The 57,671-nt window shown below is 50.9% G+C and carries 61 protein-coding genes (3 of these 61 cut by a window edge); 60 read left to right on the top strand and 1 reads right to left on the bottom strand.

Annotated features, from left to right (window positions below; genetic code table 11):
* Positions 1-2, top strand: a 2-nt sliver of a protein-coding gene (gene cobU, locus BN6471_RS09665; protein ID WP_066648310.1) for a bifunctional adenosylcobinamide kinase/adenosylcobinamide-phosphate guanylyltransferase. The gene continues 565 nt to the left of window position 1, outside the view; a 2-nt sliver of its 567-nt coding sequence is all that appears in the window; the start codon falls outside the window, past its left edge; only part of the stop codon is in view: it crosses the left edge, with 2 bases visible at positions 1-2.
* Positions 1-736, top strand: partial view of an adenosylcobinamide-GDP ribazoletransferase gene (cobS, locus tag BN6471_RS09660; protein ID WP_066648307.1) — the 3' portion only. It extends 2 nt beyond the left edge of the window; only the last 736 of its 738 coding nucleotides appear in the window; the start codon is cut by the window's left edge — 1 of its three bases falls inside, at position 1; it ends in the stop codon at positions 734-736. The genes cobU and cobS overlap by 4 nt, the downstream gene beginning before the upstream one ends.
* A complete protein-coding gene (locus BN6471_RS09655) occupies positions 733-1,299 on the top strand; it encodes a histidine phosphatase family protein (protein WP_066648304.1) in 567 nt (188 codons plus the stop codon). Before cobS ends, BN6471_RS09655 begins: the two co-directional genes overlap by 4 nt.
* Before the next feature lie 119 nt (positions 1,300-1,418).
* On the top strand, positions 1,419-2,720 hold the full coding sequence (locus tag BN6471_RS09650; RefSeq protein ID WP_066650038.1) for a phenylacetate--CoA ligase family protein: 1,302 nt from the start codon (positions 1,419-1,421) through the stop codon (positions 2,718-2,720).
* 22 nt (positions 2,721-2,742) lie between these two features.
* Complete coding sequence (gene iorA, locus BN6471_RS09645; RefSeq protein ID WP_066648301.1) at positions 2,743-4,470, top strand: indolepyruvate ferredoxin oxidoreductase subunit alpha; 1,728 nt, start codon at positions 2,743-2,745, stop codon at positions 4,468-4,470.
* Positions 4,467-5,045: an indolepyruvate oxidoreductase subunit beta gene (locus BN6471_RS09640; RefSeq protein WP_066648299.1), complete on the top strand. Its 579-nt coding sequence runs from the start codon at positions 4,467-4,469 to the stop codon at positions 5,043-5,045. The genes iorA and BN6471_RS09640 overlap by 4 nt, the downstream gene beginning before the upstream one ends.
* Positions 5,046-5,091: 46 nt before the next feature.
* Positions 5,092-5,523 (top strand): hypothetical protein, encoded by a 432-nt coding sequence (locus BN6471_RS09635; RefSeq protein WP_066648296.1) that lies wholly within the window; start codon positions 5,092-5,094, stop codon positions 5,521-5,523.
* 9 nt (positions 5,524-5,532) lie between these two features.
* Positions 5,533-6,660: an alanine racemase gene (gene alr / locus BN6471_RS09630; protein ID WP_066648293.1), complete on the top strand. Its 1,128-nt coding sequence runs from the start codon at positions 5,533-5,535 to the stop codon at positions 6,658-6,660.
* 21 nt (positions 6,661-6,681) lie between these two features.
* Entirely contained in the window at positions 6,682-7,233 is a 552-nt protein-coding gene (locus tag BN6471_RS09625) for a 5-formyltetrahydrofolate cyclo-ligase (RefSeq protein WP_066648290.1), read from the top strand.
* Positions 7,230-7,781 (top strand): 16S rRNA (guanine(966)-N(2))-methyltransferase RsmD, encoded by a 552-nt coding sequence (gene rsmD / locus BN6471_RS09620; protein WP_066648277.1) that lies wholly within the window; start codon positions 7,230-7,232, stop codon positions 7,779-7,781. Before BN6471_RS09625 ends, rsmD begins: the two co-directional genes overlap by 4 nt.
* Complete coding sequence (gene coaD / locus BN6471_RS09615; protein WP_066648274.1) at positions 7,782-8,255, top strand: pantetheine-phosphate adenylyltransferase; 474 nt, start codon at positions 7,782-7,784, stop codon at positions 8,253-8,255. It begins immediately after the preceding gene.
* Between the two features lie 3 nt (positions 8,256-8,258).
* Complete coding sequence (locus BN6471_RS09610) at positions 8,259-8,726, top strand: hypothetical protein (RefSeq protein WP_066648271.1); 468 nt, start codon at positions 8,259-8,261, stop codon at positions 8,724-8,726.
* A gap of 103 nt (positions 8,727-8,829) precedes the next feature.
* The gene (locus tag BN6471_RS09605; protein ID WP_066648268.1) at positions 8,830-9,603 is read left to right on the top strand and encodes a patatin-like phospholipase family protein; all 774 of its coding nucleotides are present in this window, start codon (positions 8,830-8,832) and stop codon (positions 9,601-9,603) included.
* Here the strand turns inward: BN6471_RS09605 and BN6471_RS09600 are convergent.
* Positions 9,596-10,780: a nucleotidyltransferase gene (locus BN6471_RS09600; RefSeq protein WP_066648266.1), complete on the bottom strand. Its 1,185-nt coding sequence runs from the start codon at positions 10,778-10,780 to the stop codon at positions 9,596-9,598. The two genes, BN6471_RS09605 and BN6471_RS09600, sit on opposite strands and share 8 nt — an antisense overlap.
* Positions 10,781-10,885: 105 nt before the next feature.
* Here BN6471_RS09600 and pta point away from each other — a divergent pair, with 105 nt between their 5' ends.
* The 47 genes from pta to purB form a co-directional block, all read left to right on the top strand.
* Positions 10,886-11,881, top strand: a complete 996-nt coding sequence (pta, locus tag BN6471_RS09595) for a phosphate acetyltransferase (protein ID WP_066648258.1) — start codon at positions 10,886-10,888, stop codon at positions 11,879-11,881.
* A 19-nt stretch (positions 11,882-11,900) separates the two neighbouring features.
* On the top strand, positions 11,901-13,103 hold the full coding sequence (locus BN6471_RS09590) for an acetate/propionate family kinase (RefSeq protein ID WP_066648247.1): 1,203 nt from the start codon (positions 11,901-11,903) through the stop codon (positions 13,101-13,103).
* 84 nt (positions 13,104-13,187) lie between these two features.
* Positions 13,188-13,673: a YceD family protein gene (locus BN6471_RS09585; protein WP_066648244.1), complete on the top strand. Its 486-nt coding sequence runs from the start codon at positions 13,188-13,190 to the stop codon at positions 13,671-13,673.
* 19 nt (positions 13,674-13,692) lie between these two features.
* Positions 13,693-13,884 carry a 50S ribosomal protein L32 gene (gene rpmF / locus BN6471_RS12570; protein ID WP_074025771.1) on the top strand — a complete coding sequence of 64 codons (192 nt, stop codon included), beginning with the start codon at positions 13,693-13,695 and terminating at the stop codon, positions 13,882-13,884.
* A gap of 122 nt (positions 13,885-14,006) precedes the next feature.
* Positions 14,007-15,008, top strand: coding sequence for a phosphate acyltransferase PlsX (gene plsX, locus BN6471_RS09580; protein ID WP_066648241.1), 1,002 nt, complete (start codon positions 14,007-14,009; stop codon positions 15,006-15,008).
* A complete protein-coding gene (rnc, locus tag BN6471_RS09575; RefSeq protein ID WP_066648238.1) occupies positions 15,008-15,694 on the top strand; it encodes a ribonuclease III in 687 nt (228 codons plus the stop codon). Before plsX ends, rnc begins: the two co-directional genes overlap by 1 nt.
* Positions 15,695-15,699: 5 nt before the next feature.
* The gene (locus BN6471_RS09570) at positions 15,700-16,938 is read left to right on the top strand and encodes a serine hydroxymethyltransferase (RefSeq protein ID WP_066648235.1); all 1,239 of its coding nucleotides are present in this window, start codon (positions 15,700-15,702) and stop codon (positions 16,936-16,938) included.
* A gap of 66 nt (positions 16,939-17,004) precedes the next feature.
* Entirely contained in the window at positions 17,005-18,312 is a 1,308-nt protein-coding gene (locus tag BN6471_RS09565) for a DUF512 domain-containing protein (RefSeq protein ID WP_066648233.1), read from the top strand.
* A gap of 14 nt (positions 18,313-18,326) precedes the next feature.
* Positions 18,327-19,661 (top strand): ribosome biogenesis GTPase Der, encoded by a 1,335-nt coding sequence (gene der, locus BN6471_RS09560; protein ID WP_066648231.1) that lies wholly within the window; start codon positions 18,327-18,329, stop codon positions 19,659-19,661.
* 3 nt (positions 19,662-19,664) lie between these two features.
* Positions 19,665-20,267, top strand: coding sequence for a glycerol-3-phosphate 1-O-acyltransferase PlsY (gene plsY, locus BN6471_RS09555; protein ID WP_066648229.1), 603 nt, complete (start codon positions 19,665-19,667; stop codon positions 20,265-20,267).
* Positions 20,268-20,398: 131 nt separating this feature from the next.
* Positions 20,399-20,857: a ribosome maturation factor RimP gene (locus BN6471_RS09550; RefSeq protein ID WP_066648227.1), complete on the top strand. Its 459-nt coding sequence runs from the start codon at positions 20,399-20,401 to the stop codon at positions 20,855-20,857.
* A 12-nt stretch (positions 20,858-20,869) separates the two neighbouring features.
* On the top strand, positions 20,870-22,069 hold the full coding sequence (nusA, locus tag BN6471_RS09545) for a transcription termination factor NusA (RefSeq protein ID WP_066648225.1): 1,200 nt from the start codon (positions 20,870-20,872) through the stop codon (positions 22,067-22,069).
* 6 nt (positions 22,070-22,075) lie between these two features.
* Positions 22,076-22,351, top strand: a complete 276-nt coding sequence (gene rnpM / locus BN6471_RS09540; protein WP_066648222.1) for an RNase P modulator RnpM — start codon at positions 22,076-22,078, stop codon at positions 22,349-22,351.
* A complete protein-coding gene (locus BN6471_RS09535) occupies positions 22,338-22,673 on the top strand; it encodes a L7Ae/L30e/S12e/Gadd45 family ribosomal protein (RefSeq protein ID WP_066650035.1) in 336 nt (111 codons plus the stop codon). The genes rnpM and BN6471_RS09535 overlap by 14 nt, the downstream gene beginning before the upstream one ends.
* Positions 22,660-25,155: a translation initiation factor IF-2 gene (gene infB / locus BN6471_RS09530; RefSeq protein WP_066648220.1), complete on the top strand. Its 2,496-nt coding sequence runs from the start codon at positions 22,660-22,662 to the stop codon at positions 25,153-25,155. The genes BN6471_RS09535 and infB overlap by 14 nt, the downstream gene beginning before the upstream one ends.
* A gap of 10 nt (positions 25,156-25,165) precedes the next feature.
* On the top strand, positions 25,166-25,525 hold the full coding sequence (gene rbfA, locus BN6471_RS09525) for a 30S ribosome-binding factor RbfA (RefSeq protein ID WP_066648218.1): 360 nt from the start codon (positions 25,166-25,168) through the stop codon (positions 25,523-25,525).
* Complete coding sequence (locus tag BN6471_RS09520; RefSeq protein ID WP_066648216.1) at positions 25,522-26,472, top strand: DHH family phosphoesterase; 951 nt, start codon at positions 25,522-25,524, stop codon at positions 26,470-26,472. The genes rbfA and BN6471_RS09520 overlap by 4 nt, the downstream gene beginning before the upstream one ends.
* The gene (gene truB / locus BN6471_RS09515; protein ID WP_066648208.1) at positions 26,469-27,362 is read left to right on the top strand and encodes a tRNA pseudouridine(55) synthase TruB; all 894 of its coding nucleotides are present in this window, start codon (positions 26,469-26,471) and stop codon (positions 27,360-27,362) included. Before BN6471_RS09520 ends, truB begins: the two co-directional genes overlap by 4 nt.
* A 2-nt stretch (positions 27,363-27,364) precedes the next feature.
* The gene (locus tag BN6471_RS09510; protein ID WP_066648205.1) at positions 27,365-28,285 is read left to right on the top strand and encodes a bifunctional riboflavin kinase/FAD synthetase; all 921 of its coding nucleotides are present in this window, start codon (positions 27,365-27,367) and stop codon (positions 28,283-28,285) included.
* A gap of 96 nt (positions 28,286-28,381) precedes the next feature.
* Entirely contained in the window at positions 28,382-28,645 is a 264-nt protein-coding gene (rpsO, locus tag BN6471_RS09505) for a 30S ribosomal protein S15 (RefSeq protein ID WP_066648202.1), read from the top strand.
* A gap of 124 nt (positions 28,646-28,769) precedes the next feature.
* Positions 28,770-30,869: a polyribonucleotide nucleotidyltransferase gene (locus tag BN6471_RS09500; RefSeq protein WP_066648199.1), complete on the top strand. Its 2,100-nt coding sequence runs from the start codon at positions 28,770-28,772 to the stop codon at positions 30,867-30,869.
* 76 nt (positions 30,870-30,945) lie between these two features.
* Positions 30,946-32,238, top strand: a complete 1,293-nt coding sequence (locus BN6471_RS09495) for a M16 family metallopeptidase (RefSeq protein ID WP_066648192.1) — start codon at positions 30,946-30,948, stop codon at positions 32,236-32,238.
* A 61-nt stretch (positions 32,239-32,299) separates the two neighbouring features.
* Positions 32,300-34,714: an FtsK/SpoIIIE family DNA translocase gene (locus tag BN6471_RS09490; protein ID WP_066648190.1), complete on the top strand. Its 2,415-nt coding sequence runs from the start codon at positions 32,300-32,302 to the stop codon at positions 34,712-34,714.
* A 2-nt stretch (positions 34,715-34,716) separates the two neighbouring features.
* On the top strand, positions 34,717-36,042 hold the full coding sequence (gene rimO / locus BN6471_RS09485) for a 30S ribosomal protein S12 methylthiotransferase RimO (protein ID WP_066648188.1): 1,326 nt from the start codon (positions 34,717-34,719) through the stop codon (positions 36,040-36,042).
* Positions 36,039-36,581, top strand: a complete 543-nt coding sequence (gene pgsA, locus BN6471_RS09480; RefSeq protein WP_066648186.1) for a CDP-diacylglycerol--glycerol-3-phosphate 3-phosphatidyltransferase — start codon at positions 36,039-36,041, stop codon at positions 36,579-36,581. Before rimO ends, pgsA begins: the two co-directional genes overlap by 4 nt.
* 26 nt (positions 36,582-36,607) lie before the next feature.
* The gene (gene recA, locus BN6471_RS09475) at positions 36,608-37,651 is read left to right on the top strand and encodes a recombinase RecA (RefSeq protein ID WP_066648184.1); all 1,044 of its coding nucleotides are present in this window, start codon (positions 36,608-36,610) and stop codon (positions 37,649-37,651) included.
* 617 nt (positions 37,652-38,268) lie between these two features.
* Positions 38,269-38,820: a hypothetical protein gene (locus BN6471_RS09470; RefSeq protein ID WP_066648178.1), complete on the top strand. Its 552-nt coding sequence runs from the start codon at positions 38,269-38,271 to the stop codon at positions 38,818-38,820.
* Entirely contained in the window at positions 38,804-39,595 is a 792-nt protein-coding gene (locus BN6471_RS09465; RefSeq protein ID WP_066648175.1) for a TlyA family RNA methyltransferase, read from the top strand. The genes BN6471_RS09470 and BN6471_RS09465 overlap by 17 nt, the downstream gene beginning before the upstream one ends.
* A 93-nt stretch (positions 39,596-39,688) precedes the next feature.
* Positions 39,689-40,528 (top strand): NAD(+)/NADH kinase, encoded by an 840-nt coding sequence (locus BN6471_RS09460; protein WP_066648173.1) that lies wholly within the window; start codon positions 39,689-39,691, stop codon positions 40,526-40,528.
* 10 nt (positions 40,529-40,538) lie between these two features.
* A complete protein-coding gene (locus BN6471_RS09455) occupies positions 40,539-40,991 on the top strand; it encodes an arginine repressor (RefSeq protein ID WP_066648171.1) in 453 nt (150 codons plus the stop codon).
* 17 nt (positions 40,992-41,008) lie between these two features.
* Positions 41,009-42,727, top strand: a complete 1,719-nt coding sequence (gene recN, locus BN6471_RS09450; protein WP_066648169.1) for a DNA repair protein RecN — start codon at positions 41,009-41,011, stop codon at positions 42,725-42,727.
* 12 nt (positions 42,728-42,739) lie between these two features.
* Entirely contained in the window at positions 42,740-43,483 is a 744-nt protein-coding gene (locus tag BN6471_RS09445) for a sporulation initiation factor Spo0A C-terminal domain-containing protein (RefSeq protein ID WP_066648166.1), read from the top strand.
* 11 nt (positions 43,484-43,494) lie between these two features.
* Complete coding sequence (locus tag BN6471_RS09440) at positions 43,495-44,313, top strand: purine-nucleoside phosphorylase (RefSeq protein WP_066648163.1); 819 nt, start codon at positions 43,495-43,497, stop codon at positions 44,311-44,313.
* Positions 44,314-44,398: 85 nt separating this feature from the next.
* Positions 44,399-45,049: a site-2 protease family protein gene (locus BN6471_RS09435; RefSeq protein ID WP_066648158.1), complete on the top strand. Its 651-nt coding sequence runs from the start codon at positions 44,399-44,401 to the stop codon at positions 45,047-45,049.
* Positions 45,050-45,061: 12 nt separating this feature from the next.
* Entirely contained in the window at positions 45,062-45,811 is a 750-nt protein-coding gene (locus BN6471_RS09430) for a segregation and condensation protein A (protein ID WP_066648155.1), read from the top strand.
* On the top strand, positions 45,808-46,368 hold the full coding sequence (gene scpB, locus BN6471_RS09425) for an SMC-Scp complex subunit ScpB (protein ID WP_162270199.1): 561 nt from the start codon (positions 45,808-45,810) through the stop codon (positions 46,366-46,368). Before BN6471_RS09430 ends, scpB begins: the two co-directional genes overlap by 4 nt.
* Positions 46,369-46,392: 24 nt before the next feature.
* A complete protein-coding gene (locus BN6471_RS09420) occupies positions 46,393-47,112 on the top strand; it encodes a pseudouridine synthase (RefSeq protein WP_066648148.1) in 720 nt (239 codons plus the stop codon).
* A 160-nt stretch (positions 47,113-47,272) separates the two neighbouring features.
* Positions 47,273-48,778 carry an acyl-CoA carboxylase subunit beta gene (locus tag BN6471_RS09415; RefSeq protein ID WP_066648146.1) on the top strand — a complete coding sequence of 502 codons (1,506 nt, stop codon included), beginning with the start codon at positions 47,273-47,275 and terminating at the stop codon, positions 48,776-48,778.
* 15 nt (positions 48,779-48,793) lie between these two features.
* Positions 48,794-49,165 (top strand): OadG family protein, encoded by a 372-nt coding sequence (locus BN6471_RS09410; RefSeq protein ID WP_082903423.1) that lies wholly within the window; start codon positions 48,794-48,796, stop codon positions 49,163-49,165.
* 28 nt (positions 49,166-49,193) lie between these two features.
* Positions 49,194-49,607, top strand: a complete 414-nt coding sequence (locus BN6471_RS09405) for a biotin/lipoyl-containing protein (protein ID WP_066648143.1) — start codon at positions 49,194-49,196, stop codon at positions 49,605-49,607.
* A 59-nt stretch (positions 49,608-49,666) separates the two neighbouring features.
* Positions 49,667-50,815 carry a sodium ion-translocating decarboxylase subunit beta gene (locus tag BN6471_RS09400; protein ID WP_066648142.1) on the top strand — a complete coding sequence of 383 codons (1,149 nt, stop codon included), beginning with the start codon at positions 49,667-49,669 and terminating at the stop codon, positions 50,813-50,815.
* Between the two features lie 21 nt (positions 50,816-50,836).
* Complete coding sequence (locus BN6471_RS09395) at positions 50,837-52,234, top strand: oxaloacetate decarboxylase subunit alpha (protein ID WP_066648140.1); 1,398 nt, start codon at positions 50,837-50,839, stop codon at positions 52,232-52,234.
* A 94-nt stretch (positions 52,235-52,328) separates the two neighbouring features.
* Positions 52,329-53,147: a 5'/3'-nucleotidase SurE gene (gene surE / locus BN6471_RS09390; protein ID WP_147554011.1), complete on the top strand. Its 819-nt coding sequence runs from the start codon at positions 52,329-52,331 to the stop codon at positions 53,145-53,147.
* 50 nt (positions 53,148-53,197) lie between these two features.
* Positions 53,198-54,091 (top strand): MurR/RpiR family transcriptional regulator, encoded by an 894-nt coding sequence (locus tag BN6471_RS09385; RefSeq protein WP_066648134.1) that lies wholly within the window; start codon positions 53,198-53,200, stop codon positions 54,089-54,091.
* On the top strand, positions 54,081-55,313 hold the full coding sequence (locus tag BN6471_RS09380) for a BaiN/RdsA family NAD(P)/FAD-dependent oxidoreductase (protein ID WP_066648132.1): 1,233 nt from the start codon (positions 54,081-54,083) through the stop codon (positions 55,311-55,313). The genes BN6471_RS09385 and BN6471_RS09380 overlap by 11 nt, the downstream gene beginning before the upstream one ends.
* Positions 55,314-55,431: 118 nt before the next feature.
* On the top strand, positions 55,432-56,973 hold the full coding sequence (gene rny, locus BN6471_RS09375) for a ribonuclease Y (protein ID WP_066648129.1): 1,542 nt from the start codon (positions 55,432-55,434) through the stop codon (positions 56,971-56,973).
* A 107-nt stretch (positions 56,974-57,080) separates the two neighbouring features.
* A protein-coding gene (purB, locus tag BN6471_RS09370; protein WP_066650028.1) for an adenylosuccinate lyase crosses the window boundary here: on the top strand, positions 57,081-57,671 show its 5' end (the start). It continues 840 nt past the right edge of the window; 591 of the gene's 1,431 nt are visible here — the first part of the coding sequence; it begins with the start codon at positions 57,081-57,083; the stop codon falls past the right edge of the window.

Here is a 57,671-nt window from a genome sequence, read left to right as displayed (position 1 = left end):
GAAAAAACTTGGACTGGCGATCCAGACGATGACGAGATTGCCGCTGAAAAAACAATTTGACGTTACCTGCCAGGATTACGCGGACAGCGTTGCATGGTTTCCGTTGACGGCGCTCATGACGGGCGCGGTGATGCTGGCTGTCTACCAGCTTTTTTTATTGACGGGCATCCCCTACCTGCCGGCGTTTTTATGTGTGGTCGCAGGGATCATGTTTACAGGCGGATTGCATATCGATGGGTTTGCGGATGTGTGCGACGCTTTTTTTACAGGGAAAACAAAAGAACGCACCTTGGAGATCATGAAGGACAGCCGCGTCGGGACGTACGGCGTCCTGGGCATCATCTTTGTCGTAGCAAGCAAAACATTTTTGATCCCGTCTGTCGATCCCGCGCGGGTATTGTGGATATTGCTGGCGGCGCCGCTATGCGGTAAGATCCCGCTCGTGTTTTGTGCCAAACTGAGCCGTTATCCGCGGCAAGACGGTATGGCGAAATGTATTGTAGAACACCTGAAAACGGATACGGCGCTGGTTGCGATCACCCTTTGTGCCGCTGCCGCCGTTCTGGCCGGCGGGTTTGCCGCAGGGTCGGTCTCTGTAGCCTGCATGATCGCGATTGGGGCGGCGATGCATTTTATTGCCGGCCAAAAGATCGGCGGCGCGACGGGCGATGTGTTGGGCGCGTGCAACGAACTGGGAGAGATCGTTTTTCTGCTGGTGATGGCGGTGATGCTGTGAAAACAAAAATAACTTTCCTGCGCCACGCGCAGACGGACGCGAACAAGGATGGTAATTTTTGCGGCAGCCTCGACCTGCCCCTGAATGAAACGGGGAAGCGGCAAGCGGCGCAGGCGGCAGCGCTGCTCGGGAATACGAAGTTTGATGTTGTGCTTTACGGAAGGGCCAGGCGTGTTTGTAAGACGGCGGAAGCGGTGGTCGCAAAGCTGCGCCAAAAACCGGCCGCTATTTTACAGGCGGAAGAAATCCGCGAAATGGATTTTGGGATATTTGAGGGGCTGCACTATCGCGAGGTCGCCAAACGATACCCGGAAGAATGGCAAAAGTACATGGACGACTGGCGAACTTATGTTTTCCCGCAGGGAGACGGGGTCGCGGCATATTACAACTCATGCAGCCGATGGGTGGATGGATTGATCGATAAATACGGCGGAAAAAGCATCCTGGTCGTTGGACACAAGGGGTTTATTCTGAACTGCCTGTCTGCACTTTTGACGCATGACGGAGGAGACGTGTTGTCGCGCGATATCGGGAATGCGGAAACGGTGTCGCTGGAAGTATGACTCCGTTGTTAAAAACCGTAGAATGGTGTTTCTTTTTCAAGCGCATTGTATTATAATATTTATGATTTGTTTAGCGGCTGAGGCCGTTTTCGTTTTAGGAGGGAATTTGAGTGGAACACATTATCTGGAACAAGGAAATGGAATGTGCAGACCGTGGTAAAATAAGGGAACTGCAGCTTGAACGATTGAAACACACGGTAGCGTATTGTTATGATAATGTTCCGCATTACAAGAAGAAGCTGGACGAAATCGGTTTAAAGCCAGAGCATATCAAGACCTTGAAAGACATCAGGAAACTGCCGTTTACCACCAAAGACGATTTGCGTGAGAATTATCCGTACGGAATGTTTGCCGTGCCGATGAAGCAGGTCGTGCGCGTACACGGTTCTTCGGGCACGACGGGAAATCCGACGATCGTCGGATATACGCGCCACGACCTTGATATGTGGACGGGCCTTGTTTCGCGTATTGCCTGCGCCGCAGGGCTGCTCCCGGACGATATTGCGCAGATATCCTTTGGCTACGGGCTTTTTACCGGAGGCTTCGGATTGCATTATGGGCTGGAAAATGTAGGCGCGAGCGTCATTCCCGTATCGAGCGGGAACACGGAGCGCCAGATTAAGTTCATGCAGGATTTCGGAAGCACGGTTCTCATCAGCACGCCGTCGTATGCGCTCTATTTAGGAGAAACGGCGCAGAAGATGGGCATCGATTTTAAAAAGCTGAAGCTGCGCCTGGGGCTTTTTGGAGGCGAAGGGCATACCAAAGAGATGCAAAAGCAGATCGAGAAATACCTGAACATCACAGACACGGAAAACTATGGGCTTTCCGAAGTCATCGGGCCGGGCTTCTCCGGCGAATGTTACAAGCAAAATGGAATGCATATCGCGGACGACGAGTTTATCTCTGAAATCATCGACCCGGACACGGGAGAGGTGCTGCCGATGGGGGAGAAAGGCGAGCTTGTTGTGACGAGCCTGACCAAGGAAGCGCTGCCCATCCTGCGTTACCGTACGAAGGATATCACGCGGCTGTCCGACGAGCCCTGCCCATGCGGACGTACGACGACGCGTATGGAAAAGGTTTCGGGACGTACGGATGATATGCTGATCATCCGCGGGGTGAACGTATTCCCATCGCAGATTGAGGGCGTGCTGCTGGGCATGGAGGACGTGGCGCCGCATTACGAGATCGTCCTGACCACGGAAAAGCATCTGGACCGCATCGAAGTAAAGGTCGAGGTTGCAGACGAGGGGCTGCTCACAAGCTATAAAGCTTTGGAAGCGCTCAAGGAGCGCATTGCACATAATATCTTTACCGTGCTCAATATGCATGTGAAGGTAACGCTGGCAGAGCCGCAGTCCTTAAAACGGTTTGAAGGCAAGGCGCAGAGGGTCACAGACCTGCGCACGAACGAATAGATGGAAGAGGGAAGCAGAGCAGATGAAGAAAATTATGCTTGGAAATGAGGCGTATGCACAAGGGGCGTACGAAGGCGGTGTAAATGTCGTTTCCTCCTATCCCGGTACGCCGAGTACGGAGGTAACGGAGAATATCGTCAAATATGACGAGGTATATGCAGAGTGGGCGCCCAACGAAAAGGTGGCGCTCGAAGTTGCGGCGGGGGCTTGCTATGGCGGCGCGCGGGCGCTTTGCTGTATGAAGCATGTGGGACTGAACGTGGCGGCCGATCCGCTTTTTACGGCGTCCTATACGGGCGTGAACGGCGGATTGGTGATCCTGGTGGCGGACGACCCGGGGATGCATTCCAGCCAGAATGAGCAGGATTCGCGTTTTTATGCGCGCAGTTCCCATGTGCCGATGCTGGAGCCATCAGACAGCATGGAAGCAAAGGAATTTATGAAATATGCATTTTCGCTGAGTGAAAAGTTTGATACGCCTGTACTTTTGCGTTCTAACACGCGGATTTCACATTCGCGCGGCATCGTGGAAATCGGCGGGCGGGAAGAAGCGCCCTTAAAGGATTACCAAAAAGATATCAGGAAGTACGTGATGATGCCGGGGATGGCAAAAGCGCGCCACATCGTGGTAGAACAGCGGATGAAGGATTTGGAAGCGTTTGCGGATACGTGCGAGCTGAACCGTGCGGAATATTTAAGCGATGAGGTCGGCGTGGTCACGAGCGGTACTTGTTATAACTATGTAAAGGAAGCGCTGCCCAATGCGAGTGTCCTTAAGCTGGGGATGGTGTACCCGCTGCCTAAGAAACTGATTGCTGAATTTGCTTCCAAGGTCAAAAAGCTGTATGTGATCGAGGAATTGGAACCGTTTTTTGAAAACCAGATCCGTGTGATGGGTATTCCTGTAAGCGGAAAAGAGCTGTTTACGGTACAGGGAGAGTACTCCGTCAATATGATCAAGGAAAAGTTATGCGGCGAAGTATGCCGGCCTGCCAGGGCGGAAGCGCTGCCCATGCGCCCGCCGGTGCTTTGCCCGGGATGTCCGCACAGGGCGGTCTATTATATGTTCAACAAGTTAAAGCTTACGGCGATGGGGGATATCGGCTGCTATACACTGGGGGCGGGCGCACCGCTAAATGCGATCGATACGACGCTTTGCATGGGCGCTTCGATCGGTATGGCGCACGGCATGGAGAAAGCGCGCGGAAAGGACTTTGCGCGTAAGCTGGTGAGCGTGATCGGCGACAGTACGTTTATGCATTCGGGTATTACAGGGCTGGTCAACATGCTTTATAACGGTGCGACTTCTACCGTGTTGATTCTCGATAACTCCACGACGGGTATGACCGGGCACCAGGATCACCCGGCTACAGGGAAAAATGCCAAGGGGGAACCGGCTCCTGCCGTCAGCATTGAAAAACTGGTGGAAACGATCGGCGTCAAGCACGTCAGGATTTTGGATCCGTTCGATCTTCCGGAGCTGGAAAAGGCGTTGAAGGAAGAAACGCAGCGTGACGAACTGTCTGTGATCATCACACGGCGCCCATGCGTCCTGATCGACCGGGCCTCGGTCAAAGGCGCGTTGTGCGTCTGCGACGACTGCCGGAATTGCGGCGCGTGTATGAAGCTCGGCTGCCCGGCGATCGTCAAGGGGGAAAGCAAGGTGCAGATCGATCCTTCGCTCTGTATCGGATGCGGACTATGCGCGGACATTTGTCCGTTCCATGCGATCGGAGGTGCGGCAGAATGAAGAGTATCGTAATTGCCGGGGTCGGCGGACAGGGAACCCTGCTTACAAGCATGGTGTTCGGACAGATTGCTTTGAAGCTTGGCTATGATGTAAAGCTTTCCGAGGTGCACGGTATGGCGCAGCGCGGTGGAAGCGTCGTGACCTATGTGCGGATCGGAGACCGGGGCGAGAAAATATATTCCCCTGTGATCGACGAGTGCGGGGCGGACATACTGCTTGCGTTTGAGCAGTTGGAGGGTTTGCGGTGGATGCCGTTTGTAAAACCGGATGGCGGAAAAGTATATTGCAATACGCAGAAAATTTTGCCCATGCCTGTGATTACGGGCGCTATGGAATATCCGCAGGATATCCCGGAAAAGATCAGGGAATATTTTGCGGACGCCGTATTTGTAGACGCACTTTCCCTGGCGAACGAGGCGGGAAATGTGAAGGCGGTCAATACGGTGCTTTTGGGAGTCCTTGCAAAGAATATGGATATCGATAAGGAAATCTGGCTGGAAGCCATACGCGCAGTGGTAAAACCGAAATTTATTTCCATGAATGAAAAAGCGTTCGAGCTGGGGTATTCCCTGTAAGGCAGGGCAGTGAAAGGGCTACGAAACAAACAGGAGGGCGACCAATATGCTGATCAAACAAATTTCCGTATTTGTAGAAAATAAAAAAGGCCGGCTTTACAGCCTGACCAAGGCGCTTGCGGACAGCGGGATCGATTTGAAAGCGCTGAGTATTTCGGATACTTCGGAATTTGGCATCCTGCGTTGTATTGTAAACGACCCGCAGGCCGCGTTAAAGATCGTGAAGGACGCGGGTTTTACCGCGAGCGTGACCGAAGTCCTGGGGGTTGAAGTGGAAGACGAGCCGGGCGGACTTGCAAAGGTGATGGATATCCTCAACCAGAATGATATCAGCGTGGAATACCTGTATTCCTTTGTGGGGACACGCAGCGACAATGCGCTTATTATTTTCCGCGCAGAAGAAACGGAAAAGGCTTTTGAGCTGTTGAAAAATTCCGGGCTTAAAATTTTGACGGAAGAAATGCTCTATAACATTTGAGGTTATGTTTTGTATAGGAAAACGTACGCGCGGATACGCCTTGAAAACCTGGAGAAGAACATCAAAAATGCGATAAAGCATTTGCCGGAAGGCTGCAAGGTCGCTGCCGTTGTAAAAGCGGACGCTTATGGCCACGGTGCGGTTATGTGTGCCCGGGCCGCACAGCGTGCCGGGGCGGAGATGCTGGCGGTGGCTTTGGCGGAAGAAGCGATCCCGCTTCGCGAGAACGGGACGAGCCTCCCGGTCATGATCATCGGGCGTTCCAATGCAGTGCAGCTGAAGTTGGCGGTACAGCTCGGGCTGGAACCGTGTATCTTTACACCGGCGGAGCTAAGGCTATTGCAAAAGGAAGCGCGGAAAGCCGATAAAATGGTCAGGGTGCATTTGAAAATCGATACGGGCATGAGCCGGATTGGTCTGCGCAGCATGGAGGAGCTGGATTGCTTTTTAGATACGCTGCGCAGTTGCGACCGCATCCTGTTAAATGGCGTATTCACCCACTTTGCGAACAGCGATGCGCAAAGCAAGGAACATGCCTCCGGTCAGCACGACCTGTTTATGCGCTATGTAAAGCGCATCCATGACTGTGGGTTTGCTCCTATGGTGCATGCCGACAATAGTGCGGGAACGATCGACTTGCCGCAGTTTGGGCATGATATGGTACGTTACGGGATATCCATGTACGGATACTATGCTTCGCCTTATGTCTGTAAGGAGAAGGTGGAACTGCTGCCGGTGATGGAGGTTTTCGCAGAGATATCGCATATCAAGACCGTTCCGAAGGGGACGTGCATCGGCTATGGCAGTACGTTTACCACGGCGCGTGAAACGAGGGTCGCGACTGTTCAAATCGGTTATGGCGACGGCTATAACCGTCTGCTTTCAAACAAGGGCAGGATGATCGTGAAAACGGAAAAAGGCGCTTATTACGCGCCGATCCTCGGCCGCGTTTGCATGGATCAGACGATGATCGACGTGACGGATGTGGAGGGACGGTTGTCGGTAGGGGATGAAGCGGTCGTCCTCGGCACAGCGGGCGATAAAAAAATCGACGCGGACGAGATCGCTGGTTTGTGCGGCACGATCAGCTACGAAGTGCTGCTGGGCTTTAATGGGCGCATACCGCGCGTTTATTGAAACACATTAGTGGAGAAGAAGATGACAAAGCAGGAAATACGCGAAAAAGTATTAAATATGCGCAGAAGCCTGACTTCAAAGTATATCGAGGACGAATCCATGAAAGTGATGGAACGCCTGCTTAACCTGCCGGCATTGAAGGATGGCAGGAACGTTTTGGTTTACAGCGATTTTGACGGGGAGATCAAGACGGCAGCCCTCACGGGATGGCTATTATATCATGGTGCGCAGGTGTTTTTGCCGGTCATACACAAAAAAAAGATGTATGCGGCAAATATCAAAAGCGCAGTGCTGGAGCTTAGCTGTTTTGGCGTAGCACAGCCAAAATATGATGAGGCGGAATTGATCGAACCGGGCAAACTTGACCTGATCATTGTCCCGGGCATAGCCTTTGACCGGGCGTTGAACCGTATCGGATTCGGCGGGGGCTACTACGACGCTTTCCTGAAAGAGGCGTCTTTGGCGAAAAAAATTGCGCTCGCTTACGATTTCCAGATCCTTGGACAATTGGTACCGGAGGCGCACGATATCAAAATGGATATGATCGTGACGCCGGACGAAGTGATTGCATGACACGGATCATTGCGGGCGAAAAAAGGGGAACGCAGCTTTTTACGCTTCCCGGGGATCATACGCGCCCTACAACGGACAGAGTGCGCGAAGCCTTGTTTGGATGTATCCAGTTTGAGATCGCGGGAGCGGAGGTTTTGGATCTTTTTGCCGGAAGCGGTGCGCTTGGGCTGGAAGCTTTGTCGCGCGGGGCAGGTCATGCTGTTTTTTGCGATAGGTATGACGAAAGTGTAAAAATTATCCAAAAAAACATCAGGAAGCTGGGATATGATAAACGTTCACAAGTCGTAAAAAATGATTATATTCATGCAATTAAAGTATTTAAAAATACAAAGAAGTTTGATATAGTATTTATAGACCCGCCATATAAAGCCAATTATTACGCAACGGCATTCGGGCTTCTGGCGGAAGAACAGGTTTTAAAGCCGGGGGCGATCCTTGTGGCGGAAAGTGATGCTGCGGTCGGGATCGTTGACGAGAGGTACTGCATCTATAAAAATAAAAAGTACGGAAAAACGCATTTGACGTTTTTCAGGTGGGATAAAAAGTAAATGGAAGCATGTGTATATCCGGGCAGTTTTGATCCGATCACAAAGGGGCACCTCGATATCATCGAGCGTGCGGGCGTGATTTTTTCCACAGTGTATGTGGGGGTGCTGAACAACATTTCCAAAAGGTGCATGTTCAGTGTGGAAAAGCGCGTAGAAATGGTGAAGGCGGCAACAAGGCACATCAAAAATATACAGGTGGTTTCGTTTGATGGTTTGCTGGTCGATTTGCTAAAGACACTGGATGCTAGGGTCATCATCCGCGGGCTTAGGACAGGTACTGACCTGGAGCTGGAACAGCAATATGCATTTATCAACGGGAAGCTGCTTGAGGGAACCGAGACCTTAGCACTGCTTTCAAGGCCTGAAACGCATTATATCAGTTCGACCGCTGTGCGCGAATTGCTTGCTTTTCACGCGGACGTTTCGGATTATGTGCCAGAGGCAATACTCAGCATGATTGACAAAGGAGAATAGTGCATGAAGATTTTCGATTTGATTGACGAAATTTTGGACGAGATTGAAAACGGTAGAAAATCTCTGTTTGGCAATAAAAAAACGATCGAAGTAGATTTTGTATTGGAGATATTGCAGGAGATCAAGGATTCGATCCCGGAAGACCTTTTGTATGCGCAGGAGGTGCTGGGGCATAAACAGGAGATCATCAACCAGGCGCAGGAAAAGGCAAAGAATATCCTGGACGGCGTGGACAACCGCTTGGCGGAGTTGATCGAAGAGCACCGCGTGACGCAGCTTGCGTACGAGAAATCGAACCGTATGATCGATATGGCGCAAAAGCAGGCATATGAGATCCGCGTGAACGCGAACGACTATGCGGTCAATGTTTTGGAGGATCTGTCTTCGTACATGCGGGAATATATGGACATCATCAAGGAGAACCAATCGAACTTTATCAACAAGAAAAACAAAGATCAGGCGGAATTCTGACATTGGTGTTTCAGGACTGTGGTAGATATGGTATAAAATCTTTATGTTGGCGACGATATAAAGATTTTTTATTATCGGCAAGGCTGCCGGAAGGAGTGGGAATATGAGGAAAAAAATCGGGTTGGCATTGGGCGGAGGTTCTGCCAGGGGCTTTGCGCATATCGGCGTCCTGAGGGTTTTACTACAGGAGAAGATCCCGCTTGACTATATTGCAGGGTGCAGCATGGGGTCGCTCATCGGCGGTATTTTTGCGGCGGAAGGAGACCTTGACGCCTTGGAGAGCCTCGCGATCGTTTTTGATTCAAAGAAATATTTCGATATCACGCTCTCGTCGTCAGGATATGTAAAAGGGAACAAGGTGCAGGAGCTGCTGAAGCTGATGACCAAAAACATCAACATAGAAAAAGCGGCCGTTCCTTTCAGTTGTATTGCGACGTGCGTAGAGGATGCCAAGCTGCGCCGGTTTACCAGTGGCCCGATCCATGAAGCGGTGCGGGCTAGCATTTCTATTCCCGGGATTTTCACGCCGTACGAGCTGGATGGAAAAACATATATCGATGGCGGGGTGATCGACAGGACGGCGATCCGTGCAGCGCGGGAAATGGGCGCGGATATCGTAATCGGCGTGGATGTCTCGTACCGTGGGGAAGCGCTCGAAACGCCCAGGACTGTTGTCGATTTACTGCAGGATACCTTCACCATTTCCGAATGGTACTTAACGCAGACGTATTTGAAAGAAGCGGATGTGCTTGTCCTACCGGAGATCAACGACATCAAAGGGAGCGATTATAAAGATACGCAAAAGATCATTGAACGTGGGATGGAAGCGGCGACTGCCGCGATGCCTGGGATCAAAAAAGCGCTGGGTATCAAATAACCAGGAATTTTTGTGTGAAATCGCGCCGCGCAGGCGCGATTTTTTTGTGCAGTAAAGCATAGATGTCGCTTGCTTTGATATCCAGGTCAAAAAGTGGAGTTCCCGGGAATTCGGAAGCCTTGGTGACAACCGGGATAGAGGAGTGCGCTTTTATCTCGCCCAAAAGGCCGAGTCGTTCTTTTTTGACGGCCAGGACGCGGGCGTAGGGAGACTGGGCTTTCAGTTCCTGTGCTTTTTCTTTGGTGAGATGCAGCAGGCAATAGAGCAGGATACGCTGGATGCGCGTTTGCGTATAGCGTTTGCTCTTTACCATTTCGATGAATTCAGCATAGCTCCCGGCCTGACAGGCTGCTTTTTGCAATTTGTATTCCAGTCCCTCGGACACTTCGTATATTTGCCGCATCTGCCCAATCTCCATACTTCGCAGGCAAAAAAGAAGATAGGGAAAGACAGCTTCGGGAGGGAGAGGGTCGCCGCTATACAGGGGCCGGACTACAGCGGGGATATCGGAATCGTTCAGGTTTTCCATCCCGTTTGACAACAGCTCACGGCGGACGGCGGTGGCGCTGGAATACTGTTCGGACAGGGTACTGTCCGCATACCGGTTTCCCAAACGTACGATATTAACAGGCTTGATGGCACTGTTTTGTCCAGCGAGCGCCTTCATATATTCGATGGCAAGGATGTTGTTGGGTGAGCTGTATACAGCAGGCTCGATGGCGGGGAAGCAGGCCTTGAGGGCTGCGGCACGCGCTGCCGGATAGGACACGCCCTCTGAAAGCCGCTCCTTTATTTCCATCGAAAAAGCGGGGGACTCCTCCGCTAAAATACCGGCAATATCCCGGAGGCTATCCAGGTCGTGCGTTTCCGTTCCAAATGAGAGCAGGGAAACGCAGTGCAGTGCGTTTAGGATTGAAACTGCACCTTGTGCAAACCCTTCGGCGCTTTGCGCAGCATAAAAAAAAGGCAGTTCCAGTACAAGGTCGGCGCCTCCTGTTACGGCGGCCTGCGCCCTCGTCCATTTATCGTAGATCGCGGCTTCGCCGCGTTGGACGAAATGACCGCTCATCAGGCAAATCACAGCGTCCGCACCGTATGATTTTGACGTTTGTAAAATATGATAGGCATGTCCAGCATGAAAAGGGTTGTATTCGGCTATTATTCCTGCTATTTTCATAAAATACCTTTGCAAAGCATAACGTTTTTATATATAATATATGAGTGTCATTATAACAGAGAAACCAAATTTTTGAAATAAATATTAACAAGAGGTGTATCGAAAATGTCGTTAATGGACAAAATCAAGGAAAAGGCAAAATCAGTCAGCAAGAATATTGTTTTACCGGAAGGAAACGAGCCGAGAACGATCGAGGCTGCTGCAAAGATAGCCGAACAGGGGATCGCCCATGTGATCTTGTTGGGAGACGAAGCTGAAATCGAAGCCGCCAACACAAAGCATGTGGATTTGTCAAAAGCCACTATCATCAATCCGGCTACTTCGGCAAAGCTTGACGAATATGCGGAGATGTTTTACGAAATGCGTAAAAGCAAGGGTATCACTTTAGGTCAGGCAAGAGAAACCTGTAAGGATACCCTTTATTATGCCGTCATGATGATCAAAAACAACGACGCCGACGGTATGGTGTCCGGCGCGGTGCATTCGACGGGCGATACGCTCCGCCCGGCGCTGCAGGTTATCAAGACGAAGCCGGGCGTTTCGATCGTGTCCAGCAGCTTTATCATGGAGCATCCTGATTCAAAATGGGGTGACGACGGCGTTATGGTCTTTGCAGACTGCGCGATCAATATCGATCCGAATGCGGAAGAGTTGGCGGCGATCGCGATCGCTTCGGCGGATACGGCGAAAACGCTTGCAGGGATCGAGCCCCGCGTAGCGATGCTCTCGTTTTCCACAAAGAACAGTGCGAAGCATCCCCATGTGGATAAGGTAGTGGAAGCGACCAAGATCGCAAAAGAGCTTGCGCCGGATCTCAATATAGATGGAGAGCTGCAGGCGGATGCAGCGTTGATCGAGGCGGTAGGACAGCTGAAAAGCCCGGGCAGCAAGGTTGCGGGACACGCGAATGTATTGATATTCCCGGACATCCAAGCGGGGAATATTGGATACAAGCTGGTACAGAGGCTGGGCGGCGCAGAAGCGATCGGCCCGGTGAGCCAGGGACTTGCACGGCCGGTCAACGATTTGTCGCGCGGGTGCAGTGTGGAAGATATCGTATCGGTTGTGGCGATCACAGCGGTACAGGCACAGTCTTTTTAAGGTAAAGGGGTATAGTAAAATGACAAATGTATTGGTAATCAATGCCGGGAGTTCCTCGCTGAAATATCAGCTGATTGATATGGACACGGAGGATGTGATCGCGAAAGGCCTGGTCGAGAGGATCGGCATCGATCACTCTGTAATCAAGCACAAGCCTTCCGGAAAAGATAAGGTTGAGATCGAAACGCCGATGAAGGATCATAACGACGCGATGGAGCAAGTCATCAAAGCCCTTACAGATCCGGTTCATGGCGTAGTTTCCGATCTTTCCAGCATCAAGGCTGTTGGACACCGTGTGGTGCACGGCGGTGAAAAATTCAGCGGTTCCGTGCTGATCAATGACGAAGTGATCGAGGCGCTCAAGGAAAACATCGAGCTTGCGCCGCTTCATAATCCTGCTAACCTGATGGGCATCGCTGCCTGCCAGAAACTGATGCCGGGCGTACCGATGGTCGGCGTGTTTGATACGGCGTTCCATGCAAAAATGCCTAAGAAAGCATTCCTGTACGGCATCCCTTATTCCGCGTATACGGATTACAAGGTAAGGCGTTACGGTTTCCATGGTACCTCGCACAAGTATGTTTCGCAGAGGGCTGCGGAAATCCTGGGCAAAGATATCAAGGATCTGAAGATCATTACCTGTCACCTTGGGAACGGTTCTTCCGTCGCGGCAGTGGACGGCGGCGTATCGGTCGATACCTCCATGGGCTTTACCCCTCTGGAAGGCCTTGTGATGGGCACGCGCAGCGGCGACCTTGATGCTGCGATCGTTCCTTACCTGATGGGAAAACTGAATATGGATGTCGACCAAGCGATCAATTACCTGAATAAGGAATCCGGCGTATGGGGCATTTCCGGTGTTTCCAGTGATTTCCGCGACCTTTGGGCAGAAGAAGAAAAAGGAAACGAACGCGCAAAACTGGCGCTCGACGTATTCAACTACCGCTTGAAGAAATTCATCGGCGCTTATGCGGCGGCGATGGGAGGCGTTGACGTGCTGACCTTTGCCGGCGGCGTAGGAGAGAACGACTGGGATGTCCGCGCACATGCAGTGGAGGGCCTCGAATTTATGGGCATCAAGCTCGACAAAGCAAAGAACGACGGTATGCGCGGCGAGGAGATGGAAATTTCCGCGGCGGATTCCAAGGTCAAGATCCTCGTTATCCCAACAGACGAGGAAATGACGATTGCAAAAGATACCTATGAAATCTGCTGTAAATAAAGGCGTTGCATCAAAAAAGATATTGACAATTAAAAGGCATAAAAATATAATGATATGGTAGCTGTTTTTTGCTGAGGAAAAAATATGATTGATATCAAGCTTTCAAACGCGCTGAAAAACGAGGGAACGACGTATTCTTATGAGTATAACGGTATCCCGGATCTGGGCGAAGATATCGATTTCGATCAGCCGATCCGGCTTAAGGCAGAGTACAGCGTGAACGAAAGGCGCGTCAGCGTGAACGGGACGCTTGCTGCTGTCCTCAACGTACAGTGCGACCGCTGTTTAAAAGACATGACGTACGATTTTGCGGGGGAGTTCGATGAAGTATTCCTGCCGGAGGGTACGCAGGGCGAGGATGAATATACCTACAAGGGAGAGGCGCTTTGCCTCGACAAGATGGTGTATGATGTCATTATATTAGGCTTGCCGCACCAGTTCCTGTGTGATGAAGCATGCAAGGGGTTATGCCCGGTGTGCGGACAGGACTTGAATGAGACGCAATGTAACTGTGCGGTAAATGACACGGATGAAACAAATCCGTTTGCAAAATTAAAGGGATTGTTTTGAACCCAGGGAGGTGTAGAAAGTGGCAGTACCAAAGAATAGGACTTCTAAGCAACGGAAACGTACAAGAAGAGCGCATTGGAAGCTGACTGCTCCTGCTGTATCGCAGTGCCCGCAGTGCCATCAGCCGAAGCTTGCGCATAGAGTTTGCCCGAATTGCGGATACTACAACGGAAGACTCGTCGTAGCGCCGAAAGAGGGAGCTGCTAAATAAGATTGCGTTATAAAAGGGGTCTGTTAGAATACAGACCCTTTTTTCGTTGAATTAGGTTGGAAATCATCACATTTTCATGTATACTGTATTTGTATTTGTTTGAAGATTTGAGAGGGATAGACATGAAGATCATAATGGACGCTATGGGCGGTGATAACGCTCCCGAAGCAATTGTAAGGGGCGCGGCGGCAGGAATCGAGGCGTTTCCGGACGTCAATATCGTATTGACAGGCGATCGGGAACGGATCGAAGGGATATTGGGCGGGCTTACTTATGATAAAAGCCGTCTGGAAATCGTACATACGACGCAGCTGATCGAAATGAACGATTCGCCGGTTAAGGCACTCAAAGAAAAGCCGGATTCCTCAATGGCGGTTGCGCTCAAGCTCTTGGCGGAGGGAAAGGGAGATATTGCCGTTTCTGCCGGCAACACCGGCGCATTGGTCGCAGGCGCTACGCTGATCGTCAAGCGCATCCCGGGGATCAAACGGCCTGCGCTGGCACCGGTACTGCCTACGCAGACGGGTGAGGTGCTGTTAATTGACGTGGGCGCGAATACGGAATGTACGCCCAAATATTTACAGCAGTTTGGCGTCATGGGCAGTATCTATATGGAAAAAGTGTTTGGTATGCAGGCGCCAAAAGTGGGCCTGATCAACATCGGCGGCGAGGAAGAAAAGGGCAGCGAGCTTACCAAACAGGCGTATCAGCTGTTAAAGGAAGCCCCGCTTCATTTTGTGGGAAATGCCGAAGGCAGGGATTTATTGTCAGGACAGTTTGACGTATTGGTATGCGACGGTTTCACAGGAAATATCGTGCTGAAGTTCGTCGAAGGATGTGCAAAGACGATCCTCGGTATGCTCAAGGGATACATTAAGGAATCAACAAGCGCTAAGCTGGGGGCAGCCTTTATGAAAGGCGCTTTCGGAAAGTTGAAAAAGAAGATGGACTATACGGAATATGGCGGTTCATTGCTTTTGGGACTTCGGGGCGGCGTTGTGAAATCGCATGGCAGCTCGGATGAAAAGGCAATTTTTAATACGATCAGGAATTCACGCAAATTTGTTTCTGGAAATGTCGTGGAAGTGATCAAGGAAGAGATCGCGAAGTTGACGGATCAATAATGGATGAGCTTTTAAGGGAACTGCAAAAGAGAATCGGATATGACTTCCATGACGGGGACTTGCTTGTACGCGCGCTGACACACCCGTCATGCGGCAATGTACCCAACTATGAGCGGTTGGAGTTTTTAGGGGACGCGGTAATAGAGCTGATCATCAGCGATTACCTGTTCAACCATTACGGAGATTTTTCGGAAGGGATGCTCACGCAAAAACGCGCGGATATCGTTTGTTCCAAATCCCTGGCCGGTATTGCGCGGACGATCGATCTGGGTCATTATATCTTCCTTGGAAACGGGGAGGAACAGTCGGGCGGCAGGAATAAAACGTCAATCCTGGAAAATGTACTGGAAGCGCTCATGGGAGCCATTTATACGGACGGTGGGTTTTATGCGGCACAGAGCGTGATCAATGTATTGTTTTTCAATACGATCAAGGCGGCGATGACCCGTATTTCCGATCATGACTATAAATCGCAATTGCAGGAAATGGTGCAAAAAACTGTCAAGCAGGAGATCAATTACCTTGTCAGCAGGCAGGAAGGCCCGCCGCATAATACGACCTTTTATGTGCGGCTGATCGTAGGAAGCGAGGTCATCTGTGAGGGCGTAGGCGGCTCCAAAAAGGAAGCGGAACAAAATGCAGCTAAATTTGCGATCGCAAATTTTGATAAAATTTATAAGGGGTAAAAAATATGTTGGATTTTTCTGAAGTAAAGAAAGCGGACAGTGAAGTATATGATTCGATGATGCGCGAGCTTGACCGCCAGGAGCATAACATCGAGCTGATTGCGTCCGAGAACTTTGTTTCTCCGGCAGTGATGCAGGCGATGGGCTCGCACCTGACGAACAAATACGCAGAGGGATATCCGGGCAAGCGTTACTACGGCGGCTGCGAATTTGTCGACGAGGTGGAGGATCTGGCGCGCGACCGTGCCAAGAAGCTGTTTGGCGCAGAATTTGCAAATGTACAGCCGCATTCGGGCGCGCAGGCGAACACGGCAGTATATTTTGCGATGCTTGATCCGGGAGATACGATTCTCGGTATGAACTTATCGCATGGCGGACACCTAACGCATGGCAGCCCGGTCAACATTTCAGGTAAATATTTCAACATCGTACCTTATGGTGTAAGTGAAGAAAATGAAACGATCGATTATGACCAGGTATACAAGCTGGCCATGGAACACAAGCCGAAAATGATCGTCGCAGGAGCGAGCGCTTATCCGCGTACGATCGATTTTGCAAAATTCCGCGAGATCGCGGATGCTGCCGGCGCTTACCTGATGGTAGACATGGCGCACATCGCCGGACTCGTTGCGGCGGGCTTGCATCCCAATCCGGTGCCGTATGCCCATTTTACGACTACGACGACACATAAAACGCTGCGCGGGCCGCGCGGCGGCATGATCCTCTGTTCGGAAGAATATGGCCCGGCGATCAATAAAGCGGTATTCCCGGGGATACAGGGTGGCCCGCTGATGCATGTGATCGCGGCAAAAGCCGTCTCCTTCCACGAGGCGCTGCAGCCTGAATTTAAGCAATATCAGGAACAGATCGTGAAGAATGCTGCTGTGCTTGCAAAGACGCTGATGGATCATGGGATCCGGCTCGTTTCCGGCGGCACGGACAACCACCTGATGCTCCTTGACGTAGGAAAGCAGGGAAAGACCGGAAAAGAAGTGGAAGCCCTGCTCGATTCCGCTCACATCACAGTCAATAAGAATACGATCCCGTTTGAAACATTGAGCCCGTTTGTAACAAGCGGCATCCGCATCGGTACGCCTGCGGCTACGACACGCAAGATGAAAGAGCCGCAGATGGAGATCATCGGCAGCCTGATCGCGAAGATGATCAAGGAAGGTGAAAGTGCGAGGGACGATGTAACGAAACAAGTCTTTGCGCTGTGCGAGGAATTCCCGCTTTATAAATAAGCGGCGACACAGAACAAGTATTGAAGAAGCGGGCGGCTTGCCCGCTTTCTTTTAGGAGTGGTATACATGGGCCGCCGTATCAGTACAATTGAAGAGGGAAGCATCGCGGCCTTATGCGGCATTGGCGTAGGCGACGTCCTGCTCAAGATCAATGGGCAGCAAATGCGTGACTATATCGATTACGCATACGCGGTATCGGAGGAGAGGCTTTTGCTGCTGATCCGTAAAGCGGACGGCAGCGAGGAAGAAATTGAGATCGAGAAAGATCCGTATGAAGAACTGGGGATCGGCTTTGCTGACGACGGTTTCGGCAGAAAGATCGTATGCCGCAACAAATGTGTGTTTTGCTTTGTAGACCAAATGCCCAAAGGGATGCGCAAGACCCTGTATTTTAAGGATGACGACTGGCGCATGTCCTTCCTGATGGGAAGCTATATCACGCTGACAAACCTGAGCGACGGGGATATCGGGCGCATTGTGGCCCAACATATCTCTCCGCTGTATGTATCGGTGCATGCCTATGACCATGCAGTGCACAATATGCTGCTGGGAAATGATGATGCGCAGAAAACCTTTGATATCCTTGGGCGCTTCGTGGAGAATGGCATTGAGGTGCATACGCAGGTGGTGATGTGCGAAGGGATCAACGATGGGGAAATCCTGCGGGAAACGATAGAGGAACTTTACGCGCTCTACCCGGGCGTACGCTCGTTGGCGGTCGTGCCCGCAGGCCTTACCAGGTTTCGTGAGAATCGCTACCCATTAAAGCCTGTGAGCAGGAAAAATGCACGTAAAACCGTAGAAATGATACATGCGTATCAACAGGAATTCCTCCGGGAGAATAAGGAAACGCGGTTTGTTTTCCCGGCAGACGAGATGTATATCAAAGCGGGCCTTCCGCTGCCGGAGCTTGAGGAATACGAAGGGTTTGAACAGATTGAAAATGGCGTGGGAATGGTGCGGTCGTTTGTGGACGAGGCAAAGGATGCGCTTGAGGACCTGGGTGGAGAACGGCCGCGTTACCGAGAAATCGGCATGATCACCGGAGTGGATTTTTATCCCTTTCTGAAGGAGATCGCACGGGAAGCGGAAGAAAGGCTGAAGATCAAGATCAACGTGTATGCGGTCAGGAATGATTTTTTCGGCGAAATGGTAACAGTGACGGGATTGCTGACCGGAGGCGATATGATCAGGCAGCTCAAGGGCAAGCTGCGCGGAGAAGTGTTGTTTTTGAGCAGTTGTTGTTTTAAAGAAAATGAAGAAACGATGCTGGACGAGGTATCTCTTGACGATCTTGCAGATGCGTTGGGCGTCCCGTGCAGGAAGATAGAAAACGACGGATATGAATGGATCCGCGCTATGCTCATTGAATAAAGGAGTTTTAAGCTATGGCAAAGCCGCTGGTGGCAATCGTAGGCAGGCCGAATGTCGGCAAGTCTACATTTTTTAACAGGATCACAAAGACAAAACTGGCGATCATCGAGGATACGCCGGGCGTTACGCGTGACAGGATATATGCGGATGCGGAGTGGCTGAACAAGGAATTCACGCTGATCGACACGGGCGGTATCGATATGGATACGGACGATGTGATCTTAAAACAAATGCGTGTGCAGGCGGAGATCGCCATCGATTCGGCGGAGCTGATCCTCTTTTTTGTGGACGGCAAAACCGGGATCACTTCGGAAGATTACGAAGTGGCAAAGATGCTGCGCAAGTCCGGAAAACCAGTGATCGTGGTAGTCAATAAGATCGACAATCCATCGGATGAGCAAAATATATTTGATTTTTATGAGCTGGGGATCGGCGATGTAGTGGGGATATCCTCTTCACAGGGACTTGGCCTGGGCGAATTGTTGGATGAGATCATCGGCTACATTGGGGATTATGAGCCCGGCGAGGGAGAGGATGATACGCTAAAAATCGCGCTCGTCGGCAAACCGAACGTTGGGAAATCCTCGCTGACCAACAAAATACTGGGGTATGAGCGCGCGATCGTCAGTGACATACCGGGAACGACGCGTGATGCGATCGATTCCGTATTTGAGCGTGACGGCGCCAAATATACGATCATCGACACGGCGGGCATGCGCAAGCGCGGCAGGATCGACGATAAATCGATCGAACGTTACAGCGTGATACGCTCGCTGAACGCGGTGCGCAGGGCAGACGTAGTGGTGGTGATGATCGACGCGACAGAAGGAATCACGGAACAGGACGTCAAGGTCGCGGGTTTCGTCGATGACGAAGGTAAGCCCAGTGTGATCGCCGTCAACAAGTGGGACGCGGTGGAAAAGGATACTTATACGATCGAGGAATACAATAAAAAGATTTCCGCCGACCTGGCGTTCATGCCGTATGCGAAAAAAATATATATTTCAGCGGCAACAGGGCTGCGCGTCGATAAGCTGTTTGCCCTATTGCATGAAGCGTATGAGCACAATGCGCAGCGTATCCCAACGGGGATTCTCAACGACTGCCTGCAGGATGCGATCACGGCGGTGGAGCCGCCTGCAACGAACGGCCGCAGGTTAAAGGTATTCTACATGACGCAGGTAAGTATCAAGCCGCCGACGTTCGTATTGTTTGTGAACGAAGTGCCGCTGATGCATTTTTCCTACCAGCGTTATCTGGAGAATTATTTGCGCAAAACGTTTGACTTTAGCGGGACGCCGATTAAAATAATAATTAGGCAACGTAACGAGGGCAGGGAGGAATCGTAAGGTATGGAAGTTTGGGTGCTTATTCTTTGCGCCGTAATTGCATATGTATTGGGGTCGGTCTCTTTTTCTTATATTTTTACGAAAAAAGTCAGGCATGAGGACATCCGTGAAAAGGGAAGCGGCAACGCGGGAACGACAAATGTACTGCGTAACTATGGATGGGGCCTTGGCATTGCCGTTTTTGCGGGGGATGTTTTAAAGGCGGTTGCGGCCGCGCTGATCGGCGGCGCGATTGCCGGATATGAGGGGCTTTGCGTAGCGGGCGTATTTGCAATCGTGGGACACAACTATTCCTGTTTCCTCAAATTCAAGGGCGGTAAGGGCATCGCTTCCACGATCGGCGTGCTGCTGCTTATTCAGCCGATCCCTACGCTGGTGATTTTTACGATCTCCATCATCATTGTCGCCTGTACGAAAATCATGAGCATCGGCTCTATCATCGGCCTGATCCTGAGCGCGATCGCCGCTATCGTGTTTGCACAGGGAAATTGGTTCCAGATCTTATCGGTACTGATCATTGCGGTGCTGGGCGTTTTCAGCCACAGGGAAAATATCAAACGCCTGATCCATGGAACAGAGCACAAATTGAGTCTTTCCAAAAAATGACAAGTGTTAAAAAACGCTTGCATAAAGCGGAAAATTGTGCTATCCTATATAATGTTAATAGGATGCTAGCATCGAAGAGTGGGATTGACGCCCACTCTTTCGCATTATAAATACGAATTTTTGGAGAAAAAATGGCGAAAAATGTAAAGTCGGCGGTGGAGGAAATCGCCCGTCCTATCGTTGAGGATATGGGACTTATCTATATCGATACAGAGTATGCTAAACAAGGGCAGGAGTGGATGCTGACGGTTTATATCGATAAGGACGGCGGCGTGCTTTTAGACGACTGTGAGCAGGCGAGCCGCGCGATCGAGGCGGTGCTCGACGAGCGGGATCCGATCGCGGAAAGTTATTGCCTGTGCGTTTCATCGCCGGGGCTGGATCGCGAGCTGAAAACGGAGGGCGATTTTGTCCGCAGCATGGGCAAGGAAATCGATATCAAGCTTTATAAGCCGTTTGAGGGCAGCAAACTTTTTGTGGGCGTGCTGACGGGATATACCGACAATACGGTAACGATCGAAACGGAAGAACATGAGATTGTCTTTGAAAAAAGTGAAGTTGCAAAAATGAATTTGCATTTAGACATATAAAGGAGATTGGCTATGAATACGGAATTTATGGAAGCCTTAAGTGACCTGGAGCACGATAAGGGAATAAAAAAGGATATTTTACTGGAAGCGATAGAGACCGCGCTGATTTCGGCATATAAGAGACATTTCGGCACAGACCAGAACGCACGTGTGGAAATCGACGGAGATACGGGCGAGATCAAAGTTTTTGCGATCAAGAATGTGGTTGCGGAGATAGAAGATCCGGAGACGGAGATAACTTTGGAGGAAGCGCGGGAGATCCATGATAAATACGAAGTGGGCGATGTTGTGGAAACAGAGGTTACGCCCCGCGATTTCGGACGTATTGCGGCGCAGACTGCAAAGCAGGTGGTCGTGCAGCGTATCCGTGAAGCGGAGCGCGGCATCATCTATGACCAGTATGCCGAAAAGGAAAACGAGGTACTGACGGCGATCGTGCACCGCATCGAGCGTGGAAACGTATATGTTGAGCTGGGACGCGCGGAAGGGATCATTCCCGTCAGCGAAACGGTTTATACGGAACAATACAATATCAACGACCGTATCAAGGTCTATGTGCTGGAAGTGAAAAAGACGAACAAGGGGCCGCAGATCATTGTGTCCCGTACGCACCCATCCCTGATCAAACGCTTATTCGAGCTGGAAGTGCCTGAAATCCGCCAGAACGTCGTACAGATCAAGAGCATCGCGCGCGAGGCGGGCGGACGGACAAAAATAGCCGTTTGGAGCGATGAAAAGGATATCGATCCGGTAGGCGCCTGCGTTGGGCACAAGGGTACGCGGATCGAAAGAGTCGTTGAGGAGCTGAATGGGGAAAAGATCGACGTTGTGCCATGGAGCTCGGATGCGATCGAGTTTATTGCCAATGCATTGCGTCCGGCAAAAGTCGTGATGGTTCAGATCAATGAAGATGAAAAAGCCGCGAAGGTCATCGTGCCGGATTACCAGCTGTCGCTGGCGATCGGTAAGGAAGGGCAGAATGCGCGCCTGGCCGCAAAACTGACAGGTTGGAAGATCGATATCAAGAGCCAGTCTCAGACGGAGCAGGAAGTATTTGGGGAAGATTTCGCCAATGCGGACACGACGATTTCGGATGAGTTTGACCTTGTAGACGAACTCAACGAGGAAGAAGCGGTCGAAGAAGTGGAAGAAGACGTCTTACTGGACACGCTGGAAGAAGCTGCCGAAGGGGAAGACGAGCAGAACGAGTAATAGGGAATGGATAAACAGAAGCATCTTCCGCTGCGTACTTGCATCGCCTGCCGGAAGAGCAAGCCAAAGCAAGAGCTGATACGCATAGTAAAATCGCGCGATGGGAATTACCGGGCAGACCTGACAGGAAAGCAGCAGGGCGGACGAGGGGCCTATGTGTGCCCGGATGCCGCATGCATCGAAAAAGCCAGAAAGATATTCGGCAAGGCGATGCGCTGCCGGATGGACGACGCATTGTATGAGGAACTGATGAGGGCGGCGGATGGGTATGCAAAGAAATAAATTCCTCGATTTTCTGGGGCTGGCAGCCCGCGCAGGCAAGGTCGTCTATGGCGCTGAATCTGTTGATAAAGGAATCAAAAGCGGCAGGGTAAAGCTGGTCGTTTTGGACGGGAATGCGTCGGAACCCACTAAAAAGGCGTTCCGTGACGCGTGCAGTTATTATAAAACGAGGATCATCGTTCTAAATGAGGACGATGTACTGGGCAGGAGCCTGAATAAACCAAACAATAAAATTATTGGGATAGTGTGTCCGGATTTTGCAAAGCATGCATGGGAAAAATACCACACTACTTCCGGGGGTGAAATCATTGAGCAAGATTAAAATTTTGGAATCGAACAAAAACCTGTTGAGCAACGCGCAGTCTGTTTTCAATACGATTTTGGAAATGCAGACGGACGCAGAGGCGCAAATCAAAGAAATCAAGGCGATCGAAACAAAGATTCTTGATATAGAAAAAATCAAAAATGAAAAAGCGCGTGCCGAGCGCGAAGAGCAGCGTTTGAAAGAGCAGCGCGAGCAGGAGCTTGCTGCGCAAAAAGAGCAGGAAGCAAAAGAGAGCGCGAAAGAACCGGAAGCTGTTGCAAAGACAGTGGAAGAGCCTGCGAAAAGCATCAAACAGGAAACTGTGAAAGAAAGCATAAAACCTGAAGAAGTTGTTTCTGTTCGGGAGAATAAGCCGCAGAATACCCCCGCGGCACAAAAAAGCGAACAGAGAAAACCACAGGAAGCAAAGCGGGCATTTGAGAATAAGCGTCCGGAAGACAGGAAGCCGGCCCCCAGGCAGGATGCCGGGGATTCGCGCAGGCCGCAGCGCCCACAGACAGCAGGGACAACAACGGAAGCGCGTCCGGAGAAGAAATTCTCCTCCAAAAAGCCGGGCGGCGGTTTCGATCACGGTAAGAGCAAGAAACAGCAGGAAGACGACCGTAATAAGCGTCCGAAAATCAAAGAACGCGTTTTTGCGATCGATGAGGATGATTTTCCGAAGGGTTCCAGAAAGCGCCATAAAAAGCAGCAACAGCAGCCTAAGACGGTGATCGAACCAATCAAAATCGAGAAGGCGACGATTACAGAGGAAACGATTTCCGTTAAGCTGTTCTCTGAAAAAATTGGCAAACCGGTATCGGAAATCCTCAAAAAGCTATTGCTGCTCGGCATGATGTCTACTATCAACTCTCAAATCGATTTTGATACGGCACAGCTGATCGCGAGCGAATATGACATCGAGCTGGAGCAGAAAATTGCGCAAACAGCCGAAGATATCCTCGTGGATGAAGCGGAAGATACGGAGGAACAGCTTGTCAAGCGTCCGCCGATCGTTACGATCATGGGACATGTTGACCATGGTAAAACCTCCCTGCTCGACAAGATCAGGCTTTCCAAGGTAACGGAAAACGAAGCGGGCGGGATCACGCAGCACATCGGCGCGTACCAGGTCGAATTGAATGGGGAAAAGATCACCTTCATCGATACGCCGGGACATGAAGCTTTTACGGCGATGCGTGCACGGGGCGCACAGGTCACGGACGTAGCGATCATCGTTGTCGCGGCGGACGACGGCGTTATGCCGCAGACCGTGGAAGCGATCAACCATGCAAAATCCGCGGGAGTTCCGATCATCGTTGCGATCAACAAGATCGACCGTGAAAATGCGAACCCGCAGAAGATCATGCAGGAATTGACGGAATACGAATTGCTGCCCGAGGAATGGGGCGGGGATACGATCGTCGTACCAGTGTCCGCAAAGACGGGCGAAGGGATCGACAAGCTTCTCGAAATGATCCTGCTGGTTGCGGACGTACAGGAATTGAAAGCAAACCCGGATCGCCTTGCGAGGGGAACGATCGTGGAGGCGCAGCTCGATAAGGGCCGCGGCCCGGTCGCGACTGTTTTGGTACAGACGGGAACCCTTAAGGTTGGGGATACGATCGTTGCAGGAACGGCATACGGCCGTGTGCGCGCAATGGTGAACGACAGGGGGCAGATGGTCGACGAGGCGCTGCCGTCACAGCCTGTTGAGGTGATTGGGTTTTCGGAGGTTCCCGCCGCAGGCGACATCCTGCACGCGGCACCGGCAGACAAGCTTACCAAGCAGGTCGCGGAAGAACGGAAAGACCGGCAGAAAGCGGAAATGCTCAAGAAGATGTCCAAGGTATCTTTGGACGATCTTTTCAGCCAGATCGCGGAGGGCCAGATCAAGGATCTCAATATCGTCATCAAGGCGGATGTACAAGGTTCTGTGGAAGCGGTACGCCAGTCTTTGGAGAAGCTATCGAATGATGAAGTGCGTGTGCGCGCGATCCATTGCGGCGTAGGTGCGATCACGGAAACAGACGTGATGCTGGCCTCGGCGGCGAACGCGATCATCATCGGCTTCAACGTGCGCCCGGACAATATGGCGATGGCTGCGGCCGAGCATGAAAAGGTCGACGTCCGTTTGTACCGCATTATTTATAAGGCGATTGAGGATATCACAGCAGCCATGAAGGGCATGCTGGAACCGGAATACGAAGAAGCCGTGATCGGCCATGCGGAGGTGCGCCAAACGTTCAAGGTTTCGAGCGTCGGAACGATTGCTGGCTGCTATGTAACGGACGGCGTTGTAAAGCGCAATTGCCAGGTTCGTTTGCTGCGGGATAATGTGGTTATATATGAAGGAACGCTGAGTTCATTGAAGCGATTCAAGGACGATGCGAAAGAAGTCGCGCAAGGGTACGAATGTGGCCTCTCCCTCGATAACTACAACGATCTTAAGGAAGGCGACGTTATTGAATGCTTTGAGATGCGCGAAATAGAACGGTAGGTGTCTTGAAATGTCAACAAACAGAATGAACAGGATCGACGAGGAAGTCAAGCGCGCGCTTGCGGATATCATCCGTACCGACGTCAAGGACGACAGGCTCTCTGCGATGACGAGCGTAACGAGGGTGGAAATTACCTCCGACCTCAAATTTGCCAAAGTATATATCAGCGTCTACGATGCGTCGGACAAGAAACGCCATGCGTCTGTCGACGCGCTCAATCATGGCGCGTCCTTTATCCGTACAAAGCTTGCAAAAGCGGTGGATTTGAGGCGTGTACCGGAGCTTTCCTTTGTATTGGATGATTCCATTGAATACAGCATCAAGATTTCCAAAATTCTGGATGACGTCAACAGTAAGGACAGTGAATGAAAGAAGTAATCGGCTTTATCAAAGAACACGAAAACTTTGCGATCCTGACGCATCTCCACCCCGATGGGGATGCGCTCGGGAGCGCTTATGCCCTCGCGCGGGGGCTCGATAATCTTGGCAAAAAAGCCGAGGTTATTTTATTGTCAGAACCTCCGAAAAAGCTTGCGTTTGAAGAGTTTAAACCGCTTTACCGCTTGATCGGCGATGTAAAGGAAGAGGCATATGATGCGGCGATCAGCGTAGATTGCGCGACGCTTCCCCGCCTTTCCGATGCACAGGAGATTTTTTTGAGCAAGCCAAACTGCAATATCGACCACCATATCTCCAATACGGATTACGGTAAGGTCAATTATGTGGAGGAAGCGGCGGCGACAGGCGAAATTATTTTTGAGCTGCTTGGCAAGCTGGGGATCGATATCGACCGGACGACGGCGATGGCGATCTATATGGCGATCGCGACAGACAGCGGCAATTTCACATATTCCAATACCACGGAAAAGACCTTGGCAACCTTTTCGCAGTTGATGCAGTGCGGTTTCCCGCTTGTTGAGATGGCCGACCAGATTTTCAACAGGCGCTCCCTGGGAGCGACGAAGCTGATCGCCCGTTTTATTGATAAGATGCGTTTTGCGAAGGACGGGCGGCTGGCTGTTTCGGTGATCACGCTGTCCGACCTTGAGGAAACGGGCGCGCTTGTCGAGGATTGCGAGATACTGATCAATTATGCGCGTGAAGTGGATGGCGTCGAGATCGCGGTGTTTGTTCGTGAAATGAGCAAGGATACCTATAAAGTTAGTTTCCGTTCCAACGATTATGCGGATGTGGGCGCTATGGCGGCGCAGTGCGGCGGCGGCGGGCATACCAAAGCGGCAGGCTGCATGATGAAAGGCAATATCTACGATATTCTGGAACGGATCGACAAATCGGCGGAGAATCACCTGCAATGAACGGCGTCCTGAATGTGTTGAAGCCGCCGGCGATGACCTCAAGCGATGTGGTGACGCGCCTGCGGCGTATGTTGGGCGTGCGCAAGACAGGGCATACGGGTACGCTTGACCCGGGGGCGGCGGGAGTGCTTCCCGTGTGCGTCGGACGGGCGACAAAAGTCGCGGACTATATCATGGCGGCTGAAAAGGAATATATCGCGGAGATCTGCTTTGGAGCGGAAACGGATACGCAGGACAGCTATGGCGTAATCATAAACCGCGCGGATACTTTTGTTTCGCGGGACGACCTGCAAAGGGTCATTCCGCGATTTCTGGGGACGGTCATGCAGCGGCCGCCCATGTATTCGGCCATCAAGCACGAGGGCAGGAAGCTCTATCAGCTGGCCCGCAAGGGAATCGAAGTGGAAAAACCTCCTCGTGAGGTGTGTATCCATGCGATCGACATCCTGCATGCGGAAAAGAACCGTTTTTTGCTGAAAGTGCAATGTTCCAAAGGGACATATATCAGAAGCCTGTGTGCAGATATGGGACGCGCACTCGGCGCCTATGCCTATACGTCGTTTTTAATGCGTACAAAAACAGGCGGCTACAGGATCGAGGATGCGTGGACACTGGATGAACTGGAGGCGTTGTGCAAAACGCAGGAAATCGGCAGGGCCATGATCCCCCTTGAAACGGCGCTGGATTTTATGCCCCGCATATGCTGCGGAGGATATTTATATGATATCCTGACAACGGGGACGCCCGTTGATTTGAATAAGGCACCAAACCTGCAGGTGGAAAGCGGCGTTACTTATGCCGTCTATTGCAGGAACGAACTGATTGGGATTGGAAAACGCGCAGCGGATATGCTGAAAATCGTTTCGATGCTCAAACTGCGCGAGGGGTAGGCATGAAAATATTGACACAAGATGATTTGCCGATACGGCAGGATACAGCGGTGGCGATCGGGCTGTTTGACGGAGTACACGAAGGGCACAGGACGCTGATCGAGGATATTGAAAACCAAGAGGGCCTTTTTTCTCTGGTTTATACGTTTGACGGGAAGCCGAACCACGCAGCGTACAAAAATATTTATACGCTGCAGGAAAAAGAAGAAATTTTTGCGGACATGCAAGTGGACGGTTTTTATTTACAGGCCTTTGACCGGCAGTTTTCGCAGATGACGAAGCAGGAATTTATCAAGCGGCTTGTCCATGATTTCCATGCAAAGCATATTACGGTCGGTTTTGATTTTCGATTTGGAAAAAATGCGGAGGGTACGACGGACTATCTTCGGGAGCAAAGTGGAAAATACGGTTATACCCTGCACGTCATGCCGCGTATCGAATACCATGGCGAAAAAGTCAGCAGCTCATACATCCGGGAGTTGATTCTCGCCGGGAATATGGAAGAGACGGCAAAGCTTTTACGGCGTTTTTATTTTGTGGACGGTACGATCGAAAAGGGGAACCATCTTGGTTCGAAAATCGGTTTTCCGACGGCGAACATCTCGACAGACAAGCTGCTGCCGCAATACGGCGTATATGCGACGATCGCCCAGGTGGACGGTAACCTTTACAGCGCGGTAACGAATGTAGGGACAAAACCAACGGTAAAAAGCGACGATACGCCGAATATCGAGACGTTTATCCTGGATTTTTCGGGCGACGTATACAATGAGGAGATGCGCGTCTATTTTGTCCGCCAGATCCGCAGGGAAAAAGCTTTCGCGAATGTGGACGAACTCAAGCGCCAGATTGCCAGTGATGCGCGCAGTGCAAGCGGCATGCTTGAGAATTTAGAGGTTTACAAAGACTACATAATATGTTAGAATAATTCTCGTGTACTTTTACCGGATGCCCTGATGCGCGACACTCCGACGCCACCATAGCATTGCGGGATTTACAAGAAAATGGAGGTAGAAAAAATGGATAAGGCAGTAAAGACAGAGATCATTCAGAAGTATGCCCAGAAAGAGGGCGACACTGGTTCCCCGGAAGTGCAGATTGCGCTTCTCACATACCGTATCAACCACTTGAACGAACATCTGAAAGCGTTCAATAAGGACTCGCACTCAAGACGTGGGTTGCTGAAAATGGTTGGTAAGAGAAGAGGTTTGCTCAATTACCTGAAAGAGAAAGATATCGAAAGATACAGGAGCCTGATCGAAAGTCTCAACTTAAGAAAATAAGAAATGGAGCGGGGTTTTCTCGCTCTTTTTCATGTAAATGTCATATAGCCGCCGGCCTTATATTGTTTGAGGGACGGATATATGGGAACGATGGTGTATCAAATCCAGGAGGAATGAATAAATTATGCAACAAAACCATGTATATGAAATGGAACTGGGCGGCCGGACTCTCACTGTGGAGAGCGGTAAGTACGCCTTCCAGGCAGACGGCGAAGTCATCGTAAGATGCGGGGATACGGCTGTACTGGTAACTGCCACAGCATCAAAAACGCAGAGGGAAGGGATCGACTTTTTTCCGCTGAGCGTAGAATTTGAAGAAAAAATGTATTCCGTAGGGAAGATTCCCGGCGGATTTATCAAGCGGGAGGGAAGACCTTCCGAAAAGGCGATCTTGGCGGCGCGCCTGATCGACCGCCCGATCCGTCCGCTTTTTCCGAAAGGCTACCGCAATGACGTACAGATTATTGCTACGGTCATGTCGGTAGATACGGATATCCCGCCGGAAGCTTTCGCGATGATCGGTTCTTCCGCGGCACTGAGCATCTCCGGCCTGCCTTTTGCCGGGCCGACAGGTACGGTTGTCGTAGGCCTTGTAGACGGCGAATATGTGATCAACCCCGATAGCGAGCAGCGCGAAAAGAGCCGCCTGCACCTGACGGTTTCCGGTACAAAAGACGCCGTTATGATGGTGGAAGCCGGTGCAAATGAGATCACGGAAGAGGAAATGTTGGGCGCGATCCTCTTTGGGCACGAAGAGATCAAACGCATCTGTGCGTTTATTGAAGACATCAAAAATGATATCGGCAAGCCCGAAAAGGAAGTTGAGATCCACCAGATTCCGGACGAGCTCAATGAGGCGGTGCGTGCCTATGCCGCTGATAAAGTAGTGTGGAGCGTCGATACGTTCGACAGGACGGAGCGCGAAACGCGTCAGGATCAGGTAAAGCAGGAAGTGATCGAGCACTTTGCAGAAGAGTACCCGGACAGTGCCGCCGATGTTGCGGACGTGCTTTATTATATGACAAAGGAAGTCATCCGCGGCAAGATTGTCAATGACGAAACGCGCCCGGATGGCCGTAAATATGAAGATATCCGTCCGATCTGGTGCGAAACCGGAATTTTTGCGAGGACGCACGGCAGCGCGGTATTCACACGCGGCCTCACACAGGCGATGAATATCGTTACGCTGGGCGGTATGCGCGAAGGCCAGAACCTTGACGGTATTTCGGAAGAAGATTTCAAGCGCTATATGCATCATTACAATATGCCGCCGTATTCGACGGGGGAAGCGCGTATGATGCGTTCGACATCGCGGCGTGAAATCGGGCATGGCGCACTGGCTGCCAGGGCGCTGGAACCCGTCCTGCCGTCGGAAGAAGAATTCCCCTACGCGATCCGTTCCGTATCCGAGGTCATCAGCTCGAATGGTTCGACGTCACAGGCGAGCGTATGTGCGAGCTGCCTTGCGCTGATGGACGCGGGCGTACCGATCAAAGCGCCGGTCGCGGGCTGCGCGATGGGGCTGATCAAAGATGAAGAAAACGGCAAGATTGTCGTACTGACCGATATCCAGGGCCTGGAGGACTTCCTCGGGGATATGGACTTCAAGGTAGCCGGTACCGCAAAGGGTATCACGGCAATCCAGATGGATATCAAGATCAAGGGGATCGATAAGGAAATTTTGGAACGTGCATTGGCACAGGCCCTGCGCGGCAGGTTATTCATCCTGGACAAGATGACGGAAGTCATGCCTGCGCCCAAGGATCATTTGTCGCCTTATGCACCGAAGATCATCCGTTTCACGATCGATCCGGACAAAATCCGCGAAGTCATCGGCAGCGGCGGTAAGGTGATCAACAAGATCATCGAAGACACTGGCGTGAAGATCGACATTGAAGACGACGGAAGCGTTTCTATCCTGACGCCGGACGATGAAGCGGCTTCAAAAGCGCGCAAGATCATCGAAACGATCGTGAAGGACGTTAAAGTCGGCGAAGTATTCAACGGTAAGGTAACGCGTATCATGAATTTTGGGGCATTCGTGGAACTGGCTCCCGGCAAGGAAGGCATGTGCCGGATTTCAAACCTCTCCAATGAATTCGTCAAAAAAGTCGAAGATGTTTGCAACATTGGCGACGAGCTGCTTGTTAAAGTTATCGAGATTGACAAACAGGGCAGGATCAACTTGACACATAAAGGTGTAAAGGCTGAAGACCAGCAATAACACAGCAATTGGTAAAAAGCCGGTATCCCCGGCTTTTTTATTACGATGCGCCTGTGTGCGCAGGGAGTAGTTATTTATGAGTACAGTATTTATCAACGAAAAATTGAAGAGCGGCGTTACGCTGATCGCGGAAAAACTGCCGAACTTCCATTCGGTGACGGTAGGCGTCTGGGTCGGTGCGGGTTCGATCACGGAAACGCCGGAGGAAAACGGTATTTCGCACCTGATCGAGCATATGCTGTTCAAAGGCACAAAGAAGCGCAGTGCGAAACAGATTGCGGTGGATGTGGACAATATAGGCGGACAGATCAATGCCTTTACGTCCAAAGAATGTACCTGTTATTATATCAAAGTGATCGATGAAAAGCTGGACGCAGGGCTTGAGATCCTGACAGATCTTTTCTGCAACGCGACGCTTGACCCGGTGGAGCTGGAAAAGGAAAAGGGCGTAGTGCTGGAAGAAATCGCCATGAGCAACGACAATCCGGAAGATGCCGCGATGGATCTCATTTCAAGCACTTTCTTTGACGGATGTTCGCTGTCCAAAACGATCATTGGCCCGCCGGAAAACATCAGGCGGTTTTCAAGGGATGACCTCGTTTCCTATATGCAGCGCTATTATACCGCTTCCAACATCGTGATCGCGGTAGCCGGTAACTTTGATGAGCGGGAGCTGAAAGAATCCCTGAACCGCTATCTGACGGACGTTAATAAAAACGACTTGAAGCTGCCTGCATTTTCCAACTGCGGCGGTTTCCGTACGCACAGCGGATTTCGTGTAAACAAGCGTGAAATCGAGCAGGTGCATCTGTGCATGGGGATGCCATGCTTTGATATCAGGGATCAAAAGCGTTTTGCACTCAATATCCTCAATAATGTAGTGGGCGGCTCCATGAGCTCGCGCTTGTTCCAGAAAATAAGGGAAGAGATGGGCATGGCGTATTCCGTATTTACTTATCCTGCGCTTTACAGGGACACAGGCATGTACGGCGTATATGCGGGAACGATGGCAGGCAATGCGGAAAAAGTGACGGAAATGATCCTGCGGGAGCTGATGCTGGTTAAAAAAGACGGGATTACGAAGGAAGAATTTTTGCAAAGCAAGGAACAGCTGAAGGGCAGCATGATCCTCTCGCTGGAAAGCACCTCGTCCAAAATGAGTGCGATCGGAAAGGCGCTTTTGCTTACCGGAAAAGTGTATTCGGATGAAGAAGTCCTGCAGATGATAGAAGAAGTAAAATATGATGAGGTCATGGATGTTGCCGGTTACTGTATCGATTTAAGCAACCTGACGCTGACCGGTGTAGGGAACATTCCCGACGAGGAACCGCTGAAAAATATTATTGCGGAAAGCGGCGGACGGATTTGAAAAAAATTTGTTTCGGTGCTATAATATGATATCAGGTTTTTTGGTTTTTTGAGGGGATAATATGGCGACGGCGCGCAAGAGGAAAAAGAAAAAAAGCACATCAAAAGCAGGCGAAATAATCGGTATCGTCATTATCGGACTGGCGGTATTTGCTGCAATAACAATATACTTTAGCGTTGGCAGTGTCTTTGGTGATATGATCAAAGGCTTTATTTTTGGTTTGTGCGGCGTGATCGGCTATGTCGTACCGGTGATCCTCGGCGTGATCGGCGTATTGTTTATTGCCGCGCGCAAAAAGTATCCCAATGCAGGGAAGCTTGTTCTGATGGCCTTGGCGGTGTTTTTTGTGTTTTCGCTGGTGCATCTCTTTGCGATCGAGGATATCTACCAGACGGGAAACAGTTTTCCTGACTTCGTGAAAGCGTCCTATGACGCAGGTGCGGCAAACCTTGTGGGTGCGGGTGCGATCGGCTCCCTACTCACCTATTGGACGTATCGCTTTTTGAGCCTTGTCGGCAGTTATATTGTGTTTATTACCGGGACGGCGGCATGTATCCTGGCGCTGACCAACCTTTCTATCAAGAAAATGAGCGCGGACCTGGGTACGGCGGTCAAGACGACATACGATGAATACCGTGCGCGGGCAGAAGAACGCCGGGAGCAAAAACAGCTTTATATCGAGAACTTGAATGCTATGCAGGAAGCTGCTTTCCTGGAGCCGGAAGATGATGAGTTTAATATGCAGATCGAGAATATGGAAGGTATGGCGCAGCCGGAGGGAACAGCTGTGCAGGATATGCCTGAAGAAGACGAATTTGCAGATTATAATCCGGAGGAATATAGGAAGGTCTTTTCGGATACGGATATTACATTTGACGATGACGTACCGACGGAAACGCGCAGCAGGCGCAGGATTGAAGTGACACAGCCGATTCCGGCCGTAGTTAAAACGAAGGGTACGGCTGCGGGAACTGCCGCAACATCCGTTTCCAGGGCTGCTAACCTGATGACCCCGCCCAAACAGAATGCTTCCAAGTATGTAAAGCCGCCGCTGAACCTGCTGGCGATGCCGCAGGGGCAGGGCGGGCGCACATCGGCTTCCGACCTGCGCAAGAATGTAGAGATATTGGAAAATACGCTTGCGAGTTTCCATGTAAGCGCCAAAGTGGTGAACGTCAGCCGGGGGCCGGTCGTGACACGTTACGAAGTGCAGCCGGCGCCGGGAATCAAGGTCAGTAAAATTGTGAACCTGGCAGATGATATCGCGATGAACCTTGCCGCGCGGGATGTGCGTATCGAAGCGCCTGTTCCGGGCAAACCCGTGGTAGGGATAGAGATCCCGAATACGGAAACGAGTTCGGTCGGGCTGCGTGAGCTTGTAAGTGCGGAAGATTTCAAGCGGCTGAAAAGCCCGATCGCCTTCGCGCTGGGGAAGGATATCGCAGGATCTAACGTATATGCGGATATCGGGCGTATGCCGCATATGCTGATTGCGGGGGCTACGGGTTCCGGCAAAAGCGTATGCATCAATTCGCTGATCGTAAGCATCCTTTACCATTCTTCGCCGGAAGATGTGAAGATGATCATGATCGACCCCAAAGTGGTCGAGCTCAATGTATTCAACGATATCCCGCATTTATTGATTCCTGTGGTCACCGATCCCAAAAAGGCGGCTTCCGCCATCAATTGGGCCGTCAATGAAATGACGATGCGTTACCGCATGTTCGCGGCAAAGGGTGCGAAGGACTTAAAGAAATATAATGAAATCATGCTGGCGGAGGAACAGGAAAAGCTGCCGCATATCCTTGTTATCATAGACGAGCTTGCAGACCTGATGATGGTCGCGCCGGGCGAAGTGGAAGACGCGATCTGCCGGATCGCGCAGCTTGGCCGTGCCAGCGGCATCCACCTTGTTATTGCCACACAGCGTCCTTCGGTAGATGTGATTACCGGTATTATCAAGGCTAACATCCCTTCGAGGGTGGCATTTGCGGTATCTTCGCAGGTGGATTCGCGTACGATTCTCGATATGGCGGGGGCGGAAAAACTTTTAGGACAGGGCGATATGCTGTTTTACCCGTCAGGCGCTCCCAAACCTGTGCGCCTGCAGGGATGCTTTATTTCGGATAAAGAGGTCGAAGCCGTTACGAATTTCTTAAAAGAGCGGACAACAGCCGATTATGATACGCGGGTACTGGATGGAATATCCAAGGAATCCGCTTCGCCGATCGCCGGACAGGAACAGACGGACGAGCTGTTCATCAAGGCCCTGGAGGTCGTGATGGAATATGAGCAGGCTTCTACCTCGATGCTGCAAAGAAGGCTGAGGATCGGCTATGCGCGTGCTGCGCGGCTGATCGACCAGTTGGAGGAGAATGGGTATATTTCACCGATGGATGGCAGTAAGCCAAGACAGGTGCTGATCACCAGGGAAGAATTTGACCGGGTTGTATCCCCTCAGGGAGAGGAAGAGTAAGTATGGCTGTAAAGATTGGCGTGATTTCGCTGGGATGTGCAAAAAACAGGATGGATACTGAGTTGATGCTCGCACAGCTCAAGAAGGATTATGTATTTGTGCAGGATATCGCAGAGGCCGATATTGTGCTGATCAATACTTGTGCTTTTACGGATGAAGCCAAGGAAGAATCGATCAACACGATCCTGGAGGCGGAACAGCAGAAAAAATTCGGCAATGTAAAAGGTATTGTGGTAACGGGCTGCCTGCCGCAGCGTTTCCGTGAAGAACTTTCGGAAACCCTTCCGCGGGTCGACGCCTTTTTGGGTACGGCGGCCTATAAAGATATTGCCGCGGCGGTCGAAGAGGTCGCAAACGGCGGGCATTTTACCAAATATGCCGATGTAACATTCGACGAAACGTACCACGAGCGGGTGGTCACGACGGTTGCCCCCACCGCTTATGTCAGGATTGCGGAAGGCTGCGACAATTGCTGCAGCTATTGTGTGATCCCGTCGATCCGGGGAAGCTACCAGAGCCGTAGCCCGCAGTCGATCCTTGAAGAGATCCGTATGCTTGTCAAGGAGGGCTTTTCCGAGATCATCCTCATCGCACAGGATACGACGAATTATGGAAGTGACCTTCAAGGGAATATCAACCTCGCAAAGCTGATGGACGAGGCGGCGCAAATTGAGGGCGTGAAGTGGCTGCGCGTATTGTACAGCTATCCGAATGGCGTGACGGACGAGCTTCTCGACGTTATGATGAAGCATGATAATATCGTCAAATATATCGATATTCCGGTGCAGCATCTCGATAACGAAGTGCTGGAGCCGATGAACCGGAGGAATACGCGCGAATCCACCTGTGAAGTGGTGCGGAAAATTCGCGAGACGTCGCCGGATTTCGTCATCCGTTCGACAGTGATCGTCGGTTTCCCGGGGGAAACGCGGGATAATGTCGTGCACCTCTACAGCACAATGAAAAAGTTGCAGTTTGACAGGTTGGGCGTATTTACTTATTCTCAGGAGGAAAATACGCCTGCCGGGGAGATGGCGGGGCAGATCGACGAAGAGGAAAAGGAATTCCGCAAGGACGCGGTGCTCAATGTGCAGTCCTCGATCTCGCTTGACCTGAACCAAAAGCGTATCGGCAGGGTCTACGAAGTACTGGTGGAAGGGAAGGATACACAGACCGGGGCATACTATGGCCGGTCGTATGCCGAAGCGCCTGATGTAGACGGCAAGATATTTATTGAAACGCAACAGGAATTGGAAGAAGGAAAATATTATAACGTGAGGATTACAAGAGCATACAGCTATGACTGTGTAGGAGAGCTGGAACGATGAAATGGAATGCACCGAACATATTGACCCTGGCACGCATGGTACTGATCCCGTTTTTTGTATTATTTTATTTTGTCAATGTACCTGATTGGAACATCTATGCTGCTATAATATTCATTGCAGCGGCTTTTACAGACTGGCTGGACGGGTTTCTTGCGCGCAGGAACAACCAGGTATCGAATTTTGGCAAGCTTTGGGATCCGATCGCGGACAAGCTGCTGGTGTTGGCGGCATTGCTTTTGCTGATGGACTGGGGTAAGGTCGGCCTGATTCCCGTACTGATCATCGAGGCGCGGGAGTTGATCATCGGCGGCGTACGTTCACTGGCGGCCTCGAAGGGCGTGGTGATCGCAGCGGATATGTCGGGCAAGCTGAAAACGGTCGTACAGTTCGTAGCCATCATATTGTTGCTCCTAAACGACTGGCCGTTCATGTTTGTGCCGGTCTCGGTCGGTTCGATACTGATTTGGGTAAGCGCGGCATTAGCTGTATACTCATGCATCGAATATATGGTTAAAAACGCAAAAGTACTGAAGGATTGATTGGAAAACAGAAAGGAATTTGGAGAATGGAAAAAGATAAAGCATTGGACGTGGCACTGGCCCAAATCGAAAAACAGTTTGGGAAAGGCGCGGTCATGAAGCTTGGGGATGCCGCGAAAAATATGAACGTATCCGTTGTTCCGACAGGGTGCCTGGAGCTTGATATCGCCCTTGGGATCGGCGGTGTGCCGCGCGGCAGGATCGTTGAGATATATGGGCCGGAATCGTCCGGTAAAACGACGGTAGCGCTGCATATGATCGCTGAAGTGCAAAAGCAGGGCGGCGCAGCGGCGTTTATCGACGCGGAGCACGCGCTCGATCCGGTCTATGCAAAGAACCTCGGCGTTGACATCGATAACCTGTACGTCTCCCAGCCCAGCACGGGAGAGGAAGCGCTGGAGATCACGGAAGCCCTCACGAGGAGCGGCGCGATCGATATCATTGTCGTCGACTCTGTTGCGGCACTGGTGCCAAAATCGGAGATCGAAGGCTTGATGGGGGATTCGCATGTCGGTGCGCAAGCAAGACTGATGTCGCAAGCGCTCCGCAAACTGGCGGGCGTGATCAACCGTTCCAACACGATCGCAGTATTCATTAACCAACTGCGCGAGAAGATCGGCGTGATGTTCGGCAGCCCGGAAACGACGACAGGCGGTAAAGCCCTGAAATTCTACGCTTCTGTGCGTCTTGACGTGCGCCGGATCGAGACGATCAAGGTCGGAGACCAGATGATCGGTAACCGTACCCGCATCAAGGTCGTGAAGAACAAAGTAGCTCCGCCGTTCAAGACGGCTGAATTTGAGATTTATTACGGCGAGGGGATCAGTGAAACGGCAAGTATCTTAAACCTTGCAACGCAGCTGGGGATTATCGTCAAATCCGGTTCGTGGTTCTCTTACAATGGGGAGCAGATCGGCCAGGGGCGTGACAATGTGCGGCTGTACCTTGCTGCAAACCCGGAAATCGCGGAAACGATCAAACAGGAGATATTGAAGGCATACAAGCTGGGGGAATATGCGGATATGCCGGATGAAGAACCTACGGAAGAGGAAGAAAAGAAGGAAAAGTAAACCATTGGTTTATGGTGGTGCAGTATTCTAGTCGGTACTGCCGATTTCGAAGGCGGGCCTAAAAATCCGTTAAAGGGCACATCGATGAAGTTTCTGGTGCTGGCCGCTGACGCCCCGTCGGGGGCTGGTGCTGGGAGTTAAGAAAGAAGGGCGATCCATAAGGGCATATGGGCGTTGACCCAGCTTTCGCGGAGACCTGCTTGGGTGGTGAGACCTTTTCATTACTGGGCAGGGTGGAACCTGTTATGCGGTACTACGCTGTGTACAGAGTAGCCTGTCTTGCGTTGGCATGGTGGAAAAGCAGGAAGACGATCACTGAAACATTGCGTACGGATGTTCAGGGACCATGACTGTAAAAAACCATGCTGGCAAAAGAGACTAGAAATCGGATTTGTGCTGTCGAGGAAAGCTCCTAGACTGTATTTCAGGCAATAAGGGGATTATAGTGTGGTTTGAACAGGCAATCCGGTCGTGCAGCAGGTAACACTGCACCGCAGGCTCTAAGGGGAAACCACTCCTTTCGGCGACGGGGAGCAGACTGTGGGGAAATCCTACCGGACCAAATACTGCAAGGTCTACCCTTATTGTCACCACCATATTTTTATATTGGAGTAACGATGAAGGTCATCAAGCACTGGGCGATCAAAATATTTTTTATTACATTGTTTATTTCCGCAGGCGTATCCGTCGCTGCGGAATATTTTATTTCCAACTTATCGCTGCTTGCATCCGTAGGCGTTGTCATTGCGCTGATCGCGGTCGGTATCCTCTTTGATATCGTTGGCGTGGCCTTTGCAAGCTGTGATCAATCGCCGTTTATCGCGATGTCCGCACGGAAAAACACAAAGGCGCATTATGCCCTCAAAATGCTGAAAAATGCAGATGTAGTGTCTAATTTTTGCAATGACGTGATCGGCGATATCTGCGGGATCGTCAGCGGCGCTGCAGGCGCCGCCATCGCCTTGAAGGCGATCGTCTTTCAGTTCCCATTCCCGGATATGGTGATTTCCATTGCCGTATCCGCACTGATCGCAGCGCTTACCGTTGCGGGAAAAGCGTGGGGCAAGGGGATCGCCCTGAAAAAGAACAAGGATATTGTCATGACGATCGGTTCGATCGCGCATTTTTTCAGTTTTAAGAAGGGCAAAAACAATGAAAAAGAGAATTGATGTCCTGCTGGCGGAAAAGGGCCTTGCCAAAAGCCGTGAAAAAGCGAAAGCTCTGGTGATCGCAGGCGAGGTGACGGTAGAGGGAAAGCTTGTGAAAGCGCCTTCCGATACCTTTGAAGAGGATGTAAAGATCGCGGTCGGGCAGGATCATTGTCCGTATGTCAGCAGGGGCGGCCTGAAGCTTGAAAAAGCGATGAAGGAATTCCAGCTTGACCTGGAGGGAAAGGTCTGTATGGACATTGGGGCCTCTACGGGAGGCTTTACGGACTGTATGCTAAAGAGCGGGGCGGCCTATGTATATGCAGTGGACGTCGGGTATGGCCAGTTCGACTGGGCTTTGAGGAACGATGGCCGTGTAAAACTGATGGAGCGTACCAACGCTCGTTATTTGGAAGCGCAGGACAGGCCGGTCGATTTTGCGAGCATAGACGTTTCCTTTATTTCACTGGGCCTGATTTTTCCTGCTGTCATACGTGTAGGAGCGCCTGATATGCAGGCGGTTGCGCTGATCAAACCGCAATTCGAGGCGGGCAAAGAACATGTTGGGAAAAAGGGCGTGGTGCGGGACGCGGCCGTCCATGAGGACGTCATTTGCAGTGTGATCGGCAAGGCAGCGGAAAACGGGTTGGCGATCCGCAATTTAACGTATTCCCCCATCAAAGGGCCAAACGGAAATATCGAATACCTTGCCCTGTTTGAGAGGCAAGCAGGACTTTGCCGGATGGGCAGGGAGGACGTGCAGCGCATTGTAGCGCTCTCCCACGAGCGTTTGTAGTTTTGTAAATTTATTCCGTATATCCTTGTATATCTATGCATTTTTAGTGTATACTAATATTGATATCTTAATAATCAGAACGGGGTTTTCAGGATGAAATTCGGCGTCTATACAAATGAGAAAAAGGACCCGGGCCTTCAGGCAACCCGTATAGTCATTGACGCGCTCAAAAGGCATGAATGTACGGTTTGTCATGATGATGATACGGCGCAAATGCTGGATATATCGACGTTTGAAGACGCAAGGCATGCGGACGTACTCCTCGTTTTGGGCGGGGACGGCACCATTTTGCGCGCGGCGCGTAAATATGTGGGATATGGCATCAAGCTGCTGGGGATCAATATTGGACACCTTGGTTTTATGAGCGAGATCGGCATGGATGACCTGGATGAAGCGATTGAAAGGGTATTGCATGAGGAATACCTGGTCGATGAGCGCATGATGCTGGAGGCGCACGTATCGAACGTTGCAAAGCCTTTGCTGGCGCTCAATGATTTCATTATTTCCAAAGAAAACCGTACCCATATGGTAAAGCTTGACTTGTACATCAACGATTCGCTCGCGGAGCTTTACAATGGCGACGGGCTGATCGTATCCACGCCTACAGGCTCTACGGCCTACTCCCTTTCGGCGGGCGGGCCGATCGTAGCGCCGAATGTGAATTGCGTGCTGGTGACGCCGATCTGTCCGCATTCGTTGTATGCGCGCAGCATCATCGCAAAATTCAGCGATATCATAAAGGTGGCGCCTTTTGACGGGGAAGAGGATGTAACGCTCACGGCGGATGGGCAGGATATTGTGCGGATTTCCGAGCAGGAGGAAGTGACGATCTGCCGTTCGCAGTCGGCGACGCAGTTTATACGTTTCCATAAGAACCACTTTTTCCCGCAGCTAAAGGATAAGCTGGCTCAATGGAGCATCACAAAAAAGTAGGAGTATCGATATGAAATCAAAACGGCAAAATAAGATACTGGACTTGATCGAAAATGATGAGATCGAGACACAGGAAGAGCTGGTGACGCGGCTGAATGAATCCGGGTTCAAGGTAACGCAGGCTACGATCTCCCGGGATATCAAGGAGCTGCAGCTGATCAAGGTGCAGGCGAGCTCCGGCGCGTATAAATATGCAGTCAATAAAAAGCATAAGACAAACGATATGGACATTTTGATGCGCATTTTTAAGGACACGGTCTTATCGATTGATTTTGCATCCAACCTGCTGGTCATCAAAACGCTTTCGGGAAGCGCGAACGCGGCGGCAGAAGTGATAGACAGCCTGCATTTCAATGGCGTTATGGGAACCCTTGCGGGTGACAATACGATTTTTGTGGCGACGGATTGCCAGCAGGCCTCGGAAGATATTGCTGGAAAACTGATGAAGATCATCAACAAGTAACAGAAAGCGAAGAAGCTATGATTTGCAGTCTGACAATCAAAAACATCGCATTGATTGATGAGCTCCATATTGAATTTGGAAAAGGGCTGAATGTGCTTTCCGGGGAAACCGGGGCGGGGAAGTCCATCGTTGTGGATTCCATGAACCTTGTTTTGGGCGAGCGTGCAGATAAGGAGCTGATCCGCCATGGGCGCGAAAAGGCGCGTGTGGAAGCTGTTTTGCATATCGACTCCGCAGCCCTTGCCGATTTTTTTGAAAAAAATGAGTTGGACGCTGAGGATGAATTGATTTTGTCGCGCGACTTGTCGGCGGCGGGCAAGAATGTCTGCCGGATCAACGGTGTGGTGGTGAGCCTCGCGGCCTTAAAGGAGCTTACTGACCATATCATCGACCTGCATGGACAGCACCAGCATCAATCGCTTTTGTACGCAAAAAGCCATTTGGATTTTGTCGATAGCTTTGGAAAGGAAACGATTTTACCGATCAAGCAGGCGATCAACGGATTGTACGACCGCTTAAAGGACGCCCAAAGGCAGCTTGAGGCAGTGGGCGGCGGCGAGCGTGACCGGGCGCAGAGCGTCGATTTACTCTCTTTCCAAATCAAGGAGATTGAAGCGGCAGGGCTTGTGGCAGGGGAAGAAGATGCGCTCAGGGAAGAACGTGAAAAAATAATGCATGCGCAGACTATCGCGCAATCGCTGTCCTCGGGTTATGAGGCGCTTTATGCGGGGAGCGACGAGGGGGGAAGCGTACTTTCCATGCTGCAGGAGGTCGTGGCCCGCTTATCGGAAATCACGCACTATGACGAGCGATACCGTGTACTCGCGGATAAATTGCAGGAAAGCGTGTATACTGTTGAGGAATGCGCGCATGATATGCGCAGTTTGGCGGACGATGTCGTCTTTGACGAGCAGCGGCAGGAAGAAATCGAACAGCGCCTTGACCTGATCCATTCGCTGAAGCGGAAATATGGAGCGGATGAAGAGGAAATACTTGCTTACCTGCAGGAGGCGGAAGACCGCTTATATAAGCTGCAGAATGCAGAAAAAGTGGCGACGGAGCTGGCGGGGCAGATCGAAGGACTGAAAAAAGAATTGTATGGGCGTTATATCGCCTTATCGGAGGCGCGCAAAGAATCGGCAGGGCGCCTGGGGGAAAAGCTGCTCGCTGAGCTTCATGACCTGGGGATGCCGGACGCGCAGTTTCAGGCGCGTTTTGAGCCGCTCAAAGGCATGGATGAAGCCGTATATACACGCAACGGGATCGACGATATGGAATTCATGATCTCTACGAATGTGGGCGAACCCTTAAAGCCTTTGAGTAAAACGGCATCTGGCGGGGAAATATCGCGCATCATGCTGGCCTTTAAAAACCTGTCAGCCGGTATGGATCATATATCGACCATGATATTTGATGAAATCGATACCGGGATCAGTGGGAAAATGGCATTGACTGTAGCGGAAAAAATGGCGGCGATCGCGCAGGAAAGACAGGTGATCTGCGTTTCGCACCTGCCGCAGATCGCGGCGATGGGAGATGAAAACTACCTGATCAGCAAGCATACGGAGGATGGCGTGACCAATACGGATGTTGTGCGGCTCACGAAAGAACGTAAGGTCGCAGAAGTCTCGCGCCTGTCCGGCGGTATTGAATCGGAAAGCTCTGAAAAGTATGCGCAGGACCTGATACAGAATGCAGCGCGTTTTAAAGCCGGGCTTCCCGGAACCGGAAAGTGACGGAGGTACCTTTTGGCGAGATTCAAGCGCACCTTGATAGTAGAACAAAGTAAAAAGTATGTGATGCAGATCAAAGAAATGCTTGCGGACGTATCTGATTCCTTTCAGTCTACCACGGACGGGAGCAACGCGATCTCGCTGTACGACCAGTACAACCCGGATCTGGTACTGGTAGAAGCGATTATGCCAGGATATGATGGTTTTGCGTTGATGGAGCATATGCTCGAATCCGATATCATCAAAATCGTGCTGACGTCGATGAATCAGGAGCTGATCATCAAAAAGGCGTTTGAGCTGAATGCCAATTATCTTTTTGTGAAGCCATATATCCGGGATGTTTTTGTGTCGCGGATATTGGAGGCCGCGGACTTTAGGGATATGAACCGGCAGACGGAAGTGGGCGTCAACCAGCTTTTATACAGCAGGATATCCGTATCGCTAAAACGGCTGGGGATTCCGGCCAATGTGCAGGGATACAAGCTGCTGCGCGACGCGCTTTATATCGTGTGTATGGATTTCAGCAAAACGCAGGCGATCAATAAAAATATTTACCAGGTGCTTGCCGAAAAGCATGGCACGCAAAGCTCCTGCGTGGAACGCAACATCAGGCATGCGATCGAAACGGCCGCGACAAGGGGCGACCCGGATGCCTTCAACGCTTATTTTGGATATACGGTAAGCTCGGAAAAAGGAAAACCGACCAACGGGGAATTTATTGCAACGCTGGCAGATAAGTTAAGGTTGCAGGATGAATGAAAGGAAAAATAATGAAGGAAAAACTGAACATTGCCAAAAATTACATCGAATCAAAAACAGGTTTCAAACCGGAGATCGCGATCGTGCTGGGCTCCGGGCTTGGAGATTATGCGGATACGCTGGATGAGGTCGTCATAGAGTTTGATTATGCATCGATCCCGGGGTTCCCGGTTTCGACTGCTCCCGGGCATGCGAGCAAGCTGACCTTTGGCTGCAAAAAAGGAAAGTGCGTTGCGCTGTTTGCGGGACGTTTTCATTGTTATGAAGGGTATAGCGCCGCCGAGACAGTGATCCCGCTGCGCACGATCCTGATGATGGGTGCAAAATATGTGCTTCTGACCAATGCGGCGGGAGGGATCAATACGGATTTTGCCGCGGGAGACCTGATGGTGGTGGAAGATCATATCAATTTCTCTGCACATAACGCGCTGACCGGGCCGAATATCGATGAGCTGGGGCCGCGATTCCCGGATATGTCGTTTGCCTATGCAAAGGAGATCAGGGATATGATCGATGCTACGGCAAAGGAGAACGGCATGAAGCTGCGGCACGGCGTTTATGGATATATGGTCGGCCCCTCTTATGAAACGCCGGCGGAGATCCGTGCGCTGCGGACGCTGGGGGCGGACGCTGTCGGTATGTCGACCGTACACGAGGTTGTGGCTGCTTCGCATGCGGGCGCTAAAACAGCCGCCATTTCCTGCATCAGCAACCTTGCGGCCGGCGTTGCAAAACATGCCCTGACCATGGAAGAAGTGATCGAGGCAGGAAAGATGGTCGCTTCCAAAATGCGCACGCTCATAGACGGCGTAGTGGAGAAGCTGGAATAACCTTTACGGATATCCGGCAAACGTGTTAGAATAGTACAATGCGTTTAGAAATAAACCAAAGTTAAGGAATCGAGGTTCATACTGAATGTTTTCATATTTTGCTGATCCGAACTATTGGATGGGGCTGTTATACAGCATCCCGGCAGTCCTGCTGGCACTTTCCGTACATGAAGCGGCGCACGCATACGCTGCCTATAAGTGCGGCGATCCCACTGCGCGCAATTTAGGGCGCATGACGATGGATCCGTTAAAGCATCTGGATCCAATCGGTACGATTTGCCTTTTGCTGTTCCATTTTGGATGGGCAAAGCCTGTGCCGGTCAATTCCCGCAACTTCAAGCATCCGCGCCGTGACAATGTGCTTGTCTCGCTTTCGGGCATTATTGCGAACATGATCCTGTCCTTTGTCGCATACGCGATATTCCATATCGTTTCCTATGGGTTTGGGTTCCGGAATGTTATTTTCCAGAATATCATGAGCTATATCATTCTGCTGAATATCACACTGGCGGTATTCAATATTTTGCCGATCCCGCCGCTCGACGGTTTCCAGGTGCTCAGCAGCTTCCTGCCGTATAAGGCGCAAGGCGTGGTCAATGTTTTGCAGAGATACGGTTTCATCATCCTGCTGATATTGATCGTTACAGGGGTGACAGGCCTGATCTTAGGGACATTCTCCGATTGGCTGATCCTCAACTATATGAGGTTTTTCAATCTCTTTATCCCGATCTTTTAGGAACCTCTGTCTATGGAAGGGTATACCGTACGGCTTGCACAATTTGAAGGACCGCTCGACCTGCTTCTGCATTTGGTGGGAAAAGCAAAGATTGACTTGCAAGATATTTTTGTGTCCGAAATCACGGAGCAGTACCTCAACTATATGGAGCAGATCGAAGAAATCGATATGGATCGTGCAAGTGAATTCCTGAATATGGCGGCGACGCTGCTATATATCAAATCGCGCGCGCTGCTGCCCGCGAAACGCGAGGAACTGGAAGATGAGGACTTTGTGGATCCTGAAACAGAGCTGATCGAACGTTTGCGCGCTTATAAGATGTATAAAGAGCTGGGACAGCGGTTAGCCGGTCTGGAAAAGGATGCGGCCCAAACGTATTACAAGCTGCCGGAAGAACTGCTGGATATGTCACAGGAGCTTGTCATCGACGGAGCGGATACCGACGTATTGTATCTGGCGTTCATGGAACTCCTGAAAAGGCGAAAAAAGGACGATGAACAGGGCGAACAGTATCGTAAGGTGGAGATCAAGCAGGATACATTCAGTATCCGCGTGCAAAAAAAGAAGATACTTGGACGTTTGAAAAGCGAAAAGAAGGTTTCTTTTTTCTCTTTGTTTGAAAAGCAAGCTTCGCACATGGAAGTTGCCGTAACTTTTATCGCTTTACTTGAATTATGGCATACGGGTAAGATATCGATCCGCCAAAAAAGCGCATTTGCGGATATCATGCTGGAATATCAAAACGGGGGAATGGCAAGTTGACAAAGAATGAGTTGAGCGGAGCAATTTTTGCAACGCTTTTCGTATCGGGCGATGCAATCGATTTGTCCGCGTTTGCAGCGTTTTTTGACATGGATATCGATGAGGTCGATATTATGGTGCAGGAGATCATGGAAGACTGTGCGCGGCGTGAAGACGGCATCCTGCTTGTCCGCATCGGTGACAAGGTACAGCTCTGTACCAACCAGAAATATGGGGATGTAGTAAAGGAGCTGCTCGCTCCGGAAGAACGGACGTCGCTTTCCGCCGCGGTGATGGAAACGCTGAGTATCATTGCCTACAAACAGCCGGTGACGCGGGCTGAAATAGATGAAGTGCGCGGCGTGAGGTCAAATTACGCGGTATCGACGCTCACTGAAAAGGGATTGATCCGGGTAATCGGACGCAAGGACGCGTTGGGAAGGCCGGCGCTTCTGGGAACGACGGATGAATTTTTGCGCCATTTTGGTATTGCTTCCTTGGAAGAATTGCCAAAGATCGATTTTGAAGCGTTGGAAACAGACAAGGACGAATCAGTGGAAAACAGCCTGACTACTTAGGCTGTTTTTTTAAGGGAGAGAAGAATGAGATTACAGAAATTTCTTGCGGAGGCGGGCATTGCCTCGCGCCGTAAAGCGGAAGAGTACATTGCGGCAGGCAGGGTCGAGGTGAACGGTATCACGGTTCGTGAGATGGGGTTCATCGTAAACCCGGATAAGGATCAAGTCAAATATATGAACAAGCCCGTTCGCTTGAGCAGCAATAAGGTATATATTATGCTGAACAAACCGGCAGGCTGTGTATCTACCTGCAAGGACGAGAGCGGAAGGCCTACCGTCATGCAATATGTGAAGGATATCAAGGAACGGCTGTACCCGGTCGGCCGTCTGGATTTTACGACGGAAGGCCTGCTGATTTTAACCAATGACGGGGAGATGGCAAACAGGCTGACACATCCGAAACATAATATGCAAAAGAAGTATCTTGCCGTAGTAGACGGCGAGGTCACGGAGGAGGATACGGAAAGGCTTGCTAAGGGGGTGGTACTCGATGACGGGTACAAAACCGCGCCCGCGGTATTCAAGATCCTTTCTTCCTCGCCTGCGCGCAGCGAAGTATTGTGCGTGATCGGCGAGGGAAAAAACCGCCAGATCCGCAGGATGTTTGCGGCCATCGAAAAAAACGTTTGTTACCTGAAGCGTGTGGGGATCGGCGATATCGGCCTTGGAAACCTGAAAAAGGGGAAGTACCGGCATTTGAAGCAGGATGAAGTGCAGTATTTAAGAAAAAGCCTGAAGTTATAATCCGATTTTGAAGGAATCAAAGGGGAGAGTATGGAATATATTTAATATAGGGTAATTTTTTTGTTATTCATATAAGATTATTTTGTATATTTTTATCGGATGGATGCGGCAGGGTGCGTGCGGATATCCGTGGTTTATTAATTTGTATGGAGGTATCATAATGAGCAAGTTGGAAGAGTTGAGAAAAAGAAACGCCGATGCTCTTTTAGGCGGGCAGCAGCAAATTCTCGCTCAGCATGACGCAGGAAAAAAGACTGCGCGCGAACGTATCGGGCTCTTGCTTGATCAGGGAAGCTTTGTTGAAATCGATAAATTTCTAAAGCGTACCTATGCAACGCCCGGGCTTGAAGCAGCCAGTGAGACCGGAGAGGGGGTTGTCTGCGGCTACGGGACGATCGATGAAAGGCCGGTGTTTATGTTTGCACAGGATTATACGGTGCTGAAAGGGTCGCTCTCGTCGGCTCATGCTGCTAAGATTTTAAAGACGATGGATATGGCTGTCAAAAACGGCGTGCCTGTCATCGGCATACTGGATTCGGGCGGCGCCCGGATTTCAGAGGGAGTAGCGGCGATCAGTGCCACAGCGGAAATCATGAAGAAGCTAAGCGATATTTCTGGAGTGATCCCGACGATCTCGGTCGTTGCGGGCCCGTGCATCGGCACCGCAGCCTACATTGCCTCTCTTACAGACTTTACGCTGATGGTCGACGGTATGGCGGAGCTTGCGCTCCATGGCCCGCAGATTTACGCTTCCGCTATGGGCAAAGAGCTGGATGCGGATGCTTCGTTCGGTGCAAAAAACCATAATAAGAATACGGGCGTTGCACAATTTTTGTGCGCGGATGAGATGGAATGTATGGCGACACTGCGCAAGCTTTTATCTTTCGTGCCTTCCAACAACTTAGATGAAGCGCCTTACGAAATGAATTCCGACGACCTTAACCGCCAGCTCCCGTTTGGGGAAGATATACCAGATGCGGGAGAGCTGATCCGCGCGGTTGCTGATAACGGCGACGTACTTGAATACCAAGCGGATTTTGCCACCGGGATCGTTACTATGTTTGGCCGCCTGAACGGCAATGCTTGCGGGTTTATCGCAAACAGCGCGGACGGCGCGCTGACACAGTGTGCCGCGCGCAAAGCAGCGCGTTTCCTGAGCTTTCTGGACGCATACAATATTCCGGCTGTCACGTTTACCAACTGCGGGAGCTCGGAGGTGGATCTCGAAAAAGAACAGGGGCGTTTGATCCCTGATTTTGCACGCCTGGTAAGCGCCTATGCAACGTCGGGTATGGCTAAGCTCAATGTGGTCGTTGGAAAAGCGATCGGCGACGGTTTTGCAATCATGTGTCCCAAAGCGCTGGGCGCAGATATGGTTTATGCGTGGCCCACGGCGCAGATTTCGGCGATGCCAGCCGAAGCGGGAGCGATTTTGCTTTATGGGGACGAAATTGCTAAGGCCAGCGACGGGATCGCGGCTAAAAGGCAGATCATCGATCGATATATCGAAGAATATGCAAATCCGTGGCAGGCTGCCCAGCAGGGAGCGATCGACGATGTGATCGAACCTGCGCATACGCGGCAGGTATTGATCGCATCTTTGGAAATGGCGATTTCCAAGCGCGAAGAAAAGCTGCCTAAAAAACACGGCGTGTTGCCACTGTAAGCGGGGTGATGGAGAATGGGTAACAATATGACGCTTGGGCAAGATATGGCTATGGGCGGGCAGACGATTGCCCTCGGCTTGCTGGTCGTTTTTGCTTGCCTGGCACTGATCATCGTGATCATGGTGGTGATGTCGGCGATCCTCAGGGAACGTAAAAAAGAGACGGCAGAACTGCCCAAACAGGTAAAACCGATGCCGCCGGTTCCCACGGTAGCCGTGCAGGACGATGAGCTTCTGGCAGTCCTTACGGCAGCAGTAGCGGCCGCAATGGAAAGCGAGATGCCTGGGTCGGCTTCTACGCCCTTTGTGATCCGTTCCTATAAAAGGGTGAACGGAAGATCGGCATGGGGAAGGGCAGGAAAAGAGTCCCAACTTTCAAACTGGTAAATAAAGATTTTTTCGGAGGTAAACTGATATGCGTAGATTTTTGATAAATGTAAACGGAAATTCCTATAATGTGGAAGTGGAAGAGTTAGGCGCTGCGGCACCTACGGCTACTCCTGCCGCACCTGTACAACAGGCAGCACCGGCGATCGCGCCTACACCTGCGGCCGCCCCGCAGCAGGCAAAACCCGCGGCGGCGCCTGCGCCAGCTCCTGCAGCTGCACCGGCGGACGGAGTTAGCATTTCAGCGCCCATGCCGGGGACGATCCTTGACATCAACGTTACGGTCGGCCAGAGCGTGGCGGAGGGCGATATCCTGATGATATTGGAAGCCATGAAGATGGAGAATGAGATTATGGCTCCCAGTGCGGGTACCGTAAAATCTGTTGCTGTTGCAAAGGGAGCCAGCGTGGAGACAGGAGACCTTCTTGTTGTCATCGGCTAAACGATCCGTACATCGAAAAAGGAGGTTGATTTGTTTTGAGTAGCTTTGGCGATACTCTTATGAAATTTGTGCAATCGACCGGATTTTTTAATGCTACCGACTGGCAGCAGTGGGTAATGATAGGTATAGCGTGTTTGCTGATCTATCTGGCGATCGTAAAAAAATTCGAGCCGTTGCTATTGCTTCCCATCGCATTTGGTATGTTGCTTACCAATTTGCCGATGGCGGGTATGTACCATGCGGAATTATTTGCGGGCGGACATGTGGACTGGGGAAACTTCTCCGGCACGGCCGGCTTGCTCGATTATCTTTACCTGGGCGTTAAACTGGGGATATACCCGCCGCTCATATTCCTGGGCGTCGGCGCGATGACGGACTTTGGCCCGCTGATCGCAAACCCGAAGAGCCTGTTTATGGGCGCGGCGGCGCAGCTTGGTATCTTCCTTGCCTTTATCCTTGCGCTTTTGTTTGGGTTTGACCCCAATGTTGCGGCGTCGATCGGTATCATCGGCGGTGCGGACGGGCCGACGGCGATCTATGTTACCTCGCAGTTGGCGCCTACTTTCCTAGGGCCGATCGCAGTTGCGGCGTATACGTATATGGCGCTTGTACCGGTCATACAACCGCCATTCATGAAGCTGTTTACGACCAAACAGGAACGAGCGATCAAGATGGAGCAGCTGCGGCATGTTTCCAAACGCGAGAAGATTATTTTCCCGATCGCAGTAACGATTTTTGTCTCACTGATCGTACCGGCGGCGGCGCCGCTGGTGGGCATGCTGATGCTCGGGAACCTGATGCGTGAGTCCGGCGTTGTGGACAGGCTGTCCAACACGGCGCAAAACGAACTGATGAATATCGTAACGATATTCCTTGGCGTATCCGTCGGTGCCACGACGATGGGCTCGACTTTCTTAAAGCCGGATACGCTGCTCATCATCGGGCTGGGCGTCATCGCCTTTATCTTTGGTACGATCGGCGGCGTGCTGCTCGGAAAGCTGATGTGCAAGCTTTCGCATGGAAAGATCAATCCGCTTATTGGCTCGGCGGGCGTTTCCGCGGTACCGATGGCTGCACGCGTATCCCAAAAGGTGGGACAGGCGGAGAACCCCAGCAATTTCCTGTTGATGCATGCAATGGGGCCTAACGTTGCGGGCGTAATCGGCAGCGCGGTGGCGGCAGGTGTCCTTTTATCCCTGTTCGCTTAGTAAGAGGAGGAAATATAAATTATGGCAAAAGTAAATATTATGGATACCATCATGAGGGACGCGCACCAGTCGCAGGCTGCTACGCGTATGACGACGGAGGAAATGCTTCCGATCGCTCCCTTGATGGACAGTATCGGGTATTGGTCGATCGAATGTTGGGGCGGGGCGACTTTTGACGCCTGCCTGCGCTTTTTGAACGAAGACCCGTGGGAAAGGCTGCGTAAGTTGAGAAAGGCAATGCCCAACACCAAATTGCAAATGCTCCTGCGCGGGCAGAACCTGCTGGGGTATAAGCATTATGCGGACGACGTGGTAGATTTCTTCGTGAAAAAGGCATGCGAGAACGGGATCGATGTGATCCGTATTTTTGACGCGCTCAACGATACGAGGAACCTGCGCCAGTCCATCGAGAGCACGAACCGCTACGGCGGATGGCCGGAGGTCGCGCTTTCCTACACCACAAGCCCGGTGCATACGTTCGATTATTTCGTTGAGTTGGCACAGGAACTGGAAGGGATGGGTGCGAAATCCATTTGCATCAAGGATATGGCAAACCTGTTGCTGCCGTACGAGGCTTATAACCTCGTTGCAGTGCTCAAAAAGCATATCAAAGTACCGATCCACCTGCATACGCATAATACGAGCGGTGTGGGCGATATGACGTATTTGAAAGCGATCGAAGCGGGGGTGGATATCGTTGACACGGCATTGTCTCCGCTTGGTAACGGGACGTCACAGCCCGCGACAGAGTCACTTGTTGCCACGCTGGCAGGAACGGAATATGATACCGGCCTCGATTTAGGAAAGCTGACAGAGGCGGCAAAATATTTTGCAAAGGTCGCGGACAGGCTCAAAGCCGACGGTTTCCTTGATCCTAAGGTGCTGGGGATAGACATCAATACGCTGCTTTACCAGGTTCCGGGCGGTATGCTTTCCAACCTGATCAGCCAGCTTAAGCAGTCGGGCGCGGAAGACAAGCTTCTCGAAGTGCTTGAAGAAGTACCGCGCGTGCGTGAAGACTTTGGGTATCCGCCGCTTGTTACGCCCTCCAGCCAGATCGTCGGTACACAGGCTGTGCTCAACGTACTTGCAGGCGAGCGCTATAAAATGGTGACCAAAGAATCCAAGGCGATGCTGCGTGGCGAATATGGAAGGCTGCCCGCACCTGTCAATGAGGAAGTACGCAAAAAGTGCATTGGCGATGACGAAGTCATCACCGTGCGCCCGGCAGACCTGCTGCCGCCTGAAATGGATAAGTACAGGGAAGAAGTCAAGGGATGGATGGAACAGGAAGAGGACATCGTGACCTATGCGATGTTCCCGCAGGTTGCGCCTAAGTTCTTTGAATTCAGGCGTGCCAACCAATACAAGCTGGATTCCAATATGCTGGATAAGGAAAATATGATCCATCCGGTATGACGATACGTGTGAACGAAAAAAGCAGGGAAGCAATCCCTGCTTTTTTACTGGTTTTTTATTGCGGCATATGATACGCTTTAGCCAATGAATAGTTTTGGAAAGGACAAAATTTGAAACCATGAGAATATTGATTACCAACGATGATGGCGTTTATGCGCCGGGGATTATTGCGCTCGCAAATGCGTTTTCGGAAAAGCACGCGGTCACGGTCGTGGCGCCGGATCAGGAACGCAGCGCCTGCAGCAGGTCCATGACGATCGACAAGCCGCTGAATATGAAACGGGTGGAGATATCGGAATATCGGAATTGTGAAGTGTACCGCACGACGGGGACGCCGACGGATTGTGTGAAACTGGGTACCTATGAGATTATGAAACACGACGTAGACCTGGTTTTATCAGGGATCAACCTGGGAAGCAATTTGGGGACGGACATTGCCTATTCCGGGACGGTCAATGCGGCGATGGAAGGCTGTATGCTTGGATACCCGTCTATCGCCTTATCGCAAAAGCTGACAGGCGCAAGCCCCGACACGCATGAGCTATACCGGAAAACAGCATCGTGCGCGCTGGAAATGATTGAGCAGCTTGAGCTCGGCATACTGCGCGATTATATTTATAATATCAATTTTCCTGCATGCATCGAAGAGAAAATTGCAGGAATCAAGCCTTGTCCGCACGGCCTATGCAACTATGGGGACGACTATGAGAAGCGTACGGATCCATTTGGGCGCACGTACTACTGGCCATCAGGGAGAATGATGGAATGTGCATATAACACAGAAAACGAGACAGATATCTATTGGATCGAAAAGGGATTCATAACGGTAACGCCACTCACGTGGAATATGACTGCATGTGATCGGATCGGCGATACAAAATGCAGGATGGATAAATTAAAATTGCATATTTGACTTTGCTTTGATACAATAAAGCTATCAACTTATCCTTGACGGAGGCAGTTATGAACAATAACGTGATGGATCGTATCAACCACAGCTATGCAAAGATGTCCAAAGGACAGAAGCTGATAGCGGATTATATACTGAAAGAATATGATAAAGCGGCCTTTATGACAGCAGCCACTTTGAGCAGCCTTGTCGGAGTGAGTGAATCCACGGTAGTCCGCTTTGCCTATGCGCTTGGGTATGATGGTTATCCCAAACTGCAAAAGGATTTGCAGGAGGTCATCCAGACGAAGCTGACGACGGCGCAGCGCCTCAACCTGATGGAAGGGCTGACCTCGGAAGAGGTCATCAACGCGTCGTTTAAGACGGATATCAACAACCTGCGGGTAACGAGGGAACACATTGATACCAAAAATATCGAGCAGATCGTGGACAGCATCGACAAGGCGCGTAAAATATATATTCTTGGTACGCGCTCCAGCGGCCCATTGGCGGAATTTTTGCACTACTACATGAATTACATGAACGAAAACATTAAGCTGATCCGCTTTGACGGCAGCGATATCTTCAACCAGATATTGAGTGCGGACGAACACGATGTAGCGATCGCTATCAGCTTTCCGCGCTATTCCATGCGCACCATCGAGGGAATGACGTATTTGAAAAACAGCGGCTGTAAAGTCATCGCGATCACGGACAACGAAGCGGCGCCGCCTGCGCAGATCGCCGATTATACGCTGACCGCAAAAAGCTATATGAATTCGTTCGTCGATTCGTTTGTGGCGCCGTTGGCGGTGATCAACCTGCTTATCATCATGCTTGGACTGCGCAAAAAGGATATCCTGTTTGCGAATTTCAACAGGCTGGAGGAACTGTGGCAGCTAAACGACGTTTATGCTACAAAGGAATTGGACGCACAGATCGTGGATGAAGATATCTATGGAGAATAATGTAATTGTCATCGGCGGCGGGGCTGCAGGAATGATGGCGGCTTATGCGGCTGCCCGGCGCGGCCTGCAAGTCACCCTGGCCGAGAAAAACGAAAAAGTAGGAAAAAAGCTGTTCATCACAGGAAAAGGCCGCTGTAATATCACGAACGACTGTGATACCAGCGATTTTTTTATGAATGTCTCCAGAAACAGCAAATTCCTGATGAGCGCCGTCTACGCTTTTCCCAATACAGCGCTCATTGATTTACTGGAAGAAAACGGGCTGCGTACAAAGGTGGAACGCGGGGGGCGCGTATTTCCTACGAGCGACCGCGCAAACGATGTGATCCGTACATTGGAAAAAATGCTGCGCGACGCTGGCGTAAAGCGCGCCTTACATGCCGACGTGGAAAAGATAAGCAAGCCTGAGGACGTATTTTATGTTTACCTGAAAAATGGGGATATGATGCAGGCAAACGCGCTTATTTTGGCAACGGGGGGCAAGTCGTACCCGCTTACAGGGTCGACGGGCGACGGGTACCGTTTCGCACAAGCCTTCGGACACAATGTTGTAAAACCTGTACCCGCCCTGGTGCCGCTGGAAGACGCGCATGGCATCTGCCCCAAAATGCAGGGACTGGCATTGAAAAATATTGGTTTCACCCTGTTCCAAAACGGTAAGCAGGTTTATGGTGAGCAAGGGGAGCTGTTGTTTACCCATTTCGGCATTTCCGGCCCGGTCGTGCTTTCTGCCAGCAATTATATCGACCACAAAAAACAGCCGCTGGATATCAGGGCGGAGATCGACTTTAAGCCGGCCTTGTCCGCAGAAAAGCTGGATGCCAGGCTGGTGCGTGAATTTGAGGCCAACCAGAACAAGCAATTAAAAAATGTGATGGCCAACCTGCTGCCGCAAAAGATGATCTATCCTTTTTTGCGGGAAGGAAAGCTGGACGAAAATAAGGCAACCAACAGCATTACAAAAGAAGAACGCATCCGGCTTGGCCGGAGCCTGAAACATTTTTCGATCCGTATTGCAGATACGCGCCCGATTGAGGAAGCGATCGTGACGGCGGGCGGCGTGGATACTAAGGAGATCAATCCATCTACCATGGAGAGCAAAATCGTCCATAATTTGTATTTTGCGGGCGAAATCATCGATGTTCACGCGCTTACGGGCGGCTTTAATCTTCAAATCGCGTTTTCGACAGGATTCCTTGCGGGCAGCAGCGTATTTGATTGACATTCCCTGTAAATAAAGATACAATAGTAATAGGTAAATCGTGTGTTTTTGCATGTTACCAAAACGAAAAAACAAATGAATTGGAAGAAAATTGAAGAACAGGAGGTGAATTTGCTAAGTGGAATGGCTTATTCCTATCCTCGTAGGCGTAGGCGGACTGGTTATCGGACTTATTATTGGTTATCTATATAGACGTAATATTGCCGAATCAAAAATCGGCCGCGCTGAGGATTCCGTTAAGAAGCTGATCGACGAAGCGCAAAAGCGCGCGGAGGTCATCAGGAAAGAAACGGTTCTCGAGGCTCAGGAAGAAGTTCACAAACTGCGTAGCGAATTTGACAAGGAATCAAGAGAAAGACGTAACGAAATTACAAAGATTGAAAAAAGACTGGTACAAAGAGAAGAATCGCTCGATAAGAAGTTAGAAAGCATCGAGCAAAAAGAAGAACAAATCAGTAAAAAGAGTAAGGAAATCACAAAGGCCAAAGATGATTTGGCCGCGGTGCATGCTCAACAACTGGAGCAATTGGAGCACATCTCCGGCATGACGACTGACGAAGCCAAGGGGTTGCTGCTTGAAAAGGTTGAAAACGAGGCGCGGCACGATATGGCCGTAATGCTGCGTGACATTGAGCAAAAGGCGAAGGATGAAGCCGATAAAAAGGCAAGGAACATCCTTTCGCTGGCAATACAGAAATGTGCTGCCGACCATGTTGCGGAAAGCACGGTTTCCGTAGTGAACCTGCCCAACGATGAAATGAAGGGCAGGATCATCGGACGCGAAGGACGCAACATCCGTACGCTGGAGACAGCGACGGGGATCGATTTGATCATTGACGATACGCCTGAGGCGGTCATCCTTTCCGGTTTTGACCCGGTGAGGCGTGAAGTTGCCAGGATGGCGCTTGAAAAGCTGATCGTTGACGGTAGAATCCATCCGGCGCGCATTGAAGAAATGGTTCATAAAGCGCAAAAAGAAGTGGAAGCGCAGATCAAGGAAGCCGGCGAACAGGCGGTTTTCGATGTGGGCATTCATTCATTGCATCCGGAACTGGTAAGGCTTTTAGGACGTCTGAAATACCGCACCAGCTACGGGCAAAATGTATTAAAACATTCGATCGAGGTAGCTCATTTGGCTTCTCTTATGGCTGCAGAGATCGGCGCAAACGCCAAGTTTGCAAAGCGTGCAGGACTGCTGCATGATATCGGCAAGGCTGTCGATCATGAAGTGGAAGGGCCGCATATCCAGATTGGCGCGGATCTTGCGAAGAAATATAAAGAAAATGCAGATATCATCAATGCGATCGCTGCACATCATGGCGATGTGGAGCCCAAAACGGTGGAAGCCGTTCTGGTGCAGGCTGCTGACGCGATTTCTGCTGCAAGGCCGGGTGCAAGAAGGGAATCTTTGGAAAATTACATCAAACGTCTTGAAAATCTCGAAGAGATTGCAAATTCATTCGCGGGCGTCGATAAGTCCTTTGCGATCCAGGCTGGCAGGGAAATCAGAATTATTGTCAAGCCTGATGTGATCGACGACGCTGGAACTACTTTAATAGCGAGAGATATCGTGAAGAAGATCGAATCTGAACTTGATTACCCGGGGCAGATCAAAGTTAATGTCATCAGGGAAACAAGGACAACAGATTACGCAAAGTAACAAATCACGAGGGAGCAGAAAACCTGCTCCCTTTTTCTTTCTTGAAAACAAGCGGGAAAAGCTATAAAATAAAGTGTATTCTATTTTTTATGAAAGGCAGTAAAAATATGAGGGACGTATACGAAAATCCATTGATCACCAGATATGCCAGCAGGGAAATGTCGCATGTCTTTTCGGATGATACAAAATTCAAAACGTGGCGCAGGCTGTGGATCGCGCTTGCGGAGGCGGAGAGCGAAATGGGCCTGCCGATCTCCAAGGAACAAATAGATGAATTGAAAGCGCATGCGGAGGACATCAATTATGATGTAGCGGAAGCGCGCGAAAAGGAAGTACGCCACGACGTGATGTCCCATGTTTACGCGTATGGCGTGCAATGTCCGCAGGCCAAGGGGATCATTCACCTAGGCGCTACCAGCTGCTACGTGGGGGACAACACGGATATCATTGTGATGGATCAGGCGATCCGGCTCATTGAGCTTAAGCTTGTGAACGTGATTGCACGGCTGAAAGAATTCGCACTGGAATATAAAGCGATGCCTACGCTCGGTTTTACACATTACCAGCCGGCGCAGCTGACGACGGTCGGCAAGCGCGCGACGCTGTGGATGCAGGATCTGCTCATGGATTATGAACAGCTTCAGTTTGTCAAATCCCAGGTCAAGCTGCGCGGCGTGAAAGGGACGACGGGCACGCAG

It is taken from the genome of Christensenella timonensis, from assembly GCF_900087015.1.
GTDB lineage: Bacteria > Bacillota > Clostridia > Christensenellales > Christensenellaceae > Christensenella > Christensenella timonensis.
Note: the sequence above shows the minus strand (reverse complement) of the source record. Positions and strands in the feature narration are given on the sequence as shown.

What these genes read in the sequence shown, in the direction of transcription:
- iorA (WP_066648301.1), top strand. Translation starts at nt 2,743, where the DNA reads ATGAAGAAAATTATGCTTGGAAATGAGGCGTATGCACAAGGGGCGTAC.
- BN6471_RS09640 (WP_066648299.1), top strand. Translation starts at nt 4,467, where the DNA reads ATGAAGAGTATCGTAATTGCCGGGGTCGGCGGACAGGGAACCCTGCTT.
- BN6471_RS09635 (WP_066648296.1), top strand. Translation starts at nt 5,092, where the DNA reads ATGCTGATCAAACAAATTTCCGTATTTGTAGAAAATAAAAAAGGCCGG.
- BN6471_RS09625 (WP_066648290.1), top strand. Translation starts at nt 6,682, where the DNA reads ATGACAAAGCAGGAAATACGCGAAAAAGTATTAAATATGCGCAGAAGC.
- rsmD (WP_066648277.1), top strand. Translation starts at nt 7,230, where the DNA reads ATGACACGGATCATTGCGGGCGAAAAAAGGGGAACGCAGCTTTTTACG.
- coaD (WP_066648274.1), top strand. Translation starts at nt 7,782, where the DNA reads ATGGAAGCATGTGTATATCCGGGCAGTTTTGATCCGATCACAAAGGGG.
- BN6471_RS09610 (WP_066648271.1), top strand. Translation starts at nt 8,259, where the DNA reads ATGAAGATTTTCGATTTGATTGACGAAATTTTGGACGAGATTGAAAAC.
- BN6471_RS09605 (WP_066648268.1), top strand. Translation starts at nt 8,830, where the DNA reads ATGAGGAAAAAAATCGGGTTGGCATTGGGCGGAGGTTCTGCCAGGGGC.
- BN6471_RS09600 (WP_066648266.1), bottom strand. Translation starts at nt 10,780, where the DNA reads ATGAAAATAGCAGGAATAATAGCCGAATACAACCCTTTTCATGCTGGA.
- pta (WP_066648258.1), top strand. Translation starts at nt 10,886, where the DNA reads ATGTCGTTAATGGACAAAATCAAGGAAAAGGCAAAATCAGTCAGCAAG.
- BN6471_RS09590 (WP_066648247.1), top strand. Translation starts at nt 11,901, where the DNA reads ATGACAAATGTATTGGTAATCAATGCCGGGAGTTCCTCGCTGAAATAT.
- BN6471_RS09585 (WP_066648244.1), top strand. Translation starts at nt 13,188, where the DNA reads ATGATTGATATCAAGCTTTCAAACGCGCTGAAAAACGAGGGAACGACG.
- plsX (WP_066648241.1), top strand. Translation starts at nt 14,007, where the DNA reads ATGAAGATCATAATGGACGCTATGGGCGGTGATAACGCTCCCGAAGCA.
- rnc (WP_066648238.1), top strand. Translation starts at nt 15,008, where the DNA reads ATGGATGAGCTTTTAAGGGAACTGCAAAAGAGAATCGGATATGACTTC.
- BN6471_RS09570 (WP_066648235.1), top strand. Translation starts at nt 15,700, where the DNA reads ATGTTGGATTTTTCTGAAGTAAAGAAAGCGGACAGTGAAGTATATGAT.
- BN6471_RS09565 (WP_066648233.1), top strand. Translation starts at nt 17,005, where the DNA reads ATGGGCCGCCGTATCAGTACAATTGAAGAGGGAAGCATCGCGGCCTTA.
- der (WP_066648231.1), top strand. Translation starts at nt 18,327, where the DNA reads ATGGCAAAGCCGCTGGTGGCAATCGTAGGCAGGCCGAATGTCGGCAAG.
- plsY (WP_066648229.1), top strand. Translation starts at nt 19,665, where the DNA reads ATGGAAGTTTGGGTGCTTATTCTTTGCGCCGTAATTGCATATGTATTG.
- BN6471_RS09550 (WP_066648227.1), top strand. Translation starts at nt 20,399, where the DNA reads ATGGCGAAAAATGTAAAGTCGGCGGTGGAGGAAATCGCCCGTCCTATC.
- nusA (WP_066648225.1), top strand. Translation starts at nt 20,870, where the DNA reads ATGAATACGGAATTTATGGAAGCCTTAAGTGACCTGGAGCACGATAAG.
- rnpM (WP_066648222.1), top strand. Translation starts at nt 22,076, where the DNA reads ATGGATAAACAGAAGCATCTTCCGCTGCGTACTTGCATCGCCTGCCGG.
- BN6471_RS09535 (WP_066650035.1), top strand. Translation starts at nt 22,338, where the DNA reads ATGCAAAGAAATAAATTCCTCGATTTTCTGGGGCTGGCAGCCCGCGCA.
- rbfA (WP_066648218.1), top strand. Translation starts at nt 25,166, where the DNA reads ATGTCAACAAACAGAATGAACAGGATCGACGAGGAAGTCAAGCGCGCG.
- BN6471_RS09520 (WP_066648216.1), top strand. Translation starts at nt 25,522, where the DNA reads ATGAAAGAAGTAATCGGCTTTATCAAAGAACACGAAAACTTTGCGATC.
- truB (WP_066648208.1), top strand. Translation starts at nt 26,469, where the DNA reads ATGAACGGCGTCCTGAATGTGTTGAAGCCGCCGGCGATGACCTCAAGC.
- BN6471_RS09510 (WP_066648205.1), top strand. Translation starts at nt 27,365, where the DNA reads ATGAAAATATTGACACAAGATGATTTGCCGATACGGCAGGATACAGCG.
- rpsO (WP_066648202.1), top strand. Translation starts at nt 28,382, where the DNA reads ATGGATAAGGCAGTAAAGACAGAGATCATTCAGAAGTATGCCCAGAAA.
- BN6471_RS09500 (WP_066648199.1), top strand. Translation starts at nt 28,770, where the DNA reads ATGCAACAAAACCATGTATATGAAATGGAACTGGGCGGCCGGACTCTC.
- BN6471_RS09495 (WP_066648192.1), top strand. Translation starts at nt 30,946, where the DNA reads ATGAGTACAGTATTTATCAACGAAAAATTGAAGAGCGGCGTTACGCTG.
- BN6471_RS09490 (WP_066648190.1), top strand. Translation starts at nt 32,300, where the DNA reads ATGGCGACGGCGCGCAAGAGGAAAAAGAAAAAAAGCACATCAAAAGCA.
- rimO (WP_066648188.1), top strand. Translation starts at nt 34,717, where the DNA reads ATGGCTGTAAAGATTGGCGTGATTTCGCTGGGATGTGCAAAAAACAGG.
- pgsA (WP_066648186.1), top strand. Translation starts at nt 36,039, where the DNA reads ATGAAATGGAATGCACCGAACATATTGACCCTGGCACGCATGGTACTG.
- recA (WP_066648184.1), top strand. Translation starts at nt 36,608, where the DNA reads ATGGAAAAAGATAAAGCATTGGACGTGGCACTGGCCCAAATCGAAAAA.
- BN6471_RS09470 (WP_066648178.1), top strand. Translation starts at nt 38,269, where the DNA reads ATGAAGGTCATCAAGCACTGGGCGATCAAAATATTTTTTATTACATTG.
- BN6471_RS09465 (WP_066648175.1), top strand. Translation starts at nt 38,804, where the DNA reads ATGAAAAAGAGAATTGATGTCCTGCTGGCGGAAAAGGGCCTTGCCAAA.
- BN6471_RS09460 (WP_066648173.1), top strand. Translation starts at nt 39,689, where the DNA reads ATGAAATTCGGCGTCTATACAAATGAGAAAAAGGACCCGGGCCTTCAG.
- BN6471_RS09455 (WP_066648171.1), top strand. Translation starts at nt 40,539, where the DNA reads ATGAAATCAAAACGGCAAAATAAGATACTGGACTTGATCGAAAATGAT.
- recN (WP_066648169.1), top strand. Translation starts at nt 41,009, where the DNA reads ATGATTTGCAGTCTGACAATCAAAAACATCGCATTGATTGATGAGCTC.
- BN6471_RS09440 (WP_066648163.1), top strand. Translation starts at nt 43,495, where the DNA reads ATGAAGGAAAAACTGAACATTGCCAAAAATTACATCGAATCAAAAACA.
- BN6471_RS09435 (WP_066648158.1), top strand. Translation starts at nt 44,399, where the DNA reads ATGTTTTCATATTTTGCTGATCCGAACTATTGGATGGGGCTGTTATAC.
- BN6471_RS09430 (WP_066648155.1), top strand. Translation starts at nt 45,062, where the DNA reads ATGGAAGGGTATACCGTACGGCTTGCACAATTTGAAGGACCGCTCGAC.
- BN6471_RS09420 (WP_066648148.1), top strand. Translation starts at nt 46,393, where the DNA reads ATGAGATTACAGAAATTTCTTGCGGAGGCGGGCATTGCCTCGCGCCGT.
- BN6471_RS09415 (WP_066648146.1), top strand. Translation starts at nt 47,273, where the DNA reads ATGAGCAAGTTGGAAGAGTTGAGAAAAAGAAACGCCGATGCTCTTTTA.
- BN6471_RS09410 (WP_082903423.1), top strand. Translation starts at nt 48,794, where the DNA reads ATGGGTAACAATATGACGCTTGGGCAAGATATGGCTATGGGCGGGCAG.
- BN6471_RS09405 (WP_066648143.1), top strand. Translation starts at nt 49,194, where the DNA reads ATGCGTAGATTTTTGATAAATGTAAACGGAAATTCCTATAATGTGGAA.
- BN6471_RS09400 (WP_066648142.1), top strand. Translation starts at nt 49,667, where the DNA reads ATGAAATTTGTGCAATCGACCGGATTTTTTAATGCTACCGACTGGCAG.
- BN6471_RS09395 (WP_066648140.1), top strand. Translation starts at nt 50,837, where the DNA reads ATGGCAAAAGTAAATATTATGGATACCATCATGAGGGACGCGCACCAG.
- BN6471_RS09385 (WP_066648134.1), top strand. Translation starts at nt 53,198, where the DNA reads ATGAACAATAACGTGATGGATCGTATCAACCACAGCTATGCAAAGATG.
- BN6471_RS09380 (WP_066648132.1), top strand. Translation starts at nt 54,081, where the DNA reads ATGGAGAATAATGTAATTGTCATCGGCGGCGGGGCTGCAGGAATGATG.